Annotated in this window: 47 protein-coding genes (1 of these 47 running past the window's edge); 30 read left to right on the top strand and 17 right to left on the bottom strand. The window is 47.2% G+C overall.

All coding sequences use genetic code 11. The features are described from left to right. The first annotated feature begins 23 nt into the window (after nucleotides 1-23). The gene (locus tag HGH90_RS03395; RefSeq protein WP_168763599.1) at nucleotides 24-2,207 is read left to right on the top strand and encodes a S9 family peptidase; all 2,184 of its coding nucleotides are present in this window, start codon (nucleotides 24-26) and stop codon (nucleotides 2,205-2,207) included. 343 nt (nucleotides 2,208-2,550) lie between these two features. Here HGH90_RS03395 and HGH90_RS03390 read toward each other — a convergent pair whose 3' ends face one another. Next, nucleotides 2,551-3,576, bottom strand: coding sequence for a LacI family DNA-binding transcriptional regulator (locus tag HGH90_RS03390; protein WP_168763598.1), 1,026 nt, complete (start codon nucleotides 3,574-3,576; stop codon nucleotides 2,551-2,553). A gap of 280 nt (nucleotides 3,577-3,856) precedes the next feature. On the opposite strand from HGH90_RS03390, the gene HGH90_RS03385 reads away from it, so the two are divergent. Both HGH90_RS03385 and HGH90_RS03380 read left to right on the top strand, forming a co-directional pair. Continuing rightward, complete coding sequence (locus HGH90_RS03385) at nucleotides 3,857-4,717, top strand: flagellar motor protein MotB (protein ID WP_168763597.1); 861 nt, start codon at nucleotides 3,857-3,859, stop codon at nucleotides 4,715-4,717. A gap of 156 nt (nucleotides 4,718-4,873) precedes the next feature. Then, on the top strand, nucleotides 4,874-5,782 hold the full coding sequence (locus HGH90_RS03380) for a DsbA family protein (protein WP_169190408.1): 909 nt from the start codon (nucleotides 4,874-4,876) through the stop codon (nucleotides 5,780-5,782). A gap of 11 nt (nucleotides 5,783-5,793) precedes the next feature. On the opposite strand, the gene HGH90_RS03375 is transcribed toward HGH90_RS03380, so the two are convergent. Further along, on the bottom strand, nucleotides 5,794-8,478 hold the full coding sequence (locus tag HGH90_RS03375) for an outer membrane beta-barrel protein (RefSeq protein WP_169190407.1): 2,685 nt from the start codon (nucleotides 8,476-8,478) through the stop codon (nucleotides 5,794-5,796). A 179-nt stretch (nucleotides 8,479-8,657) separates the two neighbouring features. Between HGH90_RS03375 and HGH90_RS03370 the strand changes: the two genes are divergently transcribed. After that, nucleotides 8,658-9,128 (top strand): DinB family protein, encoded by a 471-nt coding sequence (locus HGH90_RS03370; protein ID WP_169190406.1) that lies wholly within the window; start codon nucleotides 8,658-8,660, stop codon nucleotides 9,126-9,128. Between the two features lie 4 nt (nucleotides 9,129-9,132). On the opposite strand, the gene HGH90_RS03365 is transcribed toward HGH90_RS03370, so the two are convergent. The 5 genes from HGH90_RS03365 to HGH90_RS03345 form a co-directional block, all read right to left on the bottom strand. Further along, complete coding sequence (locus tag HGH90_RS03365) at nucleotides 9,133-10,122, bottom strand: L-histidine N(alpha)-methyltransferase (protein WP_169190405.1); 990 nt, start codon at nucleotides 10,120-10,122, stop codon at nucleotides 9,133-9,135. An 87-nt stretch (nucleotides 10,123-10,209) separates the two neighbouring features. After that, complete coding sequence (gene egtB, locus HGH90_RS03360) at nucleotides 10,210-11,367, bottom strand: ergothioneine biosynthesis protein EgtB (RefSeq protein ID WP_169190404.1); 1,158 nt, start codon at nucleotides 11,365-11,367, stop codon at nucleotides 10,210-10,212. Beyond that, nucleotides 11,364-12,935, bottom strand: a complete 1,572-nt coding sequence (locus HGH90_RS03355; RefSeq protein ID WP_169190403.1) for an ABC transporter permease/substrate-binding protein — start codon at nucleotides 12,933-12,935, stop codon at nucleotides 11,364-11,366. The genes egtB and HGH90_RS03355 overlap by 4 nt, the downstream gene beginning before the upstream one ends. Nucleotides 12,936-12,943: 8 nt before the next feature. Beyond that, a complete protein-coding gene (locus tag HGH90_RS03350; protein ID WP_168763590.1) occupies nucleotides 12,944-13,885 on the bottom strand; it encodes an ABC transporter ATP-binding protein in 942 nt (313 codons plus the stop codon). Between the two features lie 42 nt (nucleotides 13,886-13,927). Next, a complete protein-coding gene (locus HGH90_RS03345; RefSeq protein ID WP_169190402.1) occupies nucleotides 13,928-15,307 on the bottom strand; it encodes a mercuric reductase in 1,380 nt (459 codons plus the stop codon). Nucleotides 15,308-15,435: 128 nt separating this feature from the next. Between HGH90_RS03345 and dusB the strand changes: the two genes are divergently transcribed. After that, nucleotides 15,436-16,473, top strand: coding sequence for a tRNA dihydrouridine synthase DusB (gene dusB / locus HGH90_RS03340; protein WP_169190401.1), 1,038 nt, complete (start codon nucleotides 15,436-15,438; stop codon nucleotides 16,471-16,473). Between the two features lie 67 nt (nucleotides 16,474-16,540). Continuing rightward, nucleotides 16,541-17,134 carry a nuclear transport factor 2 family protein gene (locus HGH90_RS03335; protein WP_169190400.1) on the top strand — a complete coding sequence of 198 codons (594 nt, stop codon included), beginning with the start codon at nucleotides 16,541-16,543 and terminating at the stop codon, nucleotides 17,132-17,134. A gap of 59 nt (nucleotides 17,135-17,193) precedes the next feature. On the opposite strand, the gene fusA is transcribed toward HGH90_RS03335, so the two are convergent. Further along, nucleotides 17,194-19,269 carry an elongation factor G gene (gene fusA / locus HGH90_RS03330; RefSeq protein ID WP_169190399.1) on the bottom strand — a complete coding sequence of 692 codons (2,076 nt, stop codon included), beginning with the start codon at nucleotides 19,267-19,269 and terminating at the stop codon, nucleotides 17,194-17,196. Nucleotides 19,270-19,942: 673 nt separating this feature from the next. On the opposite strand from fusA, the gene HGH90_RS03325 reads away from it, so the two are divergent. Continuing rightward, the gene (locus tag HGH90_RS03325) at nucleotides 19,943-20,776 is read left to right on the top strand and encodes an aldo/keto reductase (protein ID WP_169190398.1); all 834 of its coding nucleotides are present in this window, start codon (nucleotides 19,943-19,945) and stop codon (nucleotides 20,774-20,776) included. A 37-nt stretch (nucleotides 20,777-20,813) separates the two neighbouring features. On the opposite strand, the gene HGH90_RS03320 is transcribed toward HGH90_RS03325, so the two are convergent. Then, nucleotides 20,814-21,929, bottom strand: coding sequence for an aminotransferase class V-fold PLP-dependent enzyme (locus HGH90_RS03320; RefSeq protein WP_169190397.1), 1,116 nt, complete (start codon nucleotides 21,927-21,929; stop codon nucleotides 20,814-20,816). Nucleotides 21,930-22,077: 148 nt separating this feature from the next. On the opposite strand from HGH90_RS03320, the gene HGH90_RS03315 reads away from it, so the two are divergent. Next, a complete protein-coding gene (locus tag HGH90_RS03315) occupies nucleotides 22,078-24,234 on the top strand; it encodes a glycoside hydrolase family 3 protein (protein WP_168763583.1) in 2,157 nt (718 codons plus the stop codon). 54 nt (nucleotides 24,235-24,288) lie between these two features. Here HGH90_RS03315 and HGH90_RS03310 read toward each other — a convergent pair whose 3' ends face one another. The 4 genes from HGH90_RS03310 to HGH90_RS03295 all read right to left on the bottom strand — a co-directional run bounded on the left by HGH90_RS03310 (nucleotide 24,289) and on the right by HGH90_RS03295 (nucleotide 28,047). Beyond that, nucleotides 24,289-25,521, bottom strand: a complete 1,233-nt coding sequence (locus tag HGH90_RS03310; protein ID WP_168763582.1) for a cation:proton antiporter — start codon at nucleotides 25,519-25,521, stop codon at nucleotides 24,289-24,291. Nucleotides 25,522-25,639: 118 nt separating this feature from the next. Next, nucleotides 25,640-25,984, bottom strand: coding sequence for a TfoX/Sxy family protein (locus HGH90_RS03305; RefSeq protein WP_168763581.1), 345 nt, complete (start codon nucleotides 25,982-25,984; stop codon nucleotides 25,640-25,642). Between the two features lie 67 nt (nucleotides 25,985-26,051). After that, nucleotides 26,052-27,287: a multidrug effflux MFS transporter gene (locus HGH90_RS03300; RefSeq protein WP_169190396.1), complete on the bottom strand. Its 1,236-nt coding sequence runs from the start codon at nucleotides 27,285-27,287 to the stop codon at nucleotides 26,052-26,054. 109 nt (nucleotides 27,288-27,396) lie between these two features. Beyond that, entirely contained in the window at nucleotides 27,397-28,047 is a 651-nt protein-coding gene (locus HGH90_RS03295) for a DUF6304 family protein (RefSeq protein WP_169190395.1), read from the bottom strand. A gap of 162 nt (nucleotides 28,048-28,209) precedes the next feature. Here HGH90_RS03295 and HGH90_RS03290 point away from each other — a divergent pair, with 162 nt between their 5' ends. The 7 genes from HGH90_RS03290 to HGH90_RS03260 all read left to right on the top strand — a co-directional run bounded on the left by HGH90_RS03290 (nucleotide 28,210) and on the right by HGH90_RS03260 (nucleotide 38,159). Further along, complete coding sequence (locus HGH90_RS03290) at nucleotides 28,210-31,809, top strand: M43 family zinc metalloprotease (RefSeq protein ID WP_168763579.1); 3,600 nt, start codon at nucleotides 28,210-28,212, stop codon at nucleotides 31,807-31,809. A gap of 77 nt (nucleotides 31,810-31,886) precedes the next feature. Then, nucleotides 31,887-32,789: a BPSS1187 family protein gene (locus HGH90_RS03285; RefSeq protein ID WP_169190394.1), complete on the top strand. Its 903-nt coding sequence runs from the start codon at nucleotides 31,887-31,889 to the stop codon at nucleotides 32,787-32,789. A gap of 4 nt (nucleotides 32,790-32,793) precedes the next feature. Beyond that, complete coding sequence (locus HGH90_RS03280) at nucleotides 32,794-33,576, top strand: helix-turn-helix domain-containing protein (RefSeq protein WP_169190393.1); 783 nt, start codon at nucleotides 32,794-32,796, stop codon at nucleotides 33,574-33,576. Between the two features lie 66 nt (nucleotides 33,577-33,642). Next, nucleotides 33,643-34,584 (top strand): S41 family peptidase, encoded by a 942-nt coding sequence (locus HGH90_RS03275; RefSeq protein WP_168763576.1) that lies wholly within the window; start codon nucleotides 33,643-33,645, stop codon nucleotides 34,582-34,584. A gap of 388 nt (nucleotides 34,585-34,972) precedes the next feature. Then, on the top strand, nucleotides 34,973-35,380 hold the full coding sequence (locus HGH90_RS03270; RefSeq protein ID WP_169190392.1) for a hypothetical protein: 408 nt from the start codon (nucleotides 34,973-34,975) through the stop codon (nucleotides 35,378-35,380). Nucleotides 35,381-35,403: 23 nt separating this feature from the next. Continuing rightward, nucleotides 35,404-36,933 (top strand): DNA/RNA non-specific endonuclease, encoded by a 1,530-nt coding sequence (locus HGH90_RS03265; protein ID WP_169190391.1) that lies wholly within the window; start codon nucleotides 35,404-35,406, stop codon nucleotides 36,931-36,933. A gap of 398 nt (nucleotides 36,934-37,331) precedes the next feature. Beyond that, the gene (locus HGH90_RS03260; RefSeq protein ID WP_168763573.1) at nucleotides 37,332-38,159 is read left to right on the top strand and encodes a glycosyltransferase family 2 protein; all 828 of its coding nucleotides are present in this window, start codon (nucleotides 37,332-37,334) and stop codon (nucleotides 38,157-38,159) included. A 71-nt stretch (nucleotides 38,160-38,230) separates the two neighbouring features. Here the strand turns inward: HGH90_RS03260 and HGH90_RS03255 are convergent, their stop codons facing one another. Next, the gene (locus HGH90_RS03255; protein WP_169190390.1) at nucleotides 38,231-40,054 is read right to left on the bottom strand and encodes an ABC transporter ATP-binding protein; all 1,824 of its coding nucleotides are present in this window, start codon (nucleotides 40,052-40,054) and stop codon (nucleotides 38,231-38,233) included. 314 nt (nucleotides 40,055-40,368) lie between these two features. Here HGH90_RS03255 and HGH90_RS03250 point away from each other — a divergent pair, with 314 nt between their 5' ends. From HGH90_RS03250 to HGH90_RS03235, 4 genes are all read left to right on the top strand, one after another. Beyond that, entirely contained in the window at nucleotides 40,369-41,025 is a 657-nt protein-coding gene (locus tag HGH90_RS03250; protein ID WP_168763571.1) for a PIG-L deacetylase family protein, read from the top strand. Then, nucleotides 41,022-42,167 (top strand): glycosyltransferase family 4 protein, encoded by a 1,146-nt coding sequence (locus HGH90_RS03245; RefSeq protein ID WP_169190389.1) that lies wholly within the window; start codon nucleotides 41,022-41,024, stop codon nucleotides 42,165-42,167. Before HGH90_RS03250 ends, HGH90_RS03245 begins: the two co-directional genes overlap by 4 nt. Before the next feature lie 2 nt (nucleotides 42,168-42,169). Then, nucleotides 42,170-43,345, top strand: coding sequence for a glycoside hydrolase 100 family protein (locus HGH90_RS03240; RefSeq protein ID WP_169190388.1), 1,176 nt, complete (start codon nucleotides 42,170-42,172; stop codon nucleotides 43,343-43,345). A 136-nt stretch (nucleotides 43,346-43,481) separates the two neighbouring features. Then, the gene (locus HGH90_RS03235; protein WP_169190387.1) at nucleotides 43,482-44,102 is read left to right on the top strand and encodes a hypothetical protein; all 621 of its coding nucleotides are present in this window, start codon (nucleotides 43,482-43,484) and stop codon (nucleotides 44,100-44,102) included. 75 nt (nucleotides 44,103-44,177) lie between these two features. On the opposite strand, the gene HGH90_RS03230 is transcribed toward HGH90_RS03235, so the two are convergent. Both HGH90_RS03230 and HGH90_RS03225 read right to left on the bottom strand, forming a co-directional pair. Then, complete coding sequence (locus tag HGH90_RS03230; RefSeq protein ID WP_169190386.1) at nucleotides 44,178-44,771, bottom strand: hypothetical protein; 594 nt, start codon at nucleotides 44,769-44,771, stop codon at nucleotides 44,178-44,180. 38 nt (nucleotides 44,772-44,809) lie between these two features. After that, nucleotides 44,810-46,108: a hypothetical protein gene (locus tag HGH90_RS03225; RefSeq protein WP_169190385.1), complete on the bottom strand. Its 1,299-nt coding sequence runs from the start codon at nucleotides 46,106-46,108 to the stop codon at nucleotides 44,810-44,812. A 273-nt stretch (nucleotides 46,109-46,381) separates the two neighbouring features. Between HGH90_RS03225 and HGH90_RS03220 the strand changes: the two genes are divergently transcribed. Continuing rightward, nucleotides 46,382-46,939, top strand: coding sequence for a GNAT family N-acetyltransferase (locus tag HGH90_RS03220; RefSeq protein ID WP_169190384.1), 558 nt, complete (start codon nucleotides 46,382-46,384; stop codon nucleotides 46,937-46,939). A 95-nt stretch (nucleotides 46,940-47,034) separates the two neighbouring features. On the opposite strand, the gene HGH90_RS03215 is transcribed toward HGH90_RS03220, so the two are convergent. After that, nucleotides 47,035-47,343 carry a histone-like protein 2 gene (locus HGH90_RS03215; protein WP_169190383.1) on the bottom strand — a complete coding sequence of 103 codons (309 nt, stop codon included), beginning with the start codon at nucleotides 47,341-47,343 and terminating at the stop codon, nucleotides 47,035-47,037. 231 nt (nucleotides 47,344-47,574) lie between these two features. Here HGH90_RS03215 and HGH90_RS03210 point away from each other — a divergent pair, with 231 nt between their 5' ends. From HGH90_RS03210 to HGH90_RS03165, 10 genes are all read left to right on the top strand, one after another. Then, entirely contained in the window at nucleotides 47,575-48,714 is a 1,140-nt protein-coding gene (locus HGH90_RS03210) for an NAD(P)/FAD-dependent oxidoreductase (RefSeq protein WP_169190382.1), read from the top strand. Then, entirely contained in the window at nucleotides 48,705-49,418 is a 714-nt protein-coding gene (locus tag HGH90_RS03205) for a methyltransferase domain-containing protein (protein WP_169190381.1), read from the top strand. The genes HGH90_RS03210 and HGH90_RS03205 overlap by 10 nt, the downstream gene beginning before the upstream one ends. Then, entirely contained in the window at nucleotides 49,415-50,467 is a 1,053-nt protein-coding gene (locus HGH90_RS03200; RefSeq protein ID WP_168763561.1) for a type III polyketide synthase, read from the top strand. Before HGH90_RS03205 ends, HGH90_RS03200 begins: the two co-directional genes overlap by 4 nt. Then, nucleotides 50,461-51,237 carry an SDR family NAD(P)-dependent oxidoreductase gene (locus tag HGH90_RS03195; RefSeq protein ID WP_168763560.1) on the top strand — a complete coding sequence of 259 codons (777 nt, stop codon included), beginning with the start codon at nucleotides 50,461-50,463 and terminating at the stop codon, nucleotides 51,235-51,237. The genes HGH90_RS03200 and HGH90_RS03195 overlap by 7 nt, the downstream gene beginning before the upstream one ends. 3 nt (nucleotides 51,238-51,240) lie before the next feature. Then, nucleotides 51,241-51,687, top strand: coding sequence for a 3-hydroxyacyl-ACP dehydratase FabZ family protein (locus tag HGH90_RS03190; protein WP_168763559.1), 447 nt, complete (start codon nucleotides 51,241-51,243; stop codon nucleotides 51,685-51,687). Then, the gene (locus tag HGH90_RS03185; protein ID WP_169190380.1) at nucleotides 51,680-52,957 is read left to right on the top strand and encodes a beta-ketoacyl-[acyl-carrier-protein] synthase family protein; all 1,278 of its coding nucleotides are present in this window, start codon (nucleotides 51,680-51,682) and stop codon (nucleotides 52,955-52,957) included. Before HGH90_RS03190 ends, HGH90_RS03185 begins: the two co-directional genes overlap by 8 nt. A gap of 10 nt (nucleotides 52,958-52,967) precedes the next feature. Further along, entirely contained in the window at nucleotides 52,968-53,222 is a 255-nt protein-coding gene (locus tag HGH90_RS03180) for an acyl carrier protein (RefSeq protein WP_168763557.1), read from the top strand. Further along, nucleotides 53,219-53,755 carry a 4'-phosphopantetheinyl transferase superfamily protein gene (locus HGH90_RS03175; protein WP_168763556.1) on the top strand — a complete coding sequence of 179 codons (537 nt, stop codon included), beginning with the start codon at nucleotides 53,219-53,221 and terminating at the stop codon, nucleotides 53,753-53,755. The genes HGH90_RS03180 and HGH90_RS03175 overlap by 4 nt, the downstream gene beginning before the upstream one ends. Nucleotides 53,756-54,013: 258 nt before the next feature. After that, a complete protein-coding gene (locus HGH90_RS03170; protein ID WP_169190379.1) occupies nucleotides 54,014-56,332 on the top strand; it encodes a PSD1 and planctomycete cytochrome C domain-containing protein in 2,319 nt (772 codons plus the stop codon). Between the two features lie 33 nt (nucleotides 56,333-56,365). Further along, nucleotides 56,366-57,671: the 5' portion of a DUF1501 domain-containing protein gene (locus tag HGH90_RS03165; protein WP_168763554.1), read on the top strand. 149 nt of this gene lie beyond the right edge of the window; 1,306 of the gene's 1,455 nt are visible here — the first part of the coding sequence; it begins with the start codon at nucleotides 56,366-56,368; its stop codon lies beyond the right edge, outside the window.

Genomic DNA, 57,671 nt, shown 5'->3' with positions numbered 1-57,671 from the left:
TTTGTTACCCTAAAAAAGCCACCATGAAAAAAGCTTTCTTATTGATTTTAGCCGGATGGATGTGGAGTGGAACTCCGGGAGCAAAGGCCCAGCAGCGTCAGTATACGATGGCCGAAGCCACCAATGGACTTCGCCAGCAACTGGCGCCGGAACGGTTAAAACAGTTTGAGTGGATTCCGAATCAAAATGCCTATACCCGCGTAATACCGGCAAATGGCAACTATGCCTGGGTAAAGTATACGCCCGATGCTACCAGCACAGGAAGCGATATAAAAGCAGATACCTTACTAACCTTATCTTCGCTCAACCAACAGTTGTTTGCTTCTGGCGAATTACGCGGCATGCCGGTATTGCATTGGATGTCTGCCAACAGTGCCTGGTTTTCCATGAGCAATGATTTGTATAAAGGACAACTGGAAAATGGTACTATGCACTTCGGCCGGTGGTGCACATTGCCGGCTGCCGCTGAAAATATTACTGTCAACAGTCAAAGTGGCCAAATAGCCTGGACGGAGAAAAATAATTTATATATCCGTACCGCTGCAGGAGCCGTGCAGGCAGTAACCAGCGATACGGATGTGAACATTATAAATGGTAAAAGTGTACACCGGGAAGAATTCGGTATCGATAAAGGCATTTTTTTCTCTCCCCAGGGCGACCAGTTGGCATTTTACCGCATGGATCAACGTATGGTGAAGGATTATCCGATCATCGACTGGTCGGTAACTCCTGCCAAAGCCAATAATATTAAATATCCGATGGCAGGCGGCCCTTCTCATGAAGTTACTTTAGGTGTATACCAGCCAGCTACTCAAAAAACTATATTTCTGAAAACAGGGGGACCAGCAGATCATTACCTTACCTGTGTAACCTGGGCGCCTGATCAGCAGTCCATCTTTGTGGCGTTGCTAAACCGGGAACAAAATCACCTGTGGTTAAATCAATACAATGCTGCTACCGGCGACCTGGTAAAGACAGTGTTCGAAGAAACGGATCCTAAATATGTACATCCTACACACCCATTAACTTTTATACCGGGGAAGAACGATCAGTTTATCTGGTGGAGCGATGCCAGTGGCTATGAGCATTTATATCTCTGTAATACCAGGGGAGAGCGCAAGGCGATCACTTCCGGCAATTGGGTGGTAAATGAGCTGGTGGGCATCAATGCAAAACGCAATGAGGTTATTTATACAGCGGCGAAAGAAAGTCCGATGGAAAAGCATATTTACGCGACGAAATATGGCGTAAAGCGGTCTGATAATATGCGTTTAGACACTGTTGCCGGCTGGCATGATGCGCAGGTGAGCAGTGATGGTAGCTACCTGGTAGATGCTTATAGTGCTGGTACCACGCCCTATGCAGCCCGGGTAGCGGCAACTTCCGGAAAATGGTCGCAAAATGTGCTGATTGCCCGGGATCCGCTGAAAGATTTTCAGCGTCCAGAAATCAGGCAGGTGACGCTGAAAGCGGACGATGGTACGCCTTTATATGGCAAACTGATATTGCCGGTAAATTTTGATGCAACCAGGAAGTATCCTGTTATAGTATACCTGTACAATGGTCCCAATGTACAGTTAATCCGTAATACCTACCCTTACAGTGGCAATCTCTGGTATGAGTACATGGCGCAACATGGTTATGTAATTTTTACCATGGATGGCCGGGGAAGTGATAACCGTGGAAAAACCTTTGAACAGGCTACTTTCCGCCAACTGGGTACTGTAGAGATGAATGACCAGTTGCAGGGAGTGGCCTATCTGAGATCATTGCCATTTATCAATACAGATAAAATGGGTGTGCATGGCTGGAGCTTTGGTGGTTTTATGACCACGTCGCTGATGTTGCGTCATCCGGATGTATTTAAGGTAGGTGTTGCCGGAGGACCGGTTATTGACTGGAGCATGTATGAAGTAATGTATACCGAACGCTATATGGATAGGCCGCAGGACAACCCCGAAGGATATGCCAATGCCAACCTGCTCACCAAAACAAAGAACCTCCGGGGTAAGCTGATGCTGATACACGGTACTAACGACGATGTAGTGGTGTGGCAGCATTCAATCGATTTTATCAGGACCTGTGTAGATAATGGCGTGCAGGTAGATTATTTTGTATACCCGGGACATTTACATAATGTATTGGGAAAAGACAGGGTACACCTGATGCAGAAGATTACCGACTACTTTGATGCATATCTGAAGTAGTCATCAGATAGATATAAAAACGAAGCGAAGAAGATAATGAATAATAGTTTTTCATTATTCTCTTCGCTTCTTTATTTGATATGTGTTATACCGTCTAATCGTTGAGTAATGCAGAAATAGCGCATAAAGATGTTTTAAGGGCATTACGCAAACGCTTGCGCTGATAACGCAAGCGTTTGCGTATGCAGAATGTTAAAAAAATCACGTAGAATCGTTGTAGCAATTAGCAATTAATCAGCAAGTAGATTAAGCCTGAAAAGCAGCAATTATAGACAGCGAACAATGAAGTCGTATAACCTGCCACGGTGAGCAGCTGTGGCAAGGTTATCGATCAAATAACTCCTCAACGGTTATGGATCACCAGTTGTGATTCCATAATAGTGCGTTGATAATCATTCAAAGCATGTTCTCCACTCAGCAGTGACAATAACATCTTAGTAGCGGCCTGCCCTTGTTCATACGGGAATTGTTCCACAGAAGCCGCAGGAGGGAATGCTGTATACCCGCTTACCGGTGTATTGGCGTAAGATACAAAAGTTATATCCTTATTTATTTCTAATTTTTGTTTGAGGGCATATTGGACCGCATCCATGGCTACATAGTCATTAAAGGTGACTACTGCCGTTACCTTTCTTTTGAGGGACAGCAGGTATTCCATAGCACCGGCGGTACCGGCAGCGGTAAGGTCGGCATTTACGATCAGCTTGGGATCGTATTTCAGCCGGTGTTTCTGCAGCGCCCTGATATAGCCGGCTGCCCGCTCTTTGCTGGCTACCATGGTTTCGGGGCCATTGATCATGCCAATAACGCGGTGGCCTTGCTTTAGCAGGAAATCCACTGCTTGTACGGTGCCGGATTCCAGGTTACAGGAAACGGCGTGGATATTGGGAAGATCGGGAATGCGATCGAAGAATACTACCGGAATGCGTGCCTGCTGCAGCATCTCAAAATGTTCGTAATTGCTGGTATTTTTACCGATAGACACGATACAGCCGTCTACCCGGTGTTGTTTCATACTCTGGATGATTTGTTTTTCCCGGGCTTCATTATCGTGCGATTGTCCGAGTAGCACTGTATAATTGTTGCTATAGGCCATATCTTCAATGCCGCTGATTGCACTGGCGAAGAAAGCTTCCGATAACTCGGGCAGCAGGATACCAATGGTAAATGTTTTACCCTGTTGGAAATAAATAGCTGTCTGGTTGCGCTCATAGTTCAGCTCGGCCGCCAGCTCTTTCACCCTGGCTTTGGTTCTTAAACCAATACTATGATGATCATGTAATGCTCTTGATACGGTAGATACAGAGATGTTCAGCCTTTTTGCAATTTCCTTTATTGTTGGTTGACCCGAAGAAACCACCTTTCTCATACATTTCAGCAATTAATAGAAAATAGATACAGCATATACTCTAGTGGACAAGTTACTTAGATATTACAAAACATTAACTTTTTTTTATGAATAAAGGTCATTAGATAAGAAGAAGATACTTTTTTGAAGGAAGAACAGCCCCTGTTTTAGGTATTCTAACAATTTTCTAACTATTGATGAGCTGCTTCGGCCTGCTATTTGCTGTGAACGGGTGCCTTCCATTGTATCCCTAAAAGATCATATATAGCCTATTATTAGATTAACAAAATTTGTCATTTTTATGAAAATAGCACACCTAGCCTTGCCGGTAGCTTTAGTAACCATTTTCGCTTCCTGTTCTGCCCCGCGCAAACTGCGGGAATCTCAGGCCAGAAACGCTCAACTGGATAGCCTGTACAGGGCAACATATGGTAAGTTGAGAAATTGCGAAGAAGATGCTGCACGTGCTGCCGCTTCCTATAAGGACAAGGTAACCAACTTAACAGAACAGCAGGAACAGCTGAAAGCCAACAACACGCAGATGCTGGATCACCTGAAGGAATTATCTGTTATTTCCAGCTCACAGGCAGAAAGTATTAAGAAGTCGCTGGATAATATCGGCGCTAAAGATGCATACATTAAGGACCTGCAATCCGCTATCGCCCGTAAAGACTCGCTGAACATGCAGCTGGTAATGAACCTGAAAGGCGCTATCGGTAACCTGGATGATAAAGACATCAATATCAAGGTAGACAAAGGCGTAGTATACATAGATATTTCCGACAAGCTCCTGTTTAAGAGCGGTAGCTATGAGATCAACGAAAGAGCGAAGGAAGTGTTGGGAAAAGTGGCCAAAGTATTGATTGCACAGCCAGATATTGAATTTATGGTAGAAGGACATACGGATAATGTTCCTTACCGTCCTAATGTATTGCTGGACAACTGGGACTTGAGTGTAAAAAGAGCTACTTCCGTAGTGCGTATCCTGCAGAACCAGTACGGTATTCCGCCTGCACGTATGACAGCTGCAGGTAGAAGTGAATATGTACCGGTTACTTCCAATGATACACCGGAAGGTAAGGCCGCTAACCGCAGAACCAGGATCGTGATATTGCCGCAGCTGGATCAGTTCTTTAAGCTGCTGGAAAAGCCAGCCAATTAATAGCATAAAGCGTAAAGCAAAGAAGCTATTGAGGCGAATGATCAAGGCGAATATTAAGAATCGCTAAGGTTATCCGCCTCAATAGCTTCTTTGCTTTACGCTTTACACTTTATGCCTTTTGCTTTCCTATCTTTGTCAGCACCTAATAGTAGTTATATGAATGAACCTATGTTTTGTGATCCTGTGAGCGGAGTTTGTGAAATCCCAGGATCAGCGCTGAGTACTGCACCAGCTACCAGTGGACTGGAAGCAACTGATAAACCTGTTAAACTCATTTATTTTACGGATCCGATCTGTTCAACATGTTGGGGAATAGAGCCTCAATGGCGGCGGCTGAAGCTGGAATACGGTCATGTACTCGATATCCATTATCATATGGGAGGATTGTTGCCATCATGGGATGTGTATAGTTCCGGAGGTATTAATGGTCCGGGTGATGTTGCCCATCATTGGGATGAGGTGAGCCAACATTACCAGATGCCAATTGACGGCAACGTATGGCTGGAAGATCCATTGTCATCTTCTTATCCCCCTTCTATCTGGTTTAAAGCGGCACAGCAACAGGATCCACATAAGGCGGTAATTTTCCTGCGTCGAATGAGAGAATTACTGTTTATGGATAAACAGAACATCTGTAAACCTGGACCCGTATTAAAAGCAGCTGGTTATGCAGGGTTGGATTTGTCGCAGCTGGAAGCCGATTTTAAGAGCACTGGTCCCGCGTTATTTGAAGCGGATTTGCAGCTGGGAAAACAGTTGGGAGTGAGGGGATTTCCCTCCATCTTTTTCATTGATGGAGAGGGGAAATCTGAGTTGGTGTATGGCGCCAAACCTTACCAGGTATTTATGACGGCTTTGCATAAGATGTTACCGGCATCGCAGGCGAGGACTTATGCTACCGGCATTGCATTATTTTCTTATTATCCTACGCTCACTACTAAAGAATATGCAGGATTAAACCAGCTTTCTTTCGAAGATGCGGCTGCACAGTTAAATGGTTTGCGGGCAGAGAATAAGCTGCAGGTACATACTATTGCGAGCGGACAACTTTGGTCCCTGAAGTAGCCTGGTAGGGCTTATTTGGCTGCAGGGCTGCTTTTTCCAAAGAACCAGGAGAGGCTGAAAAGGAAGTATTGGGCAAGGATAGTGTTAGTTTGTTGTTCTATATAGGTAAAGGATTGCATAGTGGATAATGATTGGTTTTTTCGGAACAAATCATATACGTATAGTTTTGCCTGTAAACTTTTTTTCGGGAGGAAAGTTTTTGATATCCAGGTGTTCATCACTATAAATTGTTGGTGCTGGCTGGTGTTGTTAACATATAACGTACCTAGGCCAACATTTATATCCAGTGGAAGGTAAGTGTTGGTATTTAAGTTGACCAAATAATTAAGGAAGTCATAATGCGCATTGTCCTGGATGGAGTAGGTATTGCTGGTATATTCCATATTGGTCATGCCCTCTACTTCCAGGAATTTTTTATACATCCAGGAGACGTTCAGCCGTTGCTGGTAGTGGAATTGAGAAGTGGTGTTTTGTACTTTATTAACGAATGTATTGACGTGGTTGAGATCATACCCGGTATAAAAGTTCAGAGACAATCCAGACTTAGCAAAACGTTTGCCAAGGGATACGCTTTGACGTATTACATAGTTTCCGTTTGTATTAATCATCTGAGTGATCTGTTTTCCGGAGGAATCTGAGGAGGTGCTTTGTGTAACAGCATTTTGTTGCAGATCTAAATTCATGTTAGTGCTGAAGGAAAGTCCGCCGACACTAAAGGAACGGTATTCTATGCCGGCGCTGTTGGCAATCGTAGGTTTCAGATCGGGATTGCCTAATTGTATATATAAGGGATTGGCAGTAGATATAACGGGTAAGAATGAAATGCGGGGTGGGCGGGTGTCCCGGGAGAAGTTAGCACTAAGCGTTTTGTAGTTATCTATTTTATAAGTGACAAAGAAATTAGGGGAGAAGTAGTTAACTTTTTGACGATATTGTTTTGCCAGCGTAAGGTTGTTGCTATTGGAGCTGGCGCTGATATAGGAGATATTGAATGATGCATCCAGTTTTTTCCCGGAGCGGAATATACCTGTGGTAAAGGTATGGTTACTGAAGTCATTCTGGAAATCATAGGTCAGGTCTTTGTTGCTGCGATAGAATCCTCTTTTTATGGGATCAAAATCAAAAGCTTCCTGATCATTGTCTGTATGTTGTTCATTGAATTTATACCCGAGCGCGAAAGCCAGTTCAGGGATGATCAGGTATTGATAGGTAACTGAGGTATTGATGTTGCGGGTTTTAGTGGTTGTATTTATTTCCTGGTTAATGGTGTCTGATGAATGTGTGCCTGCATCAAAATTCAGTGTATTGTTATGCTGGTCGCTGCTGGTATTGTCCTGGTTAATGCCGATAAGAATATTAAAGGTTCCTTTTTTATTATGTGATCTATTGGTATATGTACCATTGTACGCAAATGCATTTCTTTTATTATTAGAAGTATTGTTGGTATTGCCGCTGTTAACGGTATCATTATTTTTTCCCCCGACAGAAATATACTTGTTTTGAGAATTGATCTTGCTACCCGAAATAGTTCCTGAAAAGTCTAGCCCAATGGTGTTCCTGTCGTTGGGCAGTATCGTTAGATTGGTAAATAGTGCGTTATGAGAGGCTGCGTTATTCGTTTGTGAATGACTGTTGTAGCTGAAGCTGCTATCTGGCAATATATTTTCCCGGTGTAGTTGCTGGTCATTGGTGGCGTGATCATAATAGAGCATCAGGTTAGCGTTTAGTTTAATTTTGGGCGAGAGGTCGAAGGAAGTGTTTCCATTCAGGATCTTCTTCCTGGAAACTCCCCGTCCAAAATTGTCTACTGCCATGGCATCATCATTGGAATAGGGGCCCTGTTGGGCATTCGTATTATTGATATAGCCCGAGGTAATGATTTGTTTGTCGTCTCTGAATAAGTTGGCATTAAGAGCCATGTTGTAACGGCCGTCGGTACCGTAGCCGGCGCCGGCTGCCCCATTGATTTTCTTCTTCATATCCTGTTTTACGGTAATGTTAATGACTTTTTCATTTTTGCCGCCTTCAATCATGCCATCTATACCTTTTTTGTCGGCGATCTGAATTTTGTCTACCAGGTTGGCCAGTAACATTCGTGATATTTTTTGCGGATCGCCGGAGGAGTTAGGTCCTTGCGAGAAAACCGGGCGCCCGTTGATATAGAGTTCCCGGATGCGACGGCCCAGGTAATAGAAATTCCCTTCCTGGTCTATTGTTAAGCCAGGGATTTTTTGCAGCAGATTTTTCATCGATGCGTTTTCCGCTGTAGGAAAATCTTTAGCGGAAAATTCGATGGTATCTTTCCGGACGATGAAGAGTGGTTTGTTTATCTTGATGCTGATACTATTTAGGGTGATGGCATTTTTTTGCAGCCCGGTTTGAGGAAGCGGTATTTGCCATAGTCTTGCCCTTTCCGTAAATTCTACCGGGAGTGTGGCCGCCCGGTAGCCCATAAAGCTGATGGTCAGCACATAATTGCCGGGCGGTATATTTTTAATGGCGAAGTCGCCATGCTGATCCGTGACTGCCTGTCCTTTCAGAATAGATTTTTCTGCTGTAAAAAGGAATACGTTGGCTTCCTGCAACGGTTTCCTGTCATCTTTATCGTATACGTGACCTTTTATTTCCCGTTGGGCAAAAACTGTGAAATGAATAACTGTCAACCATGTAATGATAGTAACCGTGAGTTTGACCATTGGTACGATTTGGTTAAAAACAAGAATTACTGCAATGATACCGCGGGGGCGCTGACAGTTAGTTAATCAAATATGAATATTCGCAAAAGCGTGAAAAAAGAATTATAATGAGCGTATTAACGAATCATTTACAACTTTCAGGTGGGCGGAAGTGTTATAGCGAAAACCCAGTACTATTTATGACGGCACCAACTTTAGTGAAGTCTTTAAAGGAAATGTTGTTGAAAGCCAACGCACACGTGACTTTCAAAGATGCGGTGAGGGATTTGCCCGCTGCGCTGAGAGGGGTAGTACCTGCCCATATGCCCTACAGCATCTGCCAGCTGGTAGAACATATCCGGATTGCCCAGCATGATATTCTTGATTTTTCGCGTAATCCCGATTACAAGGAGCTCGACTGGCCCAAAGATTATTGGCCGGCGGCAGCCGCACCAAACAACGAAGCGGCCTGGAAGCATAGTATTGAGCAGGTGGATAAAGATCTACATGCTTTTGTAGACCTGCTGGAAACCTCAAAAGATCTGTTTGCCCCTTTTCCACATGGTACGGGGCAGCATCTATTCAGGGAAGCTGTTTTACTGATAGATCATAACAGTTATCACGTAGGGGAAATTGTGGCGCTACGGCGGCTTTTGGATGCTTGGGAATAGGCGCTCAGACACATTTCCATAAACAATCGGTATACCAGTGCCGGTGATCAAAAAAACGGGCTACTGGTTTGAAGCCCGCTTGTGCGGCCAGTTGGTCCGTTTCTTCCAGGCTGTATTTCTGGGAGATTTCCATATACAGCGATTCATTTTCTGCAAAGGGTATGTTCACCTCGTCTCCTATGTGCACTACCTGGTCTTCCAGGCTGATAAGATAACTTTTGCATGCACCGGTAGCCGGATCGTAAGTAGGGTAATGTTCAAATTTGCTGGTGTCAAAATCTGCCTGCAGTTCCCGGTTGATGCGGTGTAACAGGTTGAAATTAAATGCACGGGTAATGCCAGCCGCATCATTATATGCGTTCAGGATAATCTTTGGGTGTTTTTTTAGATCGAACCCTGTTAGCAGCAGATCGCCAGGCTGCAGATAGCCTCTCAGCTGCTGGCAGAAAGTCCTGGCGGCATGCAGGCTATAGTTTCCTATGTTGGCGCCCATGAACAGCAGTACTTTTTTCCGGCTGGTATGGAGATTGGCTTGTTGCAGCATGTGGAAGTATTCACCGTTTAACCCGTGCAGGCGAAGACCGGGAATCATAGTCGGGAGGGATTTCTCCAGCTGGCTGATTACATTGGCGGAGATGTCTATCGGAAAATACGTATAGTCGACGCCGTAATTGATCAGCTGCTGCAGCAAATGTACTGACTTGGTAGCATCGCCGGCGCCCAGTTCCACGAGGTCGAAAGTGCCGGCATAATATTGCATAGCCTGTGCGATCTGTGCGGACTGCTGGCTGAGAATTTCCATTTCGCATCCGGTAAGATAATATTCATGACATTGCATGATTTGCTGAAAGAGGGCATCGCCGGTGGCATCGTAGAAATATTTAGGGTCCAGGTATTTCTGTGGCGCGGTGAGGCCCTGTATTACATCGTGGTAAAATACGTCGGTTGCAGGCTTGCGTTTGCCAGGAGCCAGCATTGTCGGAATTACAGTCATACACACTTTTTAATGTTCGGAAGCCAGGATGCCGGTTTTGTCAGAGACGGTGCCGGCAAGCGGATTTATCTCATAACGGCTGCTCAATCACCTTGCCAATCTTATTCCCGTAAATTGCCATCTTAACGGGGGATGAAAAAAATTGCGATAAGTAATACGGCTGTGGTTGGGAGAAGTAACTTCGGAACTACCGCGCAACACCATTTGGTTTACCATAAACTTCCCGTTATACTCCCCGATAGCGCCGGGCGCCTGCACAAAGCCCGGATAGGGCAAATACGCACTGTTACACCATTCCCAGCGGAGGCCGAAAGAAAGATGCGGCGCCGCTGCCTCCCATTCGAACTCTGTGGGTAAGCGGCAACCTTTCCATGCAGCGAATGCGGCCGCCTCGTAAAAACTGATATGCGTTACTGGCGCTTCCGGCATCAATGGTTGAAGCCCCTGCCAGTTATAATGCATCCATCGTCCTTCTATTTGATACCAATACATGGGAGTAGTGACTTGGTTATTTTTTACCCAATCCCAACCTTCTGCATGCCAGTAGCGGAAATCCTGGTAACCGCCGGCATCAATAAAGGCAAGATATTCTGCATTGGTTACGAGTTGGTGACTGATGCTATAATCGCCCAGGTACACTTTATGTCTCCCCAGTTCATTATCAAAACAAAAGCCATCACCTGAAAATCCAATCTCGTAAATATCAGCCTTCATAGTTAACCATGAATCGCCGTGATTGTTCACCGGTAATATATCTTTACGGGTGATGTCGTAGGGCGGAAATAGCGGATTGTGACCCAGTATATATTTAATGTCGGTATAAAGCAGCTCCTGGTGCTGTTCTTCATGGTTGAGTCCTAAGATAAACAATGCCTGTAGCTCCGGGGTGAGGGGATGTTTTTCGAGGAACATGCTCATGGCTTCATCAACATACCGGCGATACCGCATAATATCTTCCACGGCCGGGCGGCTCAGGTTTCCCCGGTTAGTGCGGATAACCCGTGCGCCTACAGATTCATAATAGCTGTTGAATACATAGTTGTACTGCGGATCAAATGCCGTATAGCCCTCGTCGTTAGGAAGCAGGATAAATGTTTCAAAGAACCAGGTAGTATGGCCCATATGCCATTTCGGGGGGCTTACATCCACCACGGGCTGTACCACATAGTCTTCGGTTTTTAGTGGAGCACAGATGCTTTCAGTTCTGCGACGCACGGTTTCGTATTGTTCTTGTAATGGTGTCATTGCCGTTTGTTTACAAAGTCTGTCAATGCTGAAATATTGTTGATATGCCATTTTTCTGCATCTGTTTTACGCATCATTAAAGCATATGTATTATTAAAACCTATTGGTGTCAGCCAAACGATGTCAAATTCCTTTTTGAATGCCTGGCTCACATACTCATATACTTTTTGTTTGTCGCCAATAATGCTATCTGTCACATGTTGTGGCGTTTTTAGTAATACCAGTAGTCCTGTACCGGTATATTCCGGGTAGAGATCTATCTGGTCATTGGTTAGTGCATCGAAAACAATTTTGGTGCCGCCCAATCCTGTTTTGGTAACGGCGGCATAATCGGTATAACCTTCAATGAGCATTTTATAGATGCTGGCCAGGATATAGCCATCGCCAAAAATTTTGGAACCTATGCGGATGGTACCTCCTTTGCCGCTACCTGCAGGTTGTAGCAGGTGTTGCGACCGGAGAAAATCCCTGGCTACCGTTTCCGGATTCTGTTTGAGATAATCTACCTGGTAGTTCAGTTCCGTCATAATACTATCATTAATTCTGCCGGCGAGACGGTTCAGGGCAGGGGCCAGGGCCGGGTATTTGATGAGCGTAGTGTTACGAAGGATGGGGGCCGCATAATAGGGTGGGAAAATATGTTTGTCATCTTCCAATACCACCAGGTCAAAAGCTTTTACACGGCCATCGGTGCTGCTGCCGCTGATCACGTCCAGTTTTTTCTCATAGGCTGCTTTATACATAATCATATCGCTGATCACCAGGGTGCGCATATGCAGGCCATAAACGGAGCGGAGGCCGAGGTATCCGTCTTTTCTTCCCATAAATTCCGGGGTAAATCCCGCCAGCATTTTGCCCCGGTAAGTGTCGGGCAGCAGGTAGAAGGAAGATAATACCAGGAAGATCAGTGGGAGCAGGTATACCATTTTCCTTGTTTTGCGGATATTGATATGTTGCAGGAGAGATAACAGCCAATCGAACAGGATGGCCAGCAATGCCGCGGGGATGGCGCCGGCCAGCATCATATTGGTGTTGTTGAGGGCAATACCGCCAAAGATAAATTCGCCTAGTCCGCCGGCGGCAATATAAGCGGCGAGTGTGGCTACGCCTACATTGATAACGGTAGCCGTACGGACTCCTGCCAATATAACGGGCATGGCTAAAGGAAGTTGTACTTTGTATAATAGTTGACGCCGGCTCATTCCCATGCCGGTAGCGGCTTCTGTTACGGTGGCATCTACTCCCTGTATACCGGTGTAGGTATTACGGATGATAGGCAGCAGGGCATAGAGGAAGAGCGCTACGATAGCTGGTTTTGGGCCAATGCCCAGCAGTGGGATCATGAAGCCCAGTAATGCAATGCTGGGAATAGTTTGCATCACACCTGCAAAACCGAGTACAAGGCCCGATATTTTTTTTCTCCGGGAGATAAATATGCCGGCGGGTACTCCTATTGCTACGGCAAGCAGTACAGATATAAAGGTTAGCCCGGTATGTGTGAGGGTTTGTTCCAGTAGTTTGCCGGACTGTTGTTGTAAGAAGTCGAATAGTGTTTCCTTTGTTTCCATTCGTGGTATCAGTTTTTCCAGGCGGCAATGGCTTGCATTAGCCCGCTGCCATCCAGTATTTTTTGTTCTTGCGCGTATTGTACCAATACGGGTTGGGAGATAACGGCTTCCATGGCCTCCCAGCAGTTTTGGTCGGCGCTGAGGGCTGTTGTGTGGCCGGGGCCGTGCTGATGGGGAAGCCAGGGCCAGAGATCCTTTATTTTTAATGTTTTTAATTCCAGCAGCAGGCGTTGGGGAGCCAGGAAGGCGGCTACAAATTCATTGGCCGGGCGCCGGAGGAGTTCCAGCGGAGTGCCCAGTTGCTGGATCGTTCCTTCGTTCATCAGGCAAATGCGGCTGCCCAGCTCAAACGCTTCTTCCACATCGTGGGTGACCAGAATAATGGTCCGGTTGCTGAGTTCATCGAGGGCTTTGAATTCCCTTCGTACGCTGATACGGGTGAGCGGGTCCAGGGCCCCGAAGGGTTCATCCATCAGCAGCACCGGCGGATTGGCCGCCAGGGCGCGGGCTAGTCCTACGCGTTGTTGTTGCCCGCCGCTGAGCTGCTGGGGCCAGGCGTCGGCATATTCAACGGGAGGGAGGTGAAGTTTATCCATTAATGTTATCACCCGTTGCTGAATGGTGGCTTTATCCCATTGCAGTAAAGAAGGAACAATGGCTATATTTTCACTGACGGTATAATGGGGAAACAACCCGGTATTTTGCAGTACATACCCGATATTGCGACGGAGTGTTTCCGGAGCCAGCTGCCTGATTTCTTTACCGTTTACATAGATGTGTCCGCTATCTGGTTCGAGCAGGCGGTTAATCATGCGTAAGGTGGTTGTTTTCCCGCATCCGCTGGTGCCAAGTAATACGAGGGTTTCTCCATCGGCAACTTCCAGGGAAAGATCGTTCACGGCATTTTTTTGCGGTCCAAAATTTTTGAAAACATGATCCAGTTTAATCATCGGCGATAGATAAGATGGGGAAAAATTTGCTCAATATGCCGCCTATTTTTCCAGGGACATAAACAGGTTGTTCAGCGCTTCTGCATACAAGGGGTGCGCAAATACCATGTCGCGTATCTGGGAGGCTGTAATGTCGCCCAGCATGGCCATCTGCAGGATAGACATGATTTCGCCGCCTTCGGGTCCGAGTATGGTTACACCCAGTATTTTGTCGGTTTGAGGATGTACCAGCGCTTTCATAAATCCTCTTGTTTGCCCGGTTTCAATGGCCCTGGCAACCCTATCCATCGGTAGGTGCGCTACCTTCACGGGAATGTTATTGTTCATCGCTTCTGTTTCGGTCATGCCTATACGCCCCAGTTGCGGATCTGTAAACATGCAATATGGTACCTGTCTGGTTTGTATGGATAAGTTGGCGTTTTCGAACAGATTTTTATAGATAACCAGGTGATCATTGTAGGAGATATGCGTAAAGGCAGGTCCTCCCTTTACATCGCCCAGGGCATAGATGCCTGGGGCACTGGTTTCCAGTCGATCGTTTACCTGTATAAATCCTTTTTCGTCCAGGAGCACCTGTGTATGCTGTAATTGCAGATCGGCGGTATTAGGCGTACGCCCCGTAGCTACCAGTATATGGGTGCCCGTTAGAATTTCCCGGGTGGTACCTGTCACTATATCTACGTTGATCAACTTGCCTGATCTGCTGATGCGGGTAGCCTGGGTACCGGTATATATCTGCATATTTTCAGATTCCAGCATCTTCTTTATCACTGCCGCCACATCCGGATCTTCCTTATTGACCAGCTGGGGCGCTGACTCAATAACGGTAACGTTGCTGCCTAAACGCTGGAAGAGTTGTCCCATTTCCAGGGCAATGTAACTACCACCGAGAATGAGGAGGTCTTTAGGAATGACCACTTCTTCCAGCAGGGTCGTGGAGGTGAGATAAGGCACTTCTTTGAGGCCTGGGATATCGGGGATGTGTGGACGAGAGCCGGTGTTAATGAAGATATGCTCCGCGCTGAGGACATCAGATTCGCCCTGATGGCCGGTTACCTGTATGGTATGTGGACCGCTAAATACAGCGGCGCCCATGAATACCTCTACCTGATCATCGAGCAGACCTTTCAGGGTGCTTTCCCTGAAATCTTCCACGATATTGTTTTTCCTGGATATGATGGCGGGGAGGTCGGCGGAGAGTCCATGGGAATGGATGCCCCAGAATTTGCTGTGAAACACGGTGTTTGCCACCTTTGCCGAAGCTATCATCGCTTTGGTGGGTGTACATCCGTCGTTGATGCAGGTGCCGCCCAGGTATCGTTGTTCGATGAGGGCAGTCTTCCATCCTTTCTTAGCCAGTTTTCTTGCCAGCGGGTTGCCACCCTGACCGGATCCGATAATAATAGCGTCGAATTTCAGCATACAGAGAGCTTTTGAGAGCGGGGCCAAAGATTATACCAATGGAATGTAGTTAAAATTTACGAATGCTGGCGCTCCATTGGTTCGGCAATATTTGTTTATCTTTGCGGTTTCTCTGAAAAAAACAGATTTTGGTAAAGATTGATAATATAACGCTGCCTGATTTTCCGTTGCTGCTGGCGCCTATGGAGGATGTAAGTGATCCTCCGTTCAGGGCTGTCTGTAAAGATGCAGGGGCCGACCTGATGTATACGGAATTTATCTCCAGCGAGGGGTTGATCCGTGATGCCATTAAGTGCCGGAAAAAGCTGGATATTTTTGAGTATGAGCGGCCGGTGGGAATCCAGATATTCGGAGGTGATGAAGACAGCCTGGCGATGGCTGCCAAAATTGTAGATGTTACCAATCCCGATTTGCTGGACATTAATTTTGGTTGCCCGGTGAAGAAAGTCGCTGGTCGGGGCGCAGGAGCCGGTGTGCTAAAGGATCTCGACCTGATGGTGAGGCTTACGGAAGCTTGTGTGAAGGCTACCCGCTTGCCGGTAACCGTAAAAACGAGACTGGGTTGGGACGAGGATTCCAAGAATATAGAAGAAGTGGCAGAACGCCTGCAGGATGTAGGAATAAAAGCCCTGGCAATACATGGGCGTACCCGCAGCCAGATGTATAAAGGGCAGGCCGACTGGGAGCTGATTGGTAAAGTAAAGAAGAACCCTCGTATACATATTCCTATTTTTGGTAATGGAGATATCAACAGTCCCCAGAAAGCGGTGGAGTATAAAAACCGCTATGGCGTGGATGGTATCATGATTGGCCGTGCGGTAATTGGGTATCCCTGGTTATTCCGGGAAATCAAGCATTACGTAAAAACCGGCGAATTGCTGGCAGGACCTACACTGGAAGAGCGAATTGCTGTTAGCAAGAAGCATTTGCGCCTGTCGGTGGAGTGGAAAGGGCCGGTACAGGGGATTAACGAAATGCGGGGCTGTTATGCCAACTACCTGAAAGGGTTACCGGATATCAAACAGTTTCGTCCCCGTTTGGTAACCGGCAAAACGATTGAAGAAGTAGAAGCTACACTAGACGAGGTAGCCGCTTATTACAAGGGTATTGAGCTGGAAAATACGCCTATTGAACTGATTGATTATCACCAAAAGTGTCCGTTATAGCGGAGGAATTTTATGATATAATAAAACTTATTATGCATTTGTTTTGTTATATCATAAAATTTAACAGATGTTCAAAATCTCCCTAATGATTGCTGCCCTGGTTGGCAGCTTAGCAGGCCTTCTTTCCTGTAATTCATCTCCAAAAGAAAAACCGTTATCAGACTCCAATAATATTTCCACGGCATCTGCTGCCAGTACTGATTTTCATTACAGGGATCAGCGCCAGATTGAAAAAGTGATTTATGGTTTTTGTGAAAATTTCGACAATGGAGAATTGAACAAATGTGTAGCGTATATGGATGACAATATCCGCGGCGAAATAGACGGGGTAAAATTAAAGGGTAAGCAGAACTGGACAGCCAAAATTGATTCCCTGTTATTGAGTGTACATAATTCGCATTATCAGCAGCGGCATATGATTACCAATATGCAGTTTACGCCTGGTATGAACGATACCGTAAAAATAAGTATGTATGCGAGCTGTTTATGGACCGATTTAACCAACGGACAGATTCAGTTGATGTCGGTAGGATATTATAAAGGAAAGGTGGTGAAGAAAGGAGACGAATGGTACATTACCGTATTGAACTCGCTGCCGGACAGCAGGCTGGTAAAGCAATTTTACCATGATGTGAGGGCAGACGCCCCTGTTTTGAAATGAGTTGTATATACTGGTGAAAGATGAAAATGGTGAAGGCTTGTGGGCCTTCACCATTAGTTTTATTTAGCGAGTACCTGTTGACTGATGTTTCCTGGTACCACTTTGTATTCTTCGAACGTAAGCGACGCGGTGGCCCTTCCAGAGGTGAGGGTACGCAATGCGGTGATATAACCGAATAGCTCTGACAGGGGAACCATCGCGGTGATGGTTTGTACCTGCATATCCGTAGCTATCTGTTTAATCAGGCCGCGGCGCCTGTTAAGATCGCCCGTTACGGTGCCGGTGTATTCTTCCGGCAGGGTAATGTTTACTTTCATCCAGGGTTCCAGCAGGCGGGGAGCTGCCTGGGTGGCCACATTTTTGAAGCCGATAACCGCCGCATGTTCGAAGTCAGGCGCATGCGAGTCGGTGGGGTGAATCGCCCCATCCAGCAAGCGTATACGCATTGACTTCAGTGGGTAACCTGCCAGGGCGCCATTGTGCATGGCTGACTCGAAACCTTTGCTGATAGCCGGAATGAATTCTTTTGGTATGGCGCCACCTTTTATCTCGTTAATGAATTCCAGTCCGGGTTCATCATCTGTTCTTGGCGACAATTCAAATTCTATGTTGGCAAAATTACCGGAGCCGCCATTTTGTTTTTTATAAATTTCGCGGTGGGTAACTGCTTGGGTGAATATTTCTTTGTACGCAATTTGTGGCTGGCCTTTGTTGACCTGCACCTGGTATTGTGTAGCTAGTTTTTCCAGCACTACTTCCAGGTGTAATTCGCCCATACCTTTGAGAATCGTTTGCCCGGTAGCGTTATCCACTGTTACGCTGAGGGTAGGATCTTCATCGAGCAGCCTGCTCAGCGCTTCACCCAATTTGTCGTTATCCCTGGAGGATTTGGCTTCTATGGCATAACCGATCATGGGTTCGGGGAAACTGATTTTCTCCAGCAATACAGGATGATCCGGATCAGCGAGACTGTCGCCTGTTTTCACATCTTTCAGTCCCACTACGGCGCCGATGTCGCCGGCGCCTATTTCATTTACCGTTTCATATTTATCGGACATGATGCGCATCAGGCGGCTGATCCGCACATTGCGGCCGGTACGACCATTCCAGAGCGTGTCGCCATTGCGTAACACGCCGGCATATACGCGTACCAACGTTAACTTCCCTACGAAATCGTCGGTAATGATTTTAAATGCCAGTGCCGCTAAAGGCGATTGTTCGCTGGCGGTAATAGGTACCGTGCTATCCGTATCGGGACTGGTTGCTTTCACTTCACCGATGTCTGACGGTGCAGGCAGCCAGGCAACCACGGCATCGAGCAGGGGTTGTATGCCTTTATTTTTAAAGGCGGCACCTGCCAGTACCGGCACCGCTTCCAGGCGAATGGTAGCGTTGCGCAACGCACGATGTATGTCTATGGCGCTGATGCTGGCGGGATCGCTGGCGTATTTATTCAGCAACGATTCATCCAACAGCGACAGTTCTTCCAGCAGATAACGGCGTGCGGCCTGCGCGTCTTCCAGCAAAGCAGCCGGTATATCGCGTGTATCGTAGGTTTTACCATCGTCTGTAGTCCATAACAGGGCCTTCATGGCGATCAGGTCTATTACACCACTAAAATCATCTTCTGCACCGATAGGTATTTGTACCGGTAGGGCGTTGGCGTTAAGACGTTCCCGTATATCCTGTACTACGCGTCGGAAATCGGCGCCCTGCCGGTCCATTTTATTGATGAACGCAATGCGGGGAATCTGGTAGTGATTAGCCTGATGCCATACTGTTTCCGATTGCGGCTGGACGCCAGAGCGGGCGCAGAATACGGCGATGGCGCTGTCGAGCACCCGCAGGGAGCGTTCTACCTCTGCTGTAAAGTCTACGTGCCCCGGCGTATCAATAATATTGACCTGCCAGGTGTTATCGTTGTATTTCCAGTAAGTAGTAATGGCCGCAGATGAAATAGTGATACCTCTTTTTTCTTCCTGTGGGTCCGTGTCCATCACGGTATTTCCATCATCTACATTACCCAGTTTATGTGTAAGGCCGGTGAAGTAAAGCATACGTTCGGTGAGCGTTGTTTTACCTGCATCTACGTGCGCCATGATACCTATATTTCTGAAATCTGCTAAGCGTTTCATAAAGTCTTGTTTAAAAGAAGAAAAAAAAGCCTCTCATCTGGTAATGAGAGGCTTTTGCAAACATGCAACAGGTAGCCCTGCATTACCGACAGGTAAGTGATAAAATTGCTTTAATAATAAATTTCCTGTTGCTGTTCATGATTAATAATGTTAGTAATGCTAATGATATTTGGGGTGCAGGGGAAGCAAATAAAAAGGCCTCTTCGGATGAAGAGGCCTCTTGAAATAAATTCAGGAGTATTATATATTAACCTCTCATATCCGGGATGGATTTGCCTCCCCGTCTTGAATTAAGACAATGCGCGTACTTGCAATTACCGCTCTGATAACGACATTTGAATAGTTGCTTGTCTGATATGTGAGTATACGTTTCATACGTTTTTAAAATGCTCCGCAAAGATAGTAATAATTCATTAAAAAAACTAATCCATTGCTTTGCCTGTGACAGGCGTGCATTTACAAAGTTACGAAATCGATGAAGAAAGATGAGGGGACGTTTGTTGGAACCAGCGAAGCCCGCCTTCTTATTTTTATACAAAAAAATCTTTAACTTTTACCGGTAATACGTCTGTGAACCGTTGTAAATTTGACGGTTGTTGAATGGGTAATTATCGTTCCGTTTGAACAAAAATGCCTTACCGGCGTTTCAAATAACTGGATAAAATATTGTTTTATGGATATTACGAATTTGAACGGGACAGTGGGGCTGTCCAATGGTGTTGAGATGCCTTACCTGGGATTGGGTGTTTTTAAGACGAAGGAAGGAAAGGAAGTGGTAGATGCGGTAACCTATGCCCTGGATGCCGGTTACCGGCATATAGATACTGCCGCTATTTACGGCAATGAAGAAGGGGTAGGAGCGGCTATTGCACAGCATGTAGTAAACAGGAAAGACATTTTCCTGACCACGAAAGTATGGAATTCAGATCAGGGATATGACAGCACGCTGAAAGCATTTGATGCTTCCCTGGGGCGTTTAAAGACAGACTACCTGGACCTGTACCTGGTCCACTGGCCGGTAAAAGGGAAGTATAAGGAAACCTGGCGTGCGCTGGAGCAGCTGTATGCAGAAGGAAGAGTTAAAGCCATTGGCGTGAGCAACTTCCTCCAACATCACCTGGAAGATCTTTTCCAAACGGCTAAGGTAAGGCCTATGGTAAACCAGCTGGAGTTTCATCCTTACCTGGTACAACAACGTTTGCTGGATTTCTGCCAGCAGCACCAGATCCAGTTTGAGGCCTGGAGCCCTCTTATGCAGGGGAAAGCCTTTGAAGTGCCTTTGCTGCAGGAGTTGGCGGTAAAATATGATGTATCGGTGGCGCAGTTGATCCTACGATGGGATTTACAGAAAGGGGTGGTAACGATTCCTAAAAGCGTTCGCAGAGACCGGATTATTTCCAACGCTGATCTCTTTAATTTCTCTATCAGCGAGGAGGATGTGCAAAAGATAGCTGCGTTAGACCGGGGACAACGGGTAGGACCGGATCCGGATAATTTTAATTTCTAAATATAAACAGGGTGTGAGATGATCACACCCTGTTTTTTTATGCGATAGCCTCCAGGAGGCGGTCGATATCTTCCCGGTTATTATAAAAATTCAGGGCTACGGTCAGCTGATTATTTTTATACCGTGCTACAATATTACGCTGCACAGCGCGGGCATACTGTTCCGGCGTGATATCCAATCGCTGGATAGCGGAACGATGCGCTTCCGGATAAGCCGTAAGCAGTGGAATGTTGTGAGCAGCGGCCTGTTGCGCCAGGTAGCTGATCAGTGATTGTATGTAATCATCAATATCAGCAATGCCTATTTGCTCCAGGTATTGCAGCGCATGTCCCAGCAGCTGTATATTGATATAAGGCGGCGTACCGGGTTCAAATACTCCTGCGTCTTTCCGGGGGGTGAAGTGGCTATAGTCTTTCACCGACTGGAAATCTGATGTTTCATACTCCACGTTATACCAGCTCATGAGGGTAGGGGGATATTGCGCCAGTATTTTTTGTGATACATACATGGCGCCTGCACCATAGCCCGCGGTTACCCATTTGTACCCATGGAAGATGAGGATGTCGATGTTATATTCCTGCACATCTATCGGGTTTACGCCAAACGACTGTGTAGCGTCTACGATATGGATGATGTTATGTTGCCGGCACAGTTCCCCGATGGCTTTCAGGTCCTGGCGGAAGCCGGTTTTAAACATTACGTGGCTGGTAATGAGCATGCGGGTAGCTGGTGTAATTTGTGACGCTATATCTTCCAGGGAGATGTGGCCGATATCGTTGCTGTCGACAAAGCGGATTGTAAAGCCGTTGTGCAGCCATCCCACGAAGCTGGTAGGAAATTCATCCCGCATGGTGATGATTTCATAGTCTTTTGGGAACATGCCATAGAGCATGGTCATTGCATGCGCAGTATTGATAACAAAAGCGATTTCGTGTGGCTGCGCATGGACCATTCGGGCAACCAGGCTGCGTACTTCATTGCTGCTATTGTCCCAGGCAGGCATTACCTCCCGTCCTTTTTCCGACAATTCGGTCAGCAGGCGGTGGGCATGTTGCACAAAGGGCGTGCTTACAGGGCCTCCGCCATTGGTGAACAGGTATACGCATTTGCTGGTTACCGGGTAGTCGGCTCTTATTTTTTCCCATTTATTCATATGTGCCGGTTATACTATTTTATTAATTATTACACGATAATAAACAAAATAAACAACTGATGGGGCAGAGCATCCTGATTATGTTTTTTATATGATAACTTGCAGACAGGGCAGGGAACAATATCATTTTCAAATTCACTTTTTTAGCATGTTGAGGAAACAGTATCTTGTTATTTATGCGGCCATATTTTTATTTGTGTTGAAGGCCGGCGCACAACAACCTGCGCTATTCAAAAGGCCGGATGCTCCTTTACAGGAGCGGGTTAATGATTTGTTGCATACGCTGACTCTGCCCGAGAAAATCTCGATGCTGGGGTATAATACACCGGCTATAGACCGGCTGCAGATCCCGGCGTACAACTGGTGGAATGAAGCCCTGCATGGCATTGCCCGTGGCGGGGAAGCCACGGTGTATCCGCAGGCCATAGGACTTTCTGCTACATTTAATGCCCCTTTAGCCAAAGAGGTAGCGAATACGATTGCTACAGAAGCGCGTGCCAAATACAACCTGGCCGTACAGGAACACCGGCATGTACAGTATATGGGGTTGAATTTCTGGACGCCCAATATTAATATCTTCCGGGATCCCCGCTGGGGCCGTGGGCAGGAAACCTATGGCGAAGATCCTTACCTGACCGCCACGATGGCCGGCGCTTTTGTGCAAGGTTTGCAGGGAGATATTCCCGGGCAGCTGAAAACCGCTGCCTGTGCCAAGCATTTCGCGGTACATAGCGGTCCTGAAGCAGACCGCCACAGTTTTAATGCGATTATCGATGAAAAAGACCTGAGAGAAACCTATCTCTATGCTTTCAAAAAACTGGTAGATGGGAAAGTAGAATCGATTATGTGTGCTTACAACCGGGTAAACAGTCAGCCTTGCTGTACCGGTAATACCTTGCTACAGGATATTTTGCGGCATGAATGGAAATTTGGCGGCCAGGTGGTAACCGACTGTTGGGCATTGGACGATATCTGGTTAAGGCATAAGGCGATACCTACCCGTGAAGAAGTGGCCGCTGCGGCTATTAAAGCTGGGGTAAACCTCGACTGCGCCAACATTTTACAGGATGATGTGATGAAGGCCATCCAAAAAGGATGGTTAACCAATGCGGATGTAGACAGCGCGCTGGCGGCCAGTTTACGTACCCGTATGAAGCTGGGATTATTTGATGCAGCACCATCTGCTCTTTATGGCCAGTTTGGAGCTGATAGTGTTAACAACAGCTGGCATGCGCAACTGGCCCGCCAGGCTGCCAGGGAGAGCATGGTGCTGCTGAAGAATGATGGGGTGCTACCATTAAAAGCCGATAAATATGCATCTATGCTGGTAGCCGGTTCTAACTCCGCTTCACTGGAAGCGTTGATGGGCAATTACCACGGCGTATCCGGTAACATGGTGACGTTTGCCGCCGGTCTTGCCAAAGCTGCCGGTCCTGGTATGGCCATGCAGTACGACCAGGGATGCGACTTTACCGATACGCTGCATTTTGGCGGCATCTGGGCTTCCCAGAACTGCGATGTAACCGTAGCGGTTATAGGGTTAACGCCTTTGCTGGAAGGAGAAGAAGGAGATGCCTTCCTGTCGGCTTCCGGCGGAGATAAAAGCACGCTGAGCTTACCCCGTTCGCAGGTCCTGTTTATGAAGAAGTTGCGGGAAGCCCATAAAAAACCCATTATAGCTGTAATTACAGCTGGCAGTGCGGTAGACGTATCAGCGATTGCCCCTTATGCCGATGCGGTGATACTGGCCTGGTATCCCGGCGAGCAGGGTGGTAATGCACTCGCTGATATCATCTTCGGAAAATATTCGCCGGCAGGTCGTTTACCGGTTACTTTTTATCAATCCTTACAAGACCTGCCCGACTATAAGGACTATAGCATGAAGAACCGCACCTATCGCTATTTTAAAGGCAAAACGGAATATCCTTTTGGTTATGGACTAAGCTATACCACCTTTGACTATGCCTGGCAACAGGCGCCTGCAAAGGAATATAGCAGCAAAGATGTCATTCGTATATCCGTAGCAGTAAGGAATACCGGCACTTGCGCTGGAGATGAGGTAGTACAGGCCTATATCAGCTACCCGGACGTAGAACGGATGCCGGTAAAAGAACTGAAAGCGTTTAAAAGAGTGATGGTGAAACAAGGGGGACAGGAAGTAGTGCAATTGGAAATACCTGTCACCGAGTTACAGAAGTGGGACCTGCAAAAACATGCGTGGAAGTTATATAAAGGGATGTATAAAGTGAATATAGGAAAGAGTGCTGACAACTTTGTGCTGAGTGAAAATATCAAAATAAAGTAAGCAATAGTATATAAAAGGAAAGGGGCTGGTATGATTACACCGGCCCCTTTCTTTTTACGCCATGCGGTCTACCACTCTCTTTAGCGTGAGCCCCTGTACAATGATAGAGAACAGCACCACGAAGTAGCTGGCGGATAAAATAAGTTCTTTATAGGGGGATTCCGGTAAGGATAGCGCCAATGCGACAGAAATGCCGCCACGGAGTCCTGCCCATACCAGGATGGTAATTCTCTTGTAGTTGAGTTTCAGTGTGCGTTTAAATATAGCGGAAGGCCCGACAATACTGGCTGCACGGGCAATCAATATAAATATTGTTGATACCAGGCCGGTAAACCAATAATTTTGCAGGAAGGGCATAATTACTATCTGCAGACCAATCATTACGAATAAGATCGTGTTCAGGAGCTCATCGATGAGGCTCCATACGTTATGAAAGTAGCGTTGCATATCTTCCGACTGTTTGGTACCCAGGGAAGTGTTGCCCAATATAAGTCCTGCAGAAACGGCCGCCAGAGGAATAGATACATGTAACATAGCACCCAGCACAGAAATGACCATCACCATGGATAACGACACCATGACAATAATCTGGAAATCATCCACCCGTTTCATGGTCCGGTAGGCAACAATAGCGGAGATGACGCCGAGTAGTATGCCTCCGAATACTTCCTGGGAAAAAACGGCAGCCGCATGGCCGAAGGTAACATGCGGATCAGTGGCGCCGGCTACTTCTTTGAGAATGACGAAAAGAAGGATACCGGTGCCATCGTTGAGCAGCGACTCGCCGCCGATAATCGTTTCCAGGGATGCGGGCACTTTTGATTTTTTCAGGATAGATAATACTGCTACCGGGTCGGTAGGTGAAATCAATGCGCCAAAGAGCAGGCAATACACGAGCGGGACATCGATCCGCATCAGCTCAGTGGTCCAATACAGCAGGAAGCCAAAGATAAAAGTAGAACCTACTACGCCTATTGTACTAAGTACCAGCACCGGGTAGCGTTGTTCTTTTAGTTTATTGAAATCGAAATGCAGGGCGCTGGCAAAGAGGAGGAAGCCTAACATAATGTCCAGCAGGGTTCCTGTAAAATCGATACCGTGGGTAACGTCTTTGATAAAAGAAAATACATCCGGGAATATTTTACCGGTCAGGGAAATGAGGACCGATAAGGAGATAGCCACTACCATTACACCAATAGTGCCGGGTAGTTTGATAAACCGGTTGTTGAGATAGGAAATTAATGCACTAATGGTAACTAATGCCGTTATCAGCGTGAAAGTGTTCATAAGCAAATCGAATAATGCCAGTTAAAAAATCAGGTTCCTAATGATGCTACAATTATTCCGGAGGGCTTTAAAGATAGAAAAAAAAGTAGGCAATTATGGGCTGATTCGCATTTTCGATTTACTTTTTCCTGGAAGATGGCGCTTTTTCGTTAAATTCTAATGCCATTTTAATCCAATGCTGTAATTGTTTTTTGGTGTGAAGGGTATCTTCGTTAACGAAGATGAATCCTTTCATTTCTTTACCGCCATGCACCATTACTTCCGCGCCGCTGGCCTCTTCCAGGACTTTGTCCGATTTAGCGGGATCTATTCTTACCATCATTTTATCGGGTCGTACACCCACACACATTTTATCGTTGACCATAAAGCACAGGCCTCCGAACATTTTCTTTTCAACAATATTATTGGTAGCGGCGGATAATATTTCGCGAACGCGGTCTGCCAGTTTTTCATTGTATGCCATGGCGTAAATTTTTGGAAGATAATAAAGATACGATTTCCCGCTAATTGCCATACAAATCGATTAGCGGTTAATGTACCGGTACGGCCTCTTTGGTAGCAGCAACGGCGGTTTTAATATTCCTGCGGCACACCAGCAAAATCAGTAGTGCCAGGAGGGAAGTGCCACACATGGTGACAGCCATGGGGGTAGCGGTATGTGTATTGAACAAGCTCACTATTGTTGAAGCCAACGCACCGATGCCCATTTGAATGGCGCCCATCAGGGAAGACGCGCTGCCGGCATTCCTGGTGAAAGGGGCCAGTGATAAGGCAGAAGTATTAGGGTTGATACAACCCAGGCAGCACAGGTATATAAAGAGCAGGGTGATGGTTCCTGTAAGAGACAGCCAATTATTCCAGGCACAAATAATAAAAATAAGTCCGGTGATGCTTTGTCCCACCAGGGCTATGGGTACTATCTGCTGGCTGCTGAAGCGTTTGAGCAGCTGGCTGTTGACCTGGCTGGAGCCAATCAATCCAATGGAAAGAAAGGCAAAGATCCATCCATACGTTTTGTCACTCACTTTATAAATATCCATGAACACCTGCGGGGAGGCCGATACATAGGCGAAGAGGCCGGAGAAGGCTATGGCGCCGGCAAAGGCATAAGTATAAAATTGTGGTTCACCGACAACTGCCAGGAAATTATTGATGATAGGTCGGGGTTTGAGCGATAGGGTAGTATCCGGTTTGTAGCTGTCGGGCAACCAGCGTAAACTGGCTATCAGCATCAATGCGCCCATCAGTCCCAGCACCAGGAATACCGTATGCCAGCTGAAAGCGCTGGTTATATAACTACCGGCGGTAGGGGCAATCATGGGGGAAGTGCCTACTACCAGCATTAGCAGGGCAAATACTTTGGCATTTTCACTCACGGGAAACAGGTCTCGCACCATGGCTACCGCTGCCACAGCCGCTGCGCAGCTGCCTATAGCCTGGATAAAGCGAAGGATGATCAGGCTGTTGAGCGAAGTGGCATACATACAACCAATAGAGGAAATGATGTACAAAGCGAGGCCGATGCAGAGTGGTTTCTTTCTGCCAAAGCGATCGAGCAGCGGCCCATACAGCAATTGCCCGGCAGATATCCCAATGAAAAAGCTGGAAAGAGACAGCGCTACTCTTGCAGGGTCTACGCCCAGGTCTTTTCCTATGGCGGGAAAGCCTGGCAGGTACATGTCGATAGAAAAGGGACCTAGTGCTGTTAGGGCGCCCAGTATAAGAATAAGAGAAATATATTTTGCGCGGGAAAGTTCGTTGGCCAAGGCGATACGGTTTTATAAAATGCAGCGCAAAGGTAGGCTGAAAAAATGAGGGGTGTGCGGCGGAATTGTCTGTAGAATGTCTAAAAGTGTAAGTTGGTTACCGGCATGTTTATATGTATCTCCAGACGTTTGGCGTTGCCTCCGTAAACTCGTTGCAGTGCCAGGTTTCCTGGGTATTAGAAATTTTATGCCGGTGTTGTTCGGCAAGGTCCATGAGGTCATGTTTATTGTTTACCCGGAGAATTTCTTTTTTTAAATGCCGGTAACAATTCATGCCGCCGAAAGTGTCGTTTCCTAACGGATGATAATGGGAAAAAGCGCAATAGTAACAGTACTGAAAAGCAGTGTCTTCCGGCAGTAGTTTTTGTAGTTGAGATAATATTCCTTCCATTGTAAATTCTCCACCACCATCCCGAAGCGTATAAGTATTTAGGGCATTGATGGTCAGGCTGCATTGGTCGTAGCGGGCTTGTATACCGCTGCGGAGAAGCAGCTTGACAGTCAATGCTGCTGTAGCCGTAGCCTGGGCTATGCGCATCTTAATAGGGATGGTTATCTGAAAGGTGCAGTTGGTGACGCATTGAAACGGATCGAGCGTAATGCCTGGCGGCAGCTGTGCCGGATCGTCTTTTTCCAGGCCGTCGAAGTTGCGGCCGGTAAAATTGATATCCCGGATGGGGACGCGGAGCATTTCACCATCGCTGGTAAATTGTGTGTGTACGGTGCCGGTGCTGTCGGTATAAATAGCAGGGAATGTCATTAGAAAGTGGCGTTATATGCGTCGATAAAGATAGTGATTCCATTGTCAGCTTATTTCTCCTGTTTTTTCAAAAGGTACGGCACGATATTTTTATTGATTAATAAAAATGATCATATATTTGCCACACTTTAATACATCTGTCGTTAAATGCACTTGCCACTTTTGAAAAGTCTGCATGCACTGTTATTGCTATGCCTCTTATTTCCTGTGGTTGCATGGGCACAGGAAGGAATGCCAGTGAACATACGTCCTTGCGGCGCCGACGCCCTACAGGAACGATGGCGGAAGGATGCCTCTTACCTGGCACGGGAGCAGGCGATAAACAATGCTATCCTGAAGCGCCAATACATTACCACCCCAGGATCGGTGGCGTCTTTTACTCCGGTAGTATTACCGGTAGTTTTTCATATTATCAACGAAGATCCGGCGGCATTTCCGGATGCGGCGGTGATAGCGGCGCTCAAGGAACTAAATGACGCCTATGCTGCCACCGGCGCGTTCACCGGCGCCCGTACCGATACCAAGATCCAGTTTTGCCTGGCTAAAACAGCCCCCGATGGTGGCAAAACCAGTGGCATTGTACGGACACATTCCTATTTATCTGATTTTGACAACGAAATGGAAGGCAGCGATCTTACTGCATTGGGTAAGTGGGACGGCAGCCGTTACATCAATATATGGGTAGTTACCGATATCAAGTCGGAGTATATGCAGGACTTCAACTGCGGTGTCTGGACCCGTCTTAAAATGGGCGGCTATGCCAGCGCCGGTGGCGATATTGTGGTGGCAGGGCTAGGCGTAGGTGTATTAGCGCATGAAATGGGACACTACCTGAGCCTGCTGCATACTTTTGCCAACAGGGACTGTAAGAACGACGATTGTTTGGTAGATGGAGATAAAGTGTGTGATACGCCACCCGAAAGAACAATTACCGGCGGATATGCCTGTTCTGCTCCGCAGAACTCCTGTAGTACCGATACCTTATCTGGGTTTACTACCGATGTGCCCGACTTACCCGATAATTTCATGGACTATGGCCAGGGTACCGGATGTGTGTTATCATTTACGGCCGGGCAAGCCCAGCGAATGCACGACTTTATTGCCGTGGCACTCACCGGGATGCTGGCCAGCACAGTCTGCAACGATCCCTGCACAGATAACATCGCCGCTGCTTTTACCCGCGATATTGAATACCCTGTAGTAGGCGATAAGGTAACCTTTACCAGCACCGGTACGGGTGGGAATGCCTATCAGTGGCTGGTAGATGGCGTGGCACAGGGAAATGCCCCCACTTTACAGCTTACCGTAACACAAAAAAAGAATTATGAAATCATATTGCGTGTAACCAATACCGTGAGCGGTTGCTTTGCCACCTCCAATGATGTGATACAGGTAAGTTGCGGCGTGGTTGCCCGTTTCTGGCCCAGTAAGCGAAAGATTGCTTCTAAAGACGGCTTTTCGCTGGACAGCGTGTTGTTTCATAACCGGTCGCGCAACGCTACCAGCTGGAGCTGGCTGATGAGCAACGACAAGGGCATGGCAGAACAGGAAATCAGCACGGTTGAACAGCTAACATACGTTTTCAAAACACCTGGCAATTACCATGTTCGTTTAGCCGCTACTGACGGACATTGTTTTGATACTTCCAATGCTGTACAGATCATTGTAGATGATCCTACGCCTGATGGCGCCGTATATGTGACTAAAGTAGAATGTTATCAGCAAACCAAAATAAAAGTTACTTTATACTTCCATAATTTTGGTTACGATACCATCCCCAAAGGTACGCCGGTATCCTTTTACGATGGCGATCCCCGAAAGCCCGGTACTAAGAAGGTTGGCGCTGTGTGGCCGCTGCCATCCGATCTCCCCGGTAAATGCTCCACACCCTTGTTATCTACTATTGTAGATGCGGGCAGGGCGGGAATAGATACGCTAAGCGTAGTGCTGAACGATAATGGTACTACTTTGCCATTACTTCTCCCCAATACCAGCCTCGTGGAAACCAACTATGGTAATAATATTGCGATAAAGAAAGGGTTTAAGTTCAGGGTGGTCCTGGATCCGGCAGATTTTACACTGACACCCGAACAACAGGTGGTGTTAACGCCCAAAGGTGTGAATGGGACCCTCCAAAGTGCCAGCTGGACGGGCAACTATCTCAGCTGTACTAATTGTGTTACACCTACTTTCACGGCGCCTTACCGGAAAGATACTGTGACTACAGACAAGGTGCTGGCCTATTCACAATATGCTTGTTACGATAGTGCCATTGCCACCCTGCATATCCCGGTGGTAGATGATTATACCGTGCAGGTGAAAAGTGTAGATTGTTCCCATGGCGACAGTTTGCATGTCACTTTCTCCCTTTGTAATGCTTATAAGAAAGGTAATATCCCGGCGCAGCTAACGGTGTCGTTTTACGACAGGACCCCGGGAGATCCTGCCGCAAACGTGCTGGGTAATGGGTTTATTACACCTGTCGCCAGCACAGGCGTCTGCGAAGATTATGGCAGTGATATCAGGGGCACGTCTACCGGTAATGTATATGCCATCGTGAATATGGATACCCGGCCACAGGTGCCGGAAACGGGACTGAATGAAGCCAATTATCAGAATAACACCATGCAATGGCAATACCAGCGGCCTGCCGTATCGATCTTTCCACAAGATACCACGGTGATGCGGAAAGCGATATTTCCGCTTCGTTACCAGGTAGCCGCCTTTACGCCCAGGGATATTTTATGGCAGAACGATGATGCTTATACGCTGAGTTGTTATACCTGTGCTACTCCCCAGGCAGTAATGAAAGACAGCGCTTTTGTAGGTGTGCAGCTGACTAACCGGTACGGCTGCACGATCCGGGATCGGCAATATGTGCACATTTTTCCGCCGGACTTTACGGTAGACCTGTTGCAGACCGACTGTTATGACAACCAGCATATGCTCGTAAAGTTTAAGATATGCACAGATAATGGTTACGATAGTATACCGGCAAAATTGCCGATATCTTTTTATGATGGAGATCCGGCGAGCGAGCGCACCCGCGTATTACTGCCTTTGTTTTATACGCCCGTGACAGATGGCGTTTGCAGGGAATTTACCACGGTGGTGGCCTCGCCACAGGGGAGGGATATCACGGCGGTTGTAAACAGGCAATCGGCAAATTATGTGATGGAAGAAACAAATTATGCCAATAACCAGGCGAATATAGGTTACACGCCATTTTCGGTAACCATGGACCGTACGTTGATTGAGCTTCCCCGGCCGGCGGCTACCGGGTTACTGGCCATTGTAGAAGGAGGCCCGGCAGTTTCTTACGCCTGGACGCCGGCCATGGGCTTGTCGTGCAGCAATTGCGTAGCGCCTGTGGCGTCAGCATTATCATCTATGCGTTATACCGTGATGGCTGCTAACCGATATTATTGTACAGATACGGCATCCGTGTATATCAAAACATTCACCAATACGGGCATTACTATGCCCAATGCTTTTACGCCCAATGGGGATGGGCAGAATGATTGGTTTTATGTGATAGGCAGCTGGGATATTAAGCTGATCCGGGATTTTTATATCTACAACCGGTCAGGCAATAAAGTATTTGAAGCGCATAACACGCCGGCCAACGACCGGAGCTATGGTTGGAACGGCATGATCAACGATAAACCGGCAGTGATGGGCGCTTACGTTTATTATGCTACTGTGGAGTTTATGGATGGCAGTACACAGCTGGTAAAGGGTGCAGTGACGCTGATCCGATAGTTGCGCCGCATATCACTTCACGTTGCTGAAAGCGATGCAAAAGGTGTATCTTGACACCAAATCCTGTTATGTTTGTTATGAGAATATCTAAAGCCACTGCTCTTCTTTTCGCAGCCTGGTTGCTGGCTGCTACAGCTTATGGGCAGATAAAAGTACAATTGATAGATCCTGCAGCTACGCAGGCGGGTATACAAACCATTCACTCTCCTCATATGGCGGTGCAGCCTGCGGCAGGTATTAATCAGCATCGGCTGCTACTGATGATCCCTGGTACCGGTGGGGCTGCGATACATATGCGTTCTTTCGACAGCTGTTTCGCCGCCATGGGATATTATGTGATCAGCCTGGATTATATGAATAATGTGATCACTACCGTTTGTTCCAAGAGCGAGGATAGTACCTGCTTTGATCATTTCAGAGAGGAAATTATGTTTGGAACACCCGTGAGTGATAAGGTAGTGGTAGATTCAATAAATAGTATTGTGCACCGCGTGACAGCGCTGTTGAAATATCTTGCGGAGAAGGATGCCGGTTGGAAAACGTTTTTAAAACAAGGGGCGCCAGCCTGGGATAAGATCATTGTCGCAGGACATTCACAGGGCGCCGGTCATGCTGCTTTCATGGGTAAGCATTTCCGGATGGGGGGTGTATTGCTGTTTTCCGGACCGCAGGATTACCTGCAGCAATTTCACCGGCCGGCTGGCTGGCAATGGGAACGTGGATTGACGCCGGTAGGGAGGTATTATGCTTTCCTGCATGTACGCGATCCCTATGTGTTCGACTTCCAGGCGCAGGATGTGGCGGCAGTTATTCGGCCCGCGGCCGCAGATACCATGATGGTGTATCCTGGTGTAACGGTGGCGGGTAAACGGCAGATACTGGTGACCGATATAGATCGTAAAGATACGCATGGCTCCACGCTGAGTAATGAATTTGTGCCTGTGTGGCGTTATATGATCAGCAACGCAATAAAAAAATAGGTTTATGCGGAAACTGGAAGCGGGGGTGTTTTTAGGAGAAGCGGACGGGGTGTTTCACCAGGAGGGCGTGATAGTAAGCAAGGCTGTTTACAGGCGGCCTCCTGCATACCAGGGTTGGCACTGTCATGAGCATCATCATTTAACGGTAGTAGTAAAAGGAGGGAATGTAGAGCATCGTTCCATTAAGGAGAAAGAGGTGCTGGCCGGGCAGGTGTTGTTTTATCATAGCGGGGAGTCGCATAAAAACAGCCATACCCAGTGTCCTTCCGTTAACATCAACCTGGAGATACCTGATAGCTTTTTAACCCATTATGGGTTATCATTCAGCGCGGTTAACCGTTTTCCGGAGCAACTGGAGCAAATGAAGTATGCGGTGCTAAAGGCGTATCAGGCGTGTAAGCTGGGAGATGCGGCGCTCATTCCATCCCTGTTATTGCCCGGGTTTACCGCGCCGCTGGTGCGTAAAACTGAAACGCCGCCCTGGGTATTGCAATTGAAAATGTTGTTGAACGACCGCTGGAATGAAACATTGTCGCTGCAGGAGATGTCTGTTATCCTGGGTATACACCCGGTGACTATTTCGCGGTATTTCCCAGTTTATTTTAACTGTTCGCTGGGAGAATATATGCGCAAGATAAAAATAGACCGGGCCATGGTGATGGTGCATACGCAGGAAGCATCGCTTACCGACATCGCTTATAGCTGCGGATTCTTCGACCAGAGCCACTTCATACGTACTTTCAAGTCTGTTACCGGTTTTTTGCCCCGCCGGTTCCAACAAATATAGCAGGCTAATTTTATACTATTTTGAGAACGGAGAACATCGGATCTTTGGCAGATAAATTTTATAGGTATGAAAAGATTTATCTGGCTGGGATTGTTCTGTATGCCCCTGCTGGTAAAGGCACAACAGGAGTTGGCCCCCAAAGAGGTAGCCCGGGCGGTGGACAGTGCTGCGGCCCTTATAAAACGTCATTATGTTTTTCCAGATAAAGGCGCCGCTATTGCCAATCATCTTAAAGCGCAATATAAGGCGGGTGCTTTTAATCATTTACCCAGCTGGAAAGCCTTTGACTCTATCGGTACTGCCATACTGCATCAGTTTAGCCAGGATGGCCACCTGTATATGCGCTACAGCCCAGAAAGGGTGAAGGGTATCCGTGCGCAGCGTGAGGAGAGCGGTGGTACGGACGATTTCTTTCACAGCCAGGAAGCGCGGGAGCGCAATTATGGTTTCCGCGAGGTGAAGGTATTAAAAGGTGATACCGGGTATATTAAGCTGGACCAGATTAATATTTCTGCCGAGAGTTTACCTGTATTACAGGCTGCCATGGCTTTTGTGCACCGTACCAAGGCGTTGATCATCGATTTGCGGGACAATGGTGGTGGAGGTAGTGAAATAGACCTGGTGTTCGAGGGTTGTTTTTTGCCGCCGGGCTTAACGTTGCTGGAGTCTTATGGTGGTAATGGGCCTGGAGAAGTAGATCGTACGGTGGCGGTAGATTCAGCCTATAGGTATAATGGTCCGTTGTATGTGTTGATTAATAAAAGGACCGCTTCTGCGGCCGAGGCGTTTGCTTATGTGATGCAGGCGCATCACCGGGCGAAGATCATTGGCCAGGCATCTGCGGGGGCAGCCAACCATAATGAGTTTTACGTGGTAAATGACCAGGTATTTATTTCTGTATCGGTGATGGCGGCGGTATTGCCGGGTACCCGGGATAACTGGGAGTTAAAAGGCGTACAGCCGGATGTAGTAACAGCGCCTGGCGAAGAAATGAATCATTTGCCCTAAAAGCGGCAATGTATAAAAAAGAAAGCCGGTTCTCAGTGTAGAACCGGCTTCTTTGTCATCACACACATCACTATCAAACTACACAGGAATGGTTTTAAGCATGGTTCCGTTTTCCTGAAAGCGGCTATGCCAGCTAAGGGCCTCCTGCAAGCCGTGGGGCATTTGGCCGTCGCTCTTGCAGGCATTGGAAAAGTATTTGTTCGGTGCGTCGCGATAGCTGGCGTGGACGCCGTTATTTTGCGGAAACAAAATTACGCTGCCTGCTGGTGGCGGATATGCGTTTTTGGGTCAATTCTTTGTTTGAACCGGCCAGCTCGTTATTGCGGGTATTTCGTTATATTAGAGGGAGAGTCTATTGATTTCACCATTATTAAATTCCCTTTTTTTTATGAAGCGTATTGTTCTCGCATTATCATGTGTTTGTTTTTTGGGTGTTTCCGGCGTAAAGGCACAGAGTATCCTGGATAAGGCCAAGCAGGCTACTGGTGCCGTACAAAGCCCTGCGTTGCCGGATGCAGGCAGTATATTAAGTCAACTTACGCCTGCACTGGGGTTAACCAATACGCAGCAACCCAAAGTACAAAGTTTGCTGACTACTTTTTTGAAGAAGAAAGCGGCTATACTGCCTTTGCAGCAAACTAACCCCAGCGCCTATACGTCGAAGTTTGGTGGTTTGAAGAGTGGACTTTTTTCCAAGTTGAAAACACTGCTTACGATCAGTCAATACACAAAGTTACTGGGATTGAAGCCGAAGACCAATGATGTAACGAACGTGTTGTCGCAACTTTTTTTCTAGTAGAAATTTTAAAGTAAAAGTTTATGGCAGCAAGCGAAACGCTAAGAGCGTTTCGCTTGCTGCTTTTTTCTATCTTCGCAGGCGTTCGTTACCATTCTATGCCAAAGAAGAGAAAGAAGCAGAAAAAGCAAAAGACACAAAGGAAGAACCAGGGCCTCAGTAGTATACTCATTATTGTTATATTGATACTGGCCGCATTCGCCGTTACTACCTGTTCCCGCAGAATTCCCGGAGATCCGGGCAAACCTGTGCATACTGCGAAGAAAAAATCTCACCGGAAAAAAAATAATAAATCAGCTACCCACACAGTACCATTATTAGCGGAGGATTTTGAAGCGGGCAATAAAACCAATTACAACAATGGTGTAGTGACTTTGTCGAGTGGCCCCTGGAAATTCAAGGATGCTGTTACAGGCGCCCTGGACGAAGATCATAAAACTGGCAGCCAGGCATTGCGTATCAGGGACAACGGGATGGCAGGGATGAACTTTGATATCGCAGTGAATGGTACTGTTACTGTATCGTTGAAGTATGCGCTCTATGGAGCCGATGAAAGCGGAAGTTGGGAGTTATGGGCGTCTGTGAACCGGGGACAAAGTTATGTTCGTATAGGTGTGCCTGTAACCGTTACTGCTACTACATTGCGCAGTGCTGTCTTCACTGCTGCTACCAGCACAGGGACCATTCGTTTTGATATCCGGAAAACGGATAAAGGGAGTAGCAGGATCAACTTTGACGTGTTCCGGGTAACTGCCGGTGGCCAGTTGACACCGGACGCGAAGCCTGTCAGCACGGTTAGTGGCGACGATGATAATATGTTGCTGGGGAATCCCAGTGGCGCTACAAGTTCACTGGTAATGGCCAACAATTACCTGATGGATAAGGGTTATTACAAGCTTTCTTATAATCGCGACCGGGGTACGCCGAATTGGGTGTGCTGGCATGTGTCGCGTAAGGACCTGGGGCCTATGTCGCGCGCAAATGATTTCAGGCCGGATGCTGATTTGCCGGTTGATTGGTACCAGGTAACGCAATCGAGCTATATGGGGAGCGGCTTTGATAGGGGACATAATTGCCCTTCCGGCGACCGCACTGCATCACGTGAGGCCAACGAGGCAACGTTCCTGATGACAAATATGATCCCCCAGGCGCCTAATCACAATCAGCATTTGTGGAAGAACCTGGAAGACTATACGCGGGAGCTGGTAATGGATGGTAATGAGGTGTATGTAATCATGGGTAGCTATGGCAGTGGGGGAGTTGGCAGTAAGGGATTGACCAAATCAATAGACCATAGCAATATCGTAGTGCCCGATCATATATGGAAAATATTGGTGATATTACCGGAAGGAAACAACGACCTGCAACGTATTAATAAGCATACCCGGATCATTGCCGTAAATACGCCCAATAAAAATGAGGTAAATACGAGATGGTCAGCTTACCTGACTACAGTGGATGATATTGAACGGGTTACTCATTACAAATTGTTAGACAAAATACCAGTAGCGGCAAGGCAGGAACTGATAAAAAAAATTGATACAGGGGAATAGCGGGTTTTCATGACCTAAAAAATATTATGTTGTTATGGTAATTATGTTATAAATTGCATAAAATTATTATGTTTTTCCATTCCAACATTTTTAGCCTTAGAAAACTCATGATAAATTTCAGAAAAGGCCAAACTGGCATAATTTTATTGAAAGTACCGTCGGAATGTAACTTATTGAATCCTTGGAACGTTATTAGTAATTACAAGCTAACTTGAAAATATAACTAGCCGATTTATTACAGCATTAAACCTACAATGTTAATTATATGCAACGCATGACTGGATACAACTATGCAGTGGAAAAAGCTCAGGACATAAAATAATGAAGGTAGGACGGCGTTATATGCTACAGAGATAGCGATGTGAGTATTTTAAATATTAATTTTATATCTAATCTATATGGGTGAAAGAGTGTCGGTGGCCTTACTGATAACAACGTATAACTGGCCTGAAGCGTTAAAGTTGGTACTTGATAGTGTTTTGGTACAAACTGTTTTCCCTGATGAAATCATCATTGCAGATGATGGATCAGGGGCTCCTACCAAGGCTGTTGTGGATGCGTTCAGGAAAAAGACCAATATTCCGGTCAAGCACTTCTGGCACCCTGATGAGGGTTTCCGCAAAACGCTCATCCTTAATCAGGCCATCACCGGTACCTCTTCCAATTACATTATACAGATTGACGGAGATATTGTTTTGCATGAGCTTTTTATACAGGATCATATCAGCGAGGCCGAGCGGGGATATTATATCCGGGGAAGCCGGGTACTGTTGCAGGAGAGGATCACCAGGCGTTGTATCCGCAATGGTAGTTTTGAACCTGTGTATACCCTTAGCAGCGATGTACGTAATAAATTTAACTCCCTTCGTATTCCATTCCTTTCTTATTTACTGATCAGGAGGACCAGCCGGTCGAGGAACTGGATTGGTTGCAATTGTGCGTTCTGGAAAGAGGACTTTATGAAAGTGAATGGCTATAATAATGAACTGTCGGGCTGGGGCCATGAAGATATTGAATTAGCAGCGCGTTTCATTAACTCCGGGCTGCGTCAGAAAAGAGTAAAACTAAAGGCGGTGTGCTACCACTTGTATCACCCTTATAATGACCGGGGGCAGGAAACGATTAACTACCGGGTGTACCTGGATACCTTGCATCGTGGAATTGCCTACTGCGCTAATGGTTATCACCGGCATCACCACCATCATCAGCATCAGTTGACCGATTAAAAAAAGATATTGATAAAAAAACGGATGTAGCCACAAGGTTACATCCGTTTTTTTATGCGTTATAGTTGCGCTTATGAGTTGGCAAATGTCTGCATATCTATCAGGCGTTTGTAAATACCGTTATTTTCCAGCAATTGGGTATGCGTGCCTTGTTCTGCTACGCGACCATCATCCAGTACAATAATAAGATCGGCATTTTGTATAGTGCTGAGTCGGTGGGCAATCACCAGGGAGGTGCGGTTGAGCATCAGGTTATTCAGCGCTTCCTGTACGAGTTTTTCAGATTCTGTATCCAGTGCAGATGTAGCTTCGTCGAGCAGCATCAGTGGCGGGTTAGAGAGTACGGCCCGGGCAATACAAATACGTTGACGCTGGCCACCGGAAAGCTTGGAGCCTTTGTCGCCGATATTTGTCTGGTAACCATTTTCTGTATTAAGAATGAAATCATGCGCATTGGCAATCCTCGCGGCGGCTTCAACTTCAGCGGCAGTAGCATCCGGTTTTGCGAAGGCGATGTTATTGAAAATTGTATCGTTGAAGAGGATAGACTCCTGGTTTACCACGCCCAACAGAGATCGGAGAGACTCCATGGTAACGGCTTTCAGATTTTTCCCATCTATCGTTATATTTCCTGATTGCGGGTCCATAAACCGGGGAATTAAATCCATTAATGTGGATTTGCCTCCACCGGAAGGGCCTACCAACGCCACCGAGGTGCCTTTGGGAATCGTAATATTTATATTGTCCAATATTTTTTTATCGCCGTAAGAAAATGATACATTTTCAAAGCGGATAGCATCATTAAAGCCCGTTAATACTTCTGCGCCTGGCAGGTTGTTGATCGCTGGTTTTTCATCGATCAGCTGCAACACCCTTTCGCCGGCAGCCACGCCAGAATGGATATTGCTGAATGCAGTGGATATCGCTTTAGCTGGGCGCATGATCTGGGAGAAGAGGGCAATATATACGATAAAGGTAGAACCGTCCATATTCCCCTGGTTATTGATAATAAGGGAACCACCATAAAATACGATGAAGGCCACCATCAAAACGCCCAGCGTTTCAGAAACGGGAGAAGCCAGTTGTTGCTTTTTAGCCATCGAGCGCGTAATCTTCGAATAGCGCCTGTTTTGCCCTTCGAAGCGGTCGGTAATAAACTTAACCGCATTAAAGGCTTTTACGATGCGGATACCATTCAGGGCCTCATCGAGGTAGCTGATCATGACGCCATAAGTTTCGTGGGAATTGGTAGCCTGTGTTTTTAACCGTTTTACAATCCTGGATATAACCAGGCCAGCCACCGGGATCACCAACATGGAGATCAGCGTGAGTTTATAAGAGATCAGGAACAGCATTACCAGGAAGGCTATCAGCTGGGCCGGCTCCTTGAATAATACCTGGAGCGTACCGGTAACAGAAAATTGTACAACCTGTACGTCTGACGCGATTTTAGAGATAATATCTCCTTTACGCTCATTGCTGAAATAACCCAGGTGCAGGTCCATTACATTGTTAAACACTCTTCTGCGGAGGTTCAGCAAAGTTTGAATGCGAAGGTTTTCCATGGTACGGTCGGCGAAGTAGCGGAACAGGTTGCCCAACAACACCGAGGTAGCAATGGTAATACACACAAACTTTAAGCTGGTCAGCCGCCCATATTCTACGGAGATAAGAGAGGTGTAGTGTTTGAATATCTCAAATAATTTGAAGTAATTATCCGGCATCGGAACCACTTCCGTTACCGGTACCTTACTAAACAAGGTGTCGAGCAAAGGTGCCAGCAGTGCGAGATTGAGGGTGCTGAATATAACAGACAGCAGCGTGCAAATAATATAGGGGAAAGCAAATTTATTAATAGGCTTCGCAAATGATAAAAGTCGGAAGTATGTCTTCATGTTTAAATAATAATCAATAATGATTGGAACGGTGCATAAAAAAAACCGCATCGTTGCTGATGCGGTTCCTTAAGTTTTAATTTCCTATTTATCAATAACTTAAAGAATTATTTTTCGAACACACATTCAAGCCTGCAGATCACCAGTAAATACTGCCATCAAGCCCCAAAAATAACCCTTTTGCCTCAATTGTCAAAAGATTTACGTGCCGGGCGGCAATTTCCGCTGATGTGTTTTTTGCTAGTCTTGTTAGCCTGCGTAAGTTTCTGTAACTTTAAATACCCCTATTTATCCTCCATTAAATTCAAATAGCCATGCATCCGGAACCCCCTACAGTCCTTAAAAAGAAGGCTGCCATTGTGGTAGCTCATCCTGATGACGAAACGTTATGGGCCGGTGGAACGATCCTTTTCCATCCGCAATGGGATTGGACCGTGGCAGGGCTTTGCCGGGCCAGCGACCCTGACCGCGCGCCAAAATTTTTCAAAGTATTACAGGCATTAGGCGCTCAGGGTGCGTTGGGAGATATGGAAGACGGACCAGAACAGACGCCGTTACCGGAGGCCGAAGTAGAACACCAGGTGTTGTCTTTGTTGCCCGTTCAACCTTACGATCTTATTATCACACATCATCCGCAGGGAGAATATACCCGGCACCGGCGTCATGAAGAAGTGAGCCGGGCAGTGATTGCCTTGTGGGCGGCAGGAAAATTGGAAACAACTGAACTATGGGTATTTGCTTATGAAGACGGGCAGCGTACGTATTACCCGGAAGCAGTGCCGGAAGCTACCATTTATCATGTACTGGAGAAAGAGATCTGGCAACGGAAATATGCGTTGATGACTGACACATATGGTTTTAGGAAAGACAGCTGGGAAGCAGCCACCACGCCTTTGGCAGAAGCATTCTGGTGTTTTCATCACCCTCAGGAAGCCCTGCGGTGGCTTCATACCTTATCGGCATCGTCATGAGAATACTTTTGTTGTACGATTATCCGCCAGCCCCGGGGGGACTGGCCACACAAGGTAATTTATTGTACCAGGGTTTACTGGACATCGGCGTAGAAGCACAAGCCGTGCATTACGATTCGCCTTTGGAAAAGGAGTGGTATTACCAATGGTTTAAACCAGACATCGTATTGGGTGTTGGTTACTGGGGATATACCCCACAGCTGGTGCTGCATCCTCAGCAGTTTGGTTTGCAGCCGGTACCCTGGCTGGTAGCAGATGGGTACATCGCAAACTACCAGGATGTATTAAACCAGTTGCCGCTGATATTGGTTACCTCCCAGTGGGTAAAGGAAATGTATATACGTGATGGCATCCGTGGTGATCACATCGTAGTATTGCCGGTAGGATGCAATACCGACGTGTTTACACCCTTGCCCAAAGAGCATCCCAGGGTGAGCGCTGTTCGCGCTTCATTGGGAGTAAAGCCGGACGAGCTAATGTTGTTGACCGTAGGAGGAGATGCCTGTTCCAAAGGGGCCAGGGAGGTAATGCAGGCACTGGCAGGATTAGCCGACGCCGTGCCCTCCAACTGGAAATATATTTGTAAAGTATGGCCGCAGCCACGTACCCGGCTACAAAATGAGCTGGATATGGAGCTGGCGCGACAGCTGGGCCTGGAGCACAAAATACAATATGTGACCAGCATCGTATCCCGGAATTACATGCCCTACCTGCTCAACGCCTGCGACTTGTACGTAGGGCCGTCGAGGTTAGAGGGCTTCGGCATGCCGCAGGTGGAGGCTGGCGCCTGTGGCAAGGCGGTGATCGGCATTCACGCCATGGGTATGTTGGACACATTAGTACATGAAGAAACGGCCCTGATGGCTGAAGTAGCCGAGCAAATTGTAGTGACTGAAGTCATCCTGGGACTGGAGTCTGGTTACCCGGAAAATCATAAAGTAGTATTTGGCACACCACGCACGGTAGACTACCGTGCAGACATCAACGATATCCGTACACATTTGCAACGATTAATGAATGATGCCACCTACCGGAGTCAACTAGGACAGGCAGCGCGGCAGCGGGTGACCTCCAAATTTGATTACCGTACCGTGGCCCGGCAATTTGTACAGATACTGAAAGAGAAACTTAATATTCATTGAATATGGAAGCTGCTAACTGGTTAACGATCGACGCGGCAAGAGATGCTGCCCTGCAGGTATTACTGCATAATGTAAATGGCCCGTTTCATGGTTTGCCCCGCACCGCGGGCTGGGGCTACCCCGAGCCATATACGAGGGATTTGTTGCTGTCATTTTTCGGTGTGGCCGTAACGGGGAATGAAGTATTGATCAAAAGTATTAAGCGGGTACTGGAAACGCTGGCAAAAAACCAGACACGGCATGGACATATTGCCTCGCTGGTACATGACAAAGAAGACCTGGGTTCCAGCGATAGCACACCTTTATTCCTGCTGGTGGCAGGCATGTACCGGCAGCTTTCCGGCAATACCACTTTCCTGGAAGAAGCGGTGAGCAGGTCGCTCACCTGGATGGAATACCAGACGCCGTCTGACCGCTACCTGGTGGCACAGCAGCCTACCAGCGACTGGCGGGATGAGCAATGGGTATTAGGTTATGGACTATTCGTAAACACTCTGGTGTATAGTTACCTCCGGATATTAGGTCATCATGAGCGGGCAGCGAAAGTAAAGCAAGACATGGGAAGATTTACCATCACCGCCGGCGTACAACACCGGCATGTACATGAAGGACTGATGGTGAAGTATAAGCCCTACTATGCTATGTGGTCGTATAAAGTATTGAGCAGCGAGCGGTTCGACCTGCTGGGCAACAGCCTGGCGATTCTTTCCGGCATAGCGCCGCCTACGCGTGCGGCTGAAATGGTAGCCTGGATTGAAGAAGAATGTACCGCGCTGATGAACAGCGGGCAGCTGGCCGTAAAACTTCCGCCTAACTTCTTCCCCTATACGAAACCCGGGGATTACGACTGGCATGAGCGATATGCTATCTTCAACCAGCCGGGAGAATATCATAATGGCGGCATCTGGCCGTTTATCTGTGGCTTTTATATCGCGGCACTGGTGGCCGCCAAAAAATACCGGCTGGCCGAGGAGAAGCTGATGGAACTGACGCGGATAGTGACGATCAGCAACAGCGGTACCGTGCAATTTGGATTTAACGAGTGGCTTAAAGCGCAGGATGGAAGCGCCAAAGGGCAGGAGTGGCAAACCTGGAGCGCGTCACTATACCTGTATGCAGTGAAATGTGTAGCAGAGAGGCGGACGCCTTTTTTTGAAGAGATCAGGATGGCGGGATAGGAATGGCTTTAATCCTTTCCGTATTGAAGAGGCACCATCCAACTAGATAACTATGTGTAACTAATTCCCTTCATAATTACTTCCAGCCCCTATCTTTGCAACCTAATCCCTTTTTTGTGTTTTTAAACCGATGAAAATGAGTCGTTTTACATCCCTGTATCTGTTGGCGTTTTCCCTGCTAACCCTTAGTGCCTGTGGCAGTCTTGAAATGGCGCATCCCGATGGGCCTACGCCGGTAAATCCCCCTGGTACACCTTCTGGTGGTGGTAGTAAGAGTAAAGTAGAAGGTACCTGGAGCTTTGTGGGCGCCATGAATTATAGTGTGGCTTCTTCTTCCCAGCAGGGAATGACAGCTGTTATGACTTGTTCGTACAAGACTGTCGATAACCAGGGTGATATTGTTTTTGATGGTAAGAATATGATTGTCAAAAATGTGGGTTACACCTTAGATGGAAGTATCAGATCCGTTTTATCTGAGGGTAGCACCGTACTCAATGATATGACTATGCCGCTGGGTATGGCCCAGCCTCCTTATAATGCTACGGCGCCCTACAAGCAGCTGGATGATAATACGCTTTACATGGAGAAAGGAGTTATCCAGGATGTTTCAGGTATGATTGGTGCCGAATCAAGCGGCGGAGCTGCTAAAATATCCTGGGGGGGAGATACGCTGATACTGACCGTAGATCTGGCGCAGGTAAATTCGCCGGGTACAAAGGTCTCCGGCTCTCAGGTAATCAAGTGCCTGAAGAAGTAACTTGTGTAGCATATATCACAAAAAAGAGAGGGGCCAATAGCCCCTCTCTTTTTTGCCCCAATAATTTTTCTGGTTTTAATACCGCCGGTAATAACGTGAAACGGTATTGTCTTCCCAGGTGATATCTACATGATCCCAGCCGTTGGTATACCGGTTGGTAGCGTATTTTATCTTCGTGGCATTCCTGGGCAGGTCTTTATCATAGTCCAGGCTGGGGTCACTCACACTTTTATACGTGTTCCGGTATACAGTAGGGTGAAGCGTAATGTCGTTGCCCTTTTGTTCAGCCGTACCTTTCATATAAAAGAAGGCATATGATTTTAGCCCTCCCATACCGGAGTTGGTAAAGCGGCAAATCTCAAAATCGCCATTGGCGCTGAAGCGGATGCCATTCCCTGGCCGTGGTACCATATCCCAGGGATCAGGGGCATTGTTAAACCAAATGCCTGTAGTGGGATTATATACGGTAAGCGTGTAGTGCAATTCATTATCCATATTCACTTCATCCAGGCCAAACCAGGAATCACCTGCTATGTCGGTAGTAATATTCGTGCGTGGGGTAATGGGAGTGTCGTTGTTGTCTTTACTTTTTTTGCAGGCGATGTTCATGCTTAGCAAAATGGTGGCTAAGCCCGTTCCTGTTATGGAACGGAGTAATTTTAATCTCATATTAACTAGCATTTATTGGATGTTGGTAATGGGGGCGATCATATTTTTCTGATGACGCGAAACCGGCCCTTCATATTTTTATGGCGTACCACCAGGTTTGGGCAGATACCTTCCTCTTTATATACGGTAGCACTAAAGGAACCTTCCAGGTATTCTACATCTCCCGATTTTTCTGTTTTCGTTATCGCTATTCCACCGGGTGAGGCTATGGGGTCCGACGCACAAGGCGTATAGTTGTGAACGTATCCATTGCCTGCTCCGCCGTTATATACGGCGATACCTGTTCCTGCATTTTCATCAACTGTGAATGGATAAAATCCGGCGTTGGCGCCATTGGTTACCAGCATAATACTGGTGGTGGCAGATAAATTACCATTGATGATAAACTTTCCATCTTCCATCGTATAGAAGATACTGTTAAGGGTATACGGAATGCCATCTATTTCTGCGGTGAAATAGGTTTCGTCTACAATATAAATATTAGACATCAACACGGCTTTGCCCGTAGCTCCCGGGCGGACATAACCGGCAGGGATAAAGTTGTATATTTCTACACTTACCTGTACCGGGTTATGGCCTGGTATCTGGTCCGGGGCCGTATAGTGTGCGCGTTTGTTACTGGATTCAACGGTGAGCTTACCATCCTGGAATATCTGCCAGTTCTTTATATTCTTAGGATTGTCTTCGGCGTGGGTATCCATGATTTCCATCGGATCGCCTTTTCCCAGCGGCGCTACGAGGAAGGGGGATGAAATATCTACGGTAGTGGAGCCTTTGGGTTTTAGTTCCTGGTGTTCCACATTCAGCCAGAACTCAGCAAAAGGGGCCCAGTCGCTAAAGTGTGTAGTATTAACGGTAAGCGTGTGCGCCGCTTCATCCAGGGCTGTTTGCGGAATACATCTCCAGATACCATCGTTGCTCTGGAAGGCAAGGAATAGTACTTGCGCTGCGGTGCCTTCCAGGTCGTTGTCGTTGTAATGGAAGGAGAGGGTTACCGGTTTGGTAAAGGTTTGCCCTTCCGGTAACAGGCGATAAGCATTACCGGGACTACCAGGCAGCGTATTGGTAACCGGCTGAATGGTAAAATCGGTTTCTTTGGTTACCGCACCTGCAGGTACATCTAGTTTCATGCGGCCATCGGTGGTGGTAAGTGTGCCACCTGCGGGGCCTATTGTGGCATGTACCGCTTCTCCCACAGGGGTGCCTTTTTCGTGTACAGTACCATGTTGGAGAACTGTTGCAGGCTGATTGTTATCATTCTTTTTACAGCTGTAAAGGCCGATCAGCATACCGCCCACCAGGAGGAATGTTTTTGAGTTTTTAAAAAATGAACACATGATGCTTGTTTATAACAATTTGATAAATAAAAAGGGGCTACTCTTTGGGATTGCAAATCTAGCGCAGGCATATGAAGCCTGCTTCGGGGAAAAAACGGATAAAGATAATTACGTAGTAGTACTTAAATTCCGGTGCTTGATAACGGGGCCATTCGCTGATGCACCCGGTAGAGGCAATACTTTTAAGGTCACCTTGAAATAGTTTTTTTGAGAAGCGATAATAGAAGACGGTAAAACTGTGCTATATTTAATTTTCAAGGCACCTTTATAAATATGAACCATTTGTTCCCCGATCAGTTTCCTGTGCTGCAAACCTCACGGTTACGACTCATCGAAATACAGTACGTACATCAGCCGGATTTATTTTACCTGTTTACCGACAAGCAGGTAACACAGTATTATCATGTGATCCCCTTGCAGGAAGTCGCCGATGTGAGGAAGATTGTGGATATGTTGAAACAACGTTTCCGGGATAAACAGGCCATCCGCTGGGGGATCGCATTGGATAACCAGCAGGAGTTAATCGGTACCATCGGTTTCAACAGCTGGGTGCCGGGTCATAAAGCGGTATTGATTTATGCGCTGGTGCAGGAATATTGGGGCAAGGGTATTATGACAGAAGCGATTAACGCCGTAGTACAATACGGGTTTAATACGTTGCAGTTAAAAAGGATCGAGGCGGAAGTATTGCGGGGAAATACCGGATCGGAGCGGGTGTTGCAGAAAACAGGTTTTCAGCATGAGGGCTTGTTGCGGCAGGGAATGATGTGGAATGGTGCAGCTTACGATATTAATATGTATGCGCGGCTGGCTACTGATCCACAGCCTTGAAGTATCTTTATTGACCGCTGTTGAACAGCATAGCATTGGCAGTTGTTCTGGTGCAGCGGAACAATAAAGACACTTTTTATACCGTGGTTACTGAGTTAGCTCTTGTGGGTAGCCGCTTTTTTAGGAGCCGCTTTCTTGGTGGTAGTTTTAGGGGAGCTGGCTTTAGGGACAGTTGTTTTTTTGGCAGCTGCTTTCTTGCCTGTTGCTTTCTTTTTGGGCGCTACTGCTTTCTTATCAGAAAATCCTGCTACCATGGCCTTACTGGCTTTCTTAATATTGCGGAGGAATTTCTTCTCTCCTAGCTTCTCTTTTAAATCAACCAATGCGGCTGTTAATATTTCGGCAACTTTTAAACCAGCTTCTTTTTTCAGATGCTTGCCGCCTGGTTTCCTGGAATCGCTCATGGATTTAAAGTTTTACAAAAAATGATGATATTCAAAATTAACAATTATATAATATTGCCAATGTTAAGTTTTATAGTCCTTTGGTCAAAAGAGCTATGTGTAATGTGGAAAATAAATATATGTGTTCCTGGCACTTTGAATTAGCTAAAAGGAAATCAATTATAAATTCGTTATATTGGAGCTAAGCTACCACATTGTGTTGGAGCTTGTTATTGTTTTAACCATAGGGGTATGGGTGCAAGAGATGTTATTATTATTGGGGGAGGGCTATCAGGGCTCACCAGCGCCATTCATTTATCGAAGGCCGGATTGCATGTAACGGTGATTGAGAAAAACACCTATCCGTTACATAAAGTATGTGGAGAGTATGTTTCCAACGAGGTATTACCTTACCTGGCGTCGCTTGGAGCCGATCCTGCTGTTTTAGGTCCTTCCCGGATCAGCCGTTTAATTATTTCAGATCACTATGGCAAAACCCTGGAAACGGCTTTGCCGCTGGGCGGTTTTGGAATAAGCCGTTATGCATTCGACCAGTTCCTGATGCAGCAGACGCTCCAAAGTGGGGTAGAACTGATTACGGATACGGTGACCAACGTATTTTTTGAGAACGACCGTTTTTTTATAGATACCAATGAACAGGGAGTGTTTTCGGCGCCGGTAGTATTGGGAGCATATGGAAAAAGGGCTGCGTTGGACCTGAAGTTGTCACGCCCTTTCATAAATGAGAAATCGCCCTGGCTGGCGGTAAAAGGGCATTACCGGGGAGAATTTCCCGCAGATACCGTAGGCCTGTATAATTTTGATGGAGGCTATTGCGGGGTTTCAAAGGTAGAAGATGATATCCTGAACATCTGTTACCTGGTGAGTTACGAAAGCTTCAAAAGCTATAAGCATATAGAGGCGCACCAGGAACAGGTATTGGCACGGAATACCCACCTGAAAGACATTTTTGAAAGAAGCACCCCGTTATTCGATAAACCTTTAACGATTAGCCAGGTATCTTTCTCGGAAAAAGAAAAAGTGGTCAATCATATCTTAATGACAGGAGATACAGCAGGACTTATCCACCCGCTCTGTGGCAACGGTATGGCGATGGCCATCCAGAGCGCGCAGATAGCATCGGAAAATGTACTGGCGTATTTTAATGCAACAGCGAGGAACAGACCAGCGATGGAACAACATTATACGAAAGCCTGGAATAAAATGTTCAGCGGCCGTATGCGCACCGGCCGTTTATTATCCCGATTATTCAGCAACGAAAAATTGTCGGCTACCATGATGAAGGGATTGATACTCTTTCCCGGACTCCTGCCCGGTATTATCAGGCGTACCCATGGTAAACCGTTAAAAGGAGCCGAAGTATGCGTGTAGACACCCGGCATCGAAGCCAGGCTCCTGAGATCATGGATGATTTTAACATGGAAGGAGCGTTACTAAAGGAAACCCTGCGTAAAATTGCACAAATCAATCGTCTCCTGGGAGGCAACCGGATTACCAGGAATGGCGTATCTGCACTGATAAAAAGTATTCCTGCCCACCAACGGATTACCATCCTGGATGTGGGATGTGGTAATGGAGATATGTTAAGGGAATTAGCTGATTATGCCAGGAAGAACAACCGGTCATTTCAACTGGCAGGCATAGATGCCAATCCGGCTACGATCGCGTATGCACGGGAATTATCAGCGTCCTGGCCAGATATTCAATATCATTGCCAGGATATGATGGATCCTGCTTTTCAGCAACAACAGTACGACATTATTTTATGCACGCTCACATTGCACCATTTCAAAGAAGAAGAAATTTGCCGCCTGATGAATATTTTCAGGCAGCAGGCAAAAGTCGGGATTGTCATCAACGACCTTCACCGGAGTGCATTAGCCTACCGGCTGTTTCAACTGGTCTGTGTGGTATTTAATCTCAACAGGATGGTCAGATATGACGGGCAGGTATCTATTCTCCGTGGTTTTAAGAAAAAAGAATTACATCAGCTATCAGCGGTTCTCAATATCGGTCGGTATTCCCTCCAGTGGAAATGGGCTTTCCGGTATCAATGGATAATTAATAATTTATGAGCGTTAAAATTCAGTCTGTCGCGAAAGCATTACCACCCTATACCAGATCTACCCAGGATATTTTTCCTTTTTTAGATATCTGGTTATCCGGGCAGGAAGAGCGTTTTGTGAAGAAAGTAAAGAAGATATTTGAGAATGCAGGCGTAGATAACCGTTACGGGATTATGGGACCGGAAGATGTGTTTACAAAAACTTCTTTCGAAGAAAAAAACAATCTCTATATGCGCGAGGCCGTTGTGCTGGGAAAGGCTTGTTTGCAAAATGCATTGCACAAGGCACAACTGCAACCTGCGGATATTGATTTTATTATTACCGTTAGCTGCACCGGCATCATGATTCCGTCTATGGATGCTTACCTGATCAATGAGTTGCAGTTACGGCAGGATATTGTGCGGCTGCCTGTAACGGAGATGGGCTGCGCTGCTGGCGTATCGGGCATCATATACGCTAAAAAGATGTTGCAGGCTAACCCGGGAAAAAGAGCGGCCGTTATTGCGGTTGAATCGCCTACAGCCACTTTCCAGCTCGATGATTTTTCCATGGCCAATATTGTCAGCGCCGCGATTTTCGGCGACGGCGCCGCCTGCGCTATCTTATCTTCCCATGAGCAGGATACCGGGCCGGAGATCATAGGGGAAGAGATGTATCATTTTTACGATGCCGATTACCTGATGGGTTTCCACCTGTCTAACACCGGTTTAAAGATGGTACTGGATGTAGAGGTGCCGGAGAAGATCGAAGCACACTTCGGGGATATTATCCATCCCTTTCTCGCCAGGCATGAGCTGACCATTGAAGATATTGACCACCTGATTTTCCACCCGGGGGGAAAGAAGATTATCAGCCTGGTGGAAGAGCTTTTCCGCACCATGGGCAAGAAACTGGATGATACCAAAGAAATTTTGCGGTTATATGGCAACATGTCGAGCGCCACTGTGTTATATGTACTGGAACGATTTATGGACCGGCAGCTTCCCAAAGGAGATAAAGGGCTGATGCTGAGCTTTGGACCGGGATTTTCCGCACAGCGAATTTTATTACAATGGTAAAAGAGTTTAGCGATTACTGGGCATTGATACTGGGCGGCAGTACAGGATTGGGCCTCGCGGCTGCGCATAAGCTGGCTACACACGGCATGAATATTTGTATTGTACACCGCAATACGCGGGTGGAATGGCCGGGTATTGAGCAGTCTTTCGCCGCTATCAAGGCAACGGGCGCGCAATTGCTGCATTTCAACGCTGATGTCCTAAATCCCGAAAAACGTAATGAGATGCTGTTGCAATTAAAGACGGCAATGGGAGCCAGCGGGCGGGTACGCTGCCTGTTGCACAGCATTGCCAGGGGCAATCTTAAAGCCATGCCGGCGTTGAGTGGCGATGATTTCCAGCTCACAACAGCATATATGGCTACCAGCCTGTATGAGTGGACGGCGGCGGTACTTCAGCACCAGCTGTTTGCCCCGGATGCCCGGGTACTGTCTTTTACTAGTGATGGAAGTTATAAAGCTATACCGCATTATGCGGCAGTATCTGCCGCTAAAGCTGCGCTGGAAGCTATAACCAGGAGTATAGCGCTGGAGTTTGCACCACAGGGGGTACGGGCTAATTGTATTCGTGCAGGCGTTACCGATACAGCTTCACTGCAACGGATTCCCGGTGGCAGTGAGCTGTTGCAGCATAGCAAATCCCGTAATCCTTTTCAACGGGTTACCACACCGGAAGATGTTGCGAATGTGGTATACCTCTTGTGTAAAGATGAAGCCGCATGGATCAACGGTGCTATCATACCCGTTGATGGCGGCACACATATTCATTAGGCAATGACAACAGCAGCAATATTACAACACCTGCCCTACACCGCGCCTTTCCTGTTTGTAGATGAGCTGAGCTACATCGACGACGAAAAGGTGGCAGGCAGGTATACCTTTCAGCCAGATATGCCCTGCTACCAGGGGCATTTTAAAGGGCGGCCGGTTACGCCGGGTGTTTTGCTGACGGAAGTGATGGCACAAATTGGTGTTGTGTGTTTGGGTATTTATTTATTGAGAGATAGTATTGGGCAGCAGTTTCCTACGGTGGCCATGACTTCCACCCAGGTAGATTTTTACCTGCCGGTGTTTCCCGGTGAAACCGTGGAGGTAAAGGCAGAAAAGATATATTTCAGATTTAATAAACTGAAATGCCGGGTGTCGCTGTATAACGCAGCCGGGAAACTGGTTTGCGATGGCGTTATTGCCGGTATGATCATTTATCCGCAACATGCATAACAGGGTTGTTATAACAGGATTGGGTGTAGTAGCGCCCAATGGTATAGGGGTAGCGGCTTTCCGGGAAGCCATTAAAAATGGTGTATCCGGTATCCGTTATGAGGAGCAGCTGGCTGCGCTGCAGTTTTCCTGCCAGATAGCAGGCCGCCCTCCGCTGGAGGAGGCGAGGTTGCATCCTTATTTTGATGAGCTGGAGTTGAAACAATTAAAAGCATCGGGCATTATTTACGGTGTTATGGCGGGTATGCAAGCCTGGGCTGATGCAGGTTTGCCGCTGTTACAGGAGGTATCGCCGGATTGGGACAGTGGTACGGTGTTTGGTACCGGCACCTCAGGTGTCGATAAATTCCGGGAGGCTGTTTATAAACTGGATGAGTTACAGGTGCGTCGCTTAGGCAGTACGGCCGTTACCCAAACGATGGCCAGTGGGATCAGCGCCTTTTTAGGAGGCAAGCTGGGGCTGGGTAACCAGGTAACAACTAACTCCTCCGCCTGTACGACGGGAGCGGAAAGCCTGCTGATGGCTTATGAACGGATAAAGTACGGGCATGCCAAGCGTATGTTGGCAGGGAGTACCAGCGATAGTGGTCCTTATATATGGGGCGGCTTTGATGCCATGAAGGTGAGTACGTTCCGGCATAACGATCGGCCGGAAGCTGGCTCCAGGCCGATGAGTGCCAGCGCCAGCGGTATTGTACCCGGCAGCGGCGCCGGCGCCTTGTTACTGGAATCGCTGGAGAGCGCATTGGAACGGAAAGCTACCATCTATGCGGAAGTGTTGGGCGGTAATATTAATTCCGGCGGGCAACGAAATGGAGGCAGCATGACAGCGCCCAACAGCGAAGCTGTGCAACGTTGTATTACCGACGCGTTGATACAGGCTGGTGTGAAGGCTAAAGCCATAGACCTGATCAATGGACATCTTACCGCCACGGGTAAAGATGCGGAAGAAGTAAAAAACTGGAGCGCTGCGCTGGGCCGGTCGGGCGCCGATTTCCCTTATCTCAATGCGCTGAAATCACAAATAGGGCATTGCCTTGGTGCATCTGGCAGCATAGAGCTGGTGGCAGTTGCCTTGCAATTGAAAGAAGGGTTTATATTCCCCAATATTAACTGCGAAGACCTGCACCCCGACATACTGGAATGGGTGGACCCGGAAAGAATTCCCCGGCAGCTATTGTATAAAGACCTACATTTAGTGGCAAAAGCAAGCTTTGGTTTTGGCGATGTAAATGCCTGTGTGATATTGAAAAAATACCCGCAACTTTAAACGAACAGACATGGATCAAGCAACATTTATTGCAGAATTAAGAGAGATAGTAAAGCCTTACGCGAAGAACCAGGAGGCATTAGCACAGATTAGCCTGGCGACCGATTTTATCAACGACCTGAAAATTAATTCCGCCAACCTGGTAGATGTGGTGCTGGATGTGGAAGAAAAATATGATATCGTTATCCAGAATGAAGAGATGGAACGTATGCTGAATGTGCAGGCCGCGATGGATATTGTCAACGCCAAGTTGCAGGAGAAATGATCGGCAACGACATTATAGATCTTCACCTGGCGGAAAGAGAAAGTAATATCTGCCGCCGGGGCTTCCTCGACAAATTGTTTTTGCCGGCGGAGCAGGATATCATTGCAGCGGCGTCCCGACCGGCGGCTATGATATGGCTGCTGTGGAGTTGTAAGGAAGCCGTGTATAAAATTATTCATCGTTATTCACAGGAACGTCTATACGCCCCTCATCACTATGTTTGTGCATTGCAACAGGTCACCGGCACGGTAATAACAGGCACAGTGGCACACCAGCAACAAACCTGGTATTTTAAAAGTACTAGCCTGGGCGCCTGCATCCATACACAAGCTGCTGCCAGTACGGCACTGCTGGAACGGGTACAGGTGTTTACGGGTTATCATCTTACAACCGATTATACCGCCCTGTTACCCGGGCGTGTTTTTTATAAAGACACATACGGAATACCGTTTACCCGCGATAAATACACTGGCGAGTGCCATCCAGTTTCCATAAGCCACCATGGGAAGTACCTTGGTATTGCCAGCATCTGACTCCTTTTACCATCCTCTTCCTTTTTATTCTTTTTACCAGTTTTATTTTTTATTTGTAGGTATGTATGTACATATTTGCAAAAAAATGTTATTTTACATCAAAATACTGCCGAAAGTATAGGGTTAGATACCCGATATTTACTGACAGTAAACACTCCATTAGCTATAGTTTGACAATCAGACCGGAGTTTCCATGTTATTAATGTATCGCGATCATCGAGGGGTACGCGTACAGTGAATATTTAATATTGTAAGGATATGTTCCAGCGTTATGTAGGATCCATGATCTGTTTCCTGGCGGTGTTATCAGCATGCAACAGCGGGGGTGCACCTGGCCAACAGGAAGAGAAATTACCTGAAATAGTGGATTACAATTTTCATATAAGGCCTATCTTATCGGATAAGTGCTATGCCTGTCATGGTCCCGACGCCAATAAGCGGGAGGCCGGATTACGCCTTGATATTGCCGACAGCGCGTATAAAGCGCTCCGGGAAACGCCGGGCGCCCATGCACTGGTGCCGGGTAACCCCATGGCATCGGCAGTATATCAACGTATCAGCAGCAAGGATACGGCTATGCGTATGCCGCCGCCGTCGTCTAACATGTCGCTTTCAGCCTATGAAATCAAGCTGATTGAAAAATGGATTAAACAAGGCGCCAAATATAAACCGCACTGGGCTTTCGTAGCACCAGTTGCACCTGCATTGCCTGCAGTGAACAATGAAAAATGGTCGCGTAACGAAATAGACCGTTTTGTGCTGGCAAAGATGGAAGAGAAAGGACTGGCGCCTAATACCGCGGCGGACCATGAACGTCTGCTGAAACGCCTGTGTCTCGATCTTACCGGCCTGCCTCCTTCGCTGGATAGAATGGAGCGCTTCGCCAAAGATACCAGCGATAAAGGCTATGAGCGCATGGTAGATGAGCTGTTGCAGGACAGCGCCTATGGCGAAAAAATGGCAGTACACTGGATGGACGTAGCCCGCTATGCCGACTCACATGGCTACCAGGATGATAACTACCGCAGCATGTGGCCCTGGCGCGACTGGGTCATTCACGCGTTTAACGAAAACTTGTCCTATAAAGACTTTGTTACCTGGCAGCTGGCTGGCGATATGATGCCCAACGCTACCCGGGAACAGCTGCTGGCAACGGGTTTTAACCGCAACCATAAAATTACGGAAGAAGGTGGCGTGATCGATGAAGAATACCGCATTGAATATGTAACCGATCGTACGAACACTTTCGGAAAAAGCTTGCTGGGCATCACTATAGAATGCGCCCATTGCCATGACCATAAGTACGATCCTTTTTCACAGAAGGAATACTATGAACTGTTTGCCTTCTTTAACAACGTAAAAGAAGTGGGCCTGCAATCGACCGTGGGCGGCCCTGATACTTATGCTAAGACTCCCTATATGGAGATTACCAAAGAAGATCTCCAGGGCGTGTTGCATTTCATTAACAAACAAGACACCAACCGGTTGATTGTATCTGTGATGGGTGACCGGGATACGACGCGGAAAACGTATATTCTTGGACGTGGTAACTACGACAACCCTACGCTGGAGGTAACGCCTGAAACACCCCATGCTGTATTGCCTTTCGATGTAAGGCAGTATCCGGCTAACCGGCTGGGACTGGCCGCCTGGTTGTTTGATAAACGTAACCCGCTCACCGCAAGGGTTTTCGTGAACCAGCAATGGCAGGAAATCTTTGGTCGCGGTATTGTGAAGAGCACCGGTGACTTTGGCATGCAGGGCGATCTGCCCGTAAATCCTGCTTTGCTCGATTGGCTGGCCACCGACTTTATGCAGCATGGCTGGGATATTAAACGATTGATAAAACAGATGGTAATGTCGGCCACCTACCGGCAGTCGGCCGTTGCGTCTAAAGAAAAGCTCAAAGCCGATCCTGAAAATATGTATCTCTCCCGCGGCCCGCGTTTTCGCCTGCCGGCGGAAGGCGTAAGGGACCTGGTGTTACAGAGCAGCGGATTGTTGGTACATACTATTGGCGGTCCCAGTGTGAAGCCATATCAACCTAAAGGATTGTGGGAAATGGCCACTTCCGGGAGGGGCATACTGGCCTCTTATAAGCAGGATCATGGCGAAAGCCTTTACCGCAGGGGCTTGTATACGTTTATTAAACGTACCGTGCCACCGCCTTCCATGATGATTTTTGACGCCAGCAACCGTGACCAGTGTGAGGTTAAGCGCTCCAATACGAACACACCTTTACAGGCATTGATCATGCTGAATGATCCTACTGTACTGGAAGCCTCCAGGGTATTGGCTTCCCGCCTGTTGGAAAAAGATAATAACGCGGCAAAGAACATTACGCAGGCGTTTAAAATGATTGTATGCCGTACACCACAACCACAGGAAGTGGCGCTGTTGCAAAAGTATTATGACCAGCAACAGCAACAGTATAAACAACAGCCGGCTGCGGCAGTGAAGTTGTTGCACCACGGAGAATATCCCATGGCCGAGCATCTCGACAATGCTTCCTGGGCTGCCATGATGCAGGTTATTACCACGATTTATAACCTGGAAGAAACACTGTCAAAAACATAATTCACCGGGATATCCCCTTTCAATACCAGGCAAATGAAAAATGAATTCATAGAACATCACCTGAATATGAACCGCCGCAAGTTCCTGTCACGCCTCAGTTTAGGCGTAGGCAGTATTGCGCTGGGTTCTTTACTGATCCCGGATATCTTTGGTAAGGGCGGTGCAGATGAGGCGCCGTTTATTCCCGGTATTCCACATTTTGCGCCGAAGGCAAAACGGATTATTTACCTGTTCCAGAATGGCGCGCCGTCGCAGTTGGAGAGCTTTGATTATAAGCCGAAGTTGCGAGAAATGATGGGGCAGGAGCTGCCACCTTCTATCCGCATGGGGCAACGGTTAACCGGGATGACTTCCGGGCAGGCTTCTTTCCCGTTGGTAGGTTCGCACTATGATTTTAAGCAGTATGGCACCTCCCGTGCGTGGATCAGCGACTTGTTTCCGCATACCGCCAAGGTGGTGGATGATATCTGCATTGTAAAGTCGATGTTTACAGAAGCTATCAACCATGACCCGGCGCTTACCTTTTTCCAAACCGGTGCGCAGCAGGGAAACCGCGCCAGCTTTGGCTCCTGGATGAGCTATGGGCTGGGTAGCGAAAATAAGAATCTGCCGGCATTTTGTGTATTACTGTCCCGCGGAAAAGGGAATGGACAGGGCGTATATTCTAAATTATGGTCTAATGGATTTTTAGACAGTATACACCAGGGGGTACAGTTCAGCAGCGGGGAAAGCCCGGTGTTATATCTCAACAATCCTGATGGTATCGACATGGCCAATCGCCGGCAGATGCTGGATCAGCTGGCGGCATTAAATGACCAATCGTACAAGGAATTCGGCGACCCGGAAATCAGCACCAAAATACAGCAATACGAAATGGCATACCGTATGCAAACTGCGGTGCCTGAGCTGACTGATTTGTCGAAGGAGCCGGATGATATTATTAAGTTGTATGGCCCGGATTGCCTGGTACCAGGCACATTTGCGGCTAATTGCCTGTTGTCGAGGAAACTTTCGGAAAGTGGCGTGCGTTTTATACAGCTGTATCACCAGGGCTGGGACCAGCATGGCAACCTGCCTAATGAAATGGCAGGGCAGGCGAAAGATGTAGACCAGGCTTCTGCAGCATTGATCACCGATCTGAAACAACGGGGACTGCTGGATGAAACGCTGGTGATATGGGGAGGAGAGTTTGGCCGTACCAACTACTGCCAGGGTAAAATGTCGGCCGACAATTACGGCCGCGATCACCATCCCCGTTGCTTTTCCATCTGGATGGCAGGAGGAGGCGTAAAGCCAGGTATTGTTTATGGAGAAACAGATGAGTTTGGTTACAACATCA

It is taken from the genome of Chitinophaga sp. Ak27, assembly GCF_012726295.1.
Taxonomy (GTDB): Bacteria; Bacteroidota; Bacteroidia; order Chitinophagales; family Chitinophagaceae; genus Chitinophaga.
This window is presented reverse-complemented; position numbering and strand designations above follow the sequence as displayed.

What these genes read in the sequence shown, in the direction of transcription:
- HGH90_RS03285 (WP_169190394.1), top strand. Translation starts at nt 31,887, where the DNA reads ATGAGAATATCTAAAGCCACTGCTCTTCTTTTCGCAGCCTGGTTGCTG.
- HGH90_RS03210 (WP_169190382.1), top strand. Translation starts at nt 47,575, where the DNA reads ATGGGTGCAAGAGATGTTATTATTATTGGGGGAGGGCTATCAGGGCTC.
- HGH90_RS03185 (WP_169190380.1), top strand. Translation starts at nt 51,680, where the DNA reads ATGCATAACAGGGTTGTTATAACAGGATTGGGTGTAGTAGCGCCCAAT.
- fusA (WP_169190399.1), bottom strand. Translation starts at nt 19,269, where the DNA reads ATGAAACGCTTAGCAGATTTCAGAAATATAGGTATCATGGCGCACGTA.
- HGH90_RS03250 (WP_168763571.1), top strand. Translation starts at nt 40,369, where the DNA reads ATGCATCCGGAACCCCCTACAGTCCTTAAAAAGAAGGCTGCCATTGTG.
- HGH90_RS03275 (WP_168763576.1), top strand. Translation starts at nt 33,643, where the DNA reads ATGAAAAGATTTATCTGGCTGGGATTGTTCTGTATGCCCCTGCTGGTA.
- HGH90_RS03215 (WP_169190383.1), bottom strand. Translation starts at nt 47,343, where the DNA reads ATGAGCGATTCCAGGAAACCAGGCGGCAAGCATCTGAAAAAAGAAGCT.
- HGH90_RS03355 (WP_169190403.1), bottom strand. Translation starts at nt 12,935, where the DNA reads ATGGAAACAAAGGAAACACTATTCGACTTCTTACAACAACAGTCCGGC.
- HGH90_RS03365 (WP_169190405.1), bottom strand. Translation starts at nt 10,122, where the DNA reads ATGACTGTAATTCCGACAATGCTGGCTCCTGGCAAACGCAAGCCTGCA.
- HGH90_RS03320 (WP_169190397.1), bottom strand. Translation starts at nt 21,929, where the DNA reads ATGAATAAATGGGAAAAAATAAGAGCCGACTACCCGGTAACCAGCAAA.
- HGH90_RS03200 (WP_168763561.1), top strand. Translation starts at nt 49,415, where the DNA reads ATGAGCGTTAAAATTCAGTCTGTCGCGAAAGCATTACCACCCTATACC.
- egtB (WP_169190404.1), bottom strand. Translation starts at nt 11,367, where the DNA reads ATGACACCATTACAAGAACAATACGAAACCGTGCGTCGCAGAACTGAA.
- HGH90_RS03345 (WP_169190402.1), bottom strand. Translation starts at nt 15,307, where the DNA reads ATGCTGAAATTCGACGCTATTATTATCGGATCCGGTCAGGGTGGCAAC.
- HGH90_RS03205 (WP_169190381.1), top strand. Translation starts at nt 48,705, where the DNA reads ATGCGTGTAGACACCCGGCATCGAAGCCAGGCTCCTGAGATCATGGAT.
- HGH90_RS03395 (WP_168763599.1), top strand. Translation starts at nt 24, where the DNA reads ATGAAAAAAGCTTTCTTATTGATTTTAGCCGGATGGATGTGGAGTGGA.
- HGH90_RS03235 (WP_169190387.1), top strand. Translation starts at nt 43,482, where the DNA reads ATGAGTCGTTTTACATCCCTGTATCTGTTGGCGTTTTCCCTGCTAACC.
- HGH90_RS03390 (WP_168763598.1), bottom strand. Translation starts at nt 3,576, where the DNA reads ATGAGAAAGGTGGTTTCTTCGGGTCAACCAACAATAAAGGAAATTGCA.
- HGH90_RS03175 (WP_168763556.1), top strand. Translation starts at nt 53,219, where the DNA reads ATGATCGGCAACGACATTATAGATCTTCACCTGGCGGAAAGAGAAAGT.
- HGH90_RS03305 (WP_168763581.1), bottom strand. Translation starts at nt 25,984, where the DNA reads ATGGCATACAATGAAAAACTGGCAGACCGCGTTCGCGAAATATTATCC.
- HGH90_RS03380 (WP_169190408.1), top strand. Translation starts at nt 4,874, where the DNA reads ATGAATGAACCTATGTTTTGTGATCCTGTGAGCGGAGTTTGTGAAATC.
- HGH90_RS03270 (WP_169190392.1), top strand. Translation starts at nt 34,973, where the DNA reads ATGAAGCGTATTGTTCTCGCATTATCATGTGTTTGTTTTTTGGGTGTT.
- HGH90_RS03245 (WP_169190389.1), top strand. Translation starts at nt 41,022, where the DNA reads ATGAGAATACTTTTGTTGTACGATTATCCGCCAGCCCCGGGGGGACTG.
- HGH90_RS03230 (WP_169190386.1), bottom strand. Translation starts at nt 44,771, where the DNA reads ATGAGATTAAAATTACTCCGTTCCATAACAGGAACGGGCTTAGCCACC.
- HGH90_RS03220 (WP_169190384.1), top strand. Translation starts at nt 46,382, where the DNA reads ATGAACCATTTGTTCCCCGATCAGTTTCCTGTGCTGCAAACCTCACGG.
- HGH90_RS03310 (WP_168763582.1), bottom strand. Translation starts at nt 25,521, where the DNA reads ATGAACACTTTCACGCTGATAACGGCATTAGTTACCATTAGTGCATTA.
- HGH90_RS03240 (WP_169190388.1), top strand. Translation starts at nt 42,170, where the DNA reads ATGGAAGCTGCTAACTGGTTAACGATCGACGCGGCAAGAGATGCTGCC.
- HGH90_RS03260 (WP_168763573.1), top strand. Translation starts at nt 37,332, where the DNA reads ATGGGTGAAAGAGTGTCGGTGGCCTTACTGATAACAACGTATAACTGG.
- HGH90_RS03295 (WP_169190395.1), bottom strand. Translation starts at nt 28,047, where the DNA reads ATGACATTCCCTGCTATTTATACCGACAGCACCGGCACCGTACACACA.
- HGH90_RS03315 (WP_168763583.1), top strand. Translation starts at nt 22,078, where the DNA reads ATGTTGAGGAAACAGTATCTTGTTATTTATGCGGCCATATTTTTATTT.
- HGH90_RS03225 (WP_169190385.1), bottom strand. Translation starts at nt 46,108, where the DNA reads ATGTGTTCATTTTTTAAAAACTCAAAAACATTCCTCCTGGTGGGCGGT.
- HGH90_RS03180 (WP_168763557.1), top strand. Translation starts at nt 52,968, where the DNA reads ATGGATCAAGCAACATTTATTGCAGAATTAAGAGAGATAGTAAAGCCT.
- HGH90_RS03375 (WP_169190407.1), bottom strand. Translation starts at nt 8,478, where the DNA reads ATGGTCAAACTCACGGTTACTATCATTACATGGTTGACAGTTATTCAT.
- HGH90_RS03370 (WP_169190406.1), top strand. Translation starts at nt 8,658, where the DNA reads ATGACGGCACCAACTTTAGTGAAGTCTTTAAAGGAAATGTTGTTGAAA.
- HGH90_RS03280 (WP_169190393.1), top strand. Translation starts at nt 32,794, where the DNA reads ATGCGGAAACTGGAAGCGGGGGTGTTTTTAGGAGAAGCGGACGGGGTG.
- HGH90_RS03195 (WP_168763560.1), top strand. Translation starts at nt 50,461, where the DNA reads ATGGTAAAAGAGTTTAGCGATTACTGGGCATTGATACTGGGCGGCAGT.
- HGH90_RS03265 (WP_169190391.1), top strand. Translation starts at nt 35,404, where the DNA reads ATGGCAGCAAGCGAAACGCTAAGAGCGTTTCGCTTGCTGCTTTTTTCT.
- HGH90_RS03350 (WP_168763590.1), bottom strand. Translation starts at nt 13,885, where the DNA reads ATGATTAAACTGGATCATGTTTTCAAAAATTTTGGACCGCAAAAAAAT.
- HGH90_RS03335 (WP_169190400.1), top strand. Translation starts at nt 16,541, where the DNA reads ATGTTCAAAATCTCCCTAATGATTGCTGCCCTGGTTGGCAGCTTAGCA.
- HGH90_RS03170 (WP_169190379.1), top strand. Translation starts at nt 54,014, where the DNA reads ATGTTCCAGCGTTATGTAGGATCCATGATCTGTTTCCTGGCGGTGTTA.
- HGH90_RS03255 (WP_169190390.1), bottom strand. Translation starts at nt 40,054, where the DNA reads ATGAAGACATACTTCCGACTTTTATCATTTGCGAAGCCTATTAATAAA.
- HGH90_RS03325 (WP_169190398.1), top strand. Translation starts at nt 19,943, where the DNA reads ATGGATATTACGAATTTGAACGGGACAGTGGGGCTGTCCAATGGTGTT.
- HGH90_RS03190 (WP_168763559.1), top strand. Translation starts at nt 51,241, where the DNA reads ATGACAACAGCAGCAATATTACAACACCTGCCCTACACCGCGCCTTTC.
- HGH90_RS03385 (WP_168763597.1), top strand. Translation starts at nt 3,857, where the DNA reads ATGAAAATAGCACACCTAGCCTTGCCGGTAGCTTTAGTAACCATTTTC.